The following is a 56,557-nucleotide window of genomic DNA, read 5'->3' as shown; positions in this document are numbered from 1 at the left end:
CCTTTCTTTGATGGCCTTCTTGTCAGGGGCGATTACCGTCTGAACTGTGACCACTTCGTCAGGTAACGCTTCAACATTATCGACCACCACGCTTACAGTACCCTGACGAGCAGTAAAGGTATTTCTGGGGGTTTTCAGCTTATCCAGACCGGCGCCTAACAGGCATGACAGAATGTACTTGCGGAGGTGCTTGTCTTTATTTTCGAAAGACTTTTTGCGCTCAGCCAGACGCTTCATCTCTTCGTCACAGGTTTTCGCGTTGCCCAGGTTATTGCGCGCCACCACCATAACTGCATCCAGGCGATCTGCCAGCTCACCTTCAATCCCTTCCAGGGTGTCGGCGATCATTTCCGGCGTCAACTCGTCAGAGGTTTCCAGCAGGTTTAACAGGCTGGAGTAATCATTTGCTAATGCGATTGCGGTTACCTTGCTCATGCTGTTTTCTCCTGGGCTTTGTTCAGTTCTTTCAGACGTTCATCTTTGATGGTGGTCAGGCGACGCAGACGTTTACTCAGATAATTGGCATGCTGGCTGTCGCCTTTGGCCTCAGCATCTTTACGGTGCACCTCCACTTCGCGGGCGATAGATGCGAATACTTTGGTCACTTCGTTGGTAGAGACACCGGTTGCCAAGGTGTTTGCAACTCGCGTAAGTTTGTCGTCCAGCTCCTGGCGCAAGCGCGCAGCATCTTCTGCATTATCGCTGGCGATTTTAAGGGCGAATTCTTCTTTGTTTTTCTGTCGATATTCAGGGTTATCATAGAGACCCATGAAGATATCAGCGCTGAAACCGAGAGAAGAGAGTGCCTTTTTCGTCGCATCGGTAAGTGATTTCTTAGTCGCTTCACCGTCGCAGAGTGGGCCGTATTTACTCCCGTAGAGATAAGGGGTGCAGCCGAATGAAATCTCTTCACCGCGCACGCCGCCACGCACATACCAGAGACGGATCTTAATCACGTGATGTTTCTCTGTGAGGTAGCTGGATTGGCCCCTATATTTCCATACACTTTTTATCACTTAACCCATTACTGGTTCGCCGCCGCAGATATTCCCGTGGCGAACGATACCCCAGTGCACTATGCGGATGCCATTCGTTGTAATGTTCGAAGGCCTCCGCAAGGTTCTTTACCGCTGTTAACCCGTCGGGTTTCGGCATGATGCTGATGTAATCGCGCTTCATCGTTTTCACGAAGCTCTCTGCCATCCCGTTGCTTTCCGGGCTACGTACCGCCGTATGTTTAGGCTCCAGTCCTACCATTCTGGCGAACTGACGCGTCTGATAAGAACGGTAGGCTGAACCGTTGTCTGTCAGCCACTCAACTGGGGATGTCGGCAGGCTGTTACCGAAGCGACGCTCCACGGCACCCAGCATGACGTCCTGCACGGTTTCACTGTCATATCCACCGTTACTGGCCGCCCAGTAAAGTGCCTCGCGATCGCAACAGTCCAGAGCGAACGTGACCCGCAGTTTTTCACCGTTATCACAGCTGAACTCGAAGCCGTCAGAGCACCACCGCTGGTTACTTTCTCCAACGGCCACTTTCCCTGTATGCGCCCGCTTCGATGGCGGTATTTCCTGTTTACGCTCAAGCAGCAGCGCATTCTGACGCATGATGCGGTATACGCGTTTGGCATTGATCACCGCCATGTCGTCAGTTTCTGATTGTCTGCGCAACAGTGCCCATACCCGACGATAACCATAGGTGGGCAGATCGCCGATAACGGTATGGATACGGGCCAGCGCGTCAGTATCATCAGGCTTGCGCTTGCACCGACGATCCTGCCAGTCCTTCGACCGACGGGCTATGGCATGCAGTTGCGCACGTGAGACCCGGAGGCAACGACTGACAAGGCTTATTCGCCATCCTCCGGTAACAAGGGCACGTGCGCTATCCACTTTTTTTGTCGGCCATATTCAACGGCTTCTTTTAGCAGCTCGTTTTCCATGGTTTTCTTGCCCAACAGGCGCTGCAGCTCTTTAATTTGCTTCATCGCAGATGCCAGCTCCGACGCGGGCACAACCTGTTCTCCTGCGGCAACGGCTGTAAGGCTGCCTTCCTGATACTGCTTACGCCACAGGAACAGCTGACTGGCAGCAACGCCATGCTGACGGGCGACCAGCGACACGGTCATTCCGGGCTCAAAACTCTGCTGAACAATGGTGATTTTTTCCTGAACACTTCGCCGTCTGCGCTTCTCTGGACCTAAAACATCAATCATTCGGACTCCAACGACTAGTCTAAAAACTAGTATTAAGACTATCACTAACTTAAGTGATACCAACTGTCTGGAGATTCATGGGGCCAGTCTATAGCCGCCAATGCCGTCTGGAATAAGCTCCCACGTATTGTTCCCGTCCTGGCCTTTGACTGTACGGGTTATCGGCGCGCCATCGTCAAAACGTTCTTCGAGAATATCAACGCCCCAGCCAATACCTTTAGGGCCAAATTCACGAGTGGCCAGCATCGTCATGTAGGTGCCGTTGATCGATGTGCCACCACCGTTCTGAGTAAACTGTTTTGTGAAACGTTCATCAGTTTTGAAAACGCGCTTCCACAGGTCGAGATTTTCCATCTCGGTACCGGTGCGTTCGGTGATACTTTTTTCAACGTCATTAACGTTAGGGCGAGGTTCTTCTTGCACCAACGACTCTGCTGATTGCTCTGCACTATTAACTTGCTCGCTGTTGCTCTGCTCCTGCTCTGATTCACTGGCGTAAACGCTGTAGCCCATTTTATTGAGCGTTTCACGTGCGGCCTCTGCCTGTGAATCAGTAACCACTTCCGCTTTTTCCACCTCATTTGAGGCGTTTTGCTGTGTCGTCTGAGTTTCCGTTTTTACCCACTTGGAATCGGTAGGGTCACTAATACCGTCAACATACTCGCCACGCCCGGCGGCAAGAGATTTACTGATTGCCTCTGAATTGGTGGGATCCTGTTCAAACACACCGTTTTCGGCAAGCCAGCTGTCGATAAAGCGGCGTAATGAATCGGGGAAGTGATGCGTATCTTTGGCTGGAACATTCTGGATAACGCCAAAAATCGTGTCGCGGGAATAGTTGAGGATCTGCTCTGTTGTGCGCAGCGCCATAGACCAGCGCTTAAAGTCTTCCCGGTCTTCTTCAATGATACGTTCCGCCTGGCGCAGAGCGCTGACAGATACAGTGGTCGCTGGCTCTATTGGCAGCAGTGCGAGAGCGATCTCCTGATCCAGAGTGGCATATGTGTGTTTGTAACCGCGCTGTAGCGCAACCTGAGCCTGGGCATTATCTTCCGTGCTGGTGCTGGTGCTGGTGCTGGTGCTGGTGCTGGTGCTGTTCTGAGGCAGCATTTCTTCACGTTTGCCTGGGGTGTCAGTCCATTTTTTAATAAACGAGTAAAGCTCGGCACCGCCGGGTAACTGGTTCTCAAACTTCACATAAATTGCTTGCAGGAGATTATTAAGCCCCTCCTGGTGCATGTGGTGAACAGGTGGGTGAGCTTCCATCGCATTAATGATGTAACGATTTAAACGATCGTCTTCTTCTTCCTCGTACTGGCTGGTGTTTTCTTGGTTATCAAGATAATCACAAACCTGAGAATAAAGCTCCCCGTCCAGCTGCGCGAGTCCAAACAGCACCACCGTTGCGAAGCGTTCGCGCGGTGAAATAGACATGAAGTCTAATATTTCATTACTGTCAGGTAGAGGATTCGCACTGCCATCAGTTTCAGTAGCATTTACCACCCACTTTTCGCCGTTGAACGTGTGGGATTTAGCAAAGTGTTCGTCAAACTTGCCGATCTCCGGGTGAGGCTGATCAGCAGTGTTTTCCCATATTTCAGGTTTAAAAAAGTTATCGCCGTTCGCCGGATAGTGCTCCCAGAGCTTACCCGTCACGATGCTTTCTGCGATTTTTTTGTTTGGTGCTTCCACGCTGATCGCCAGCGCAACGGCACCATCTTTGATGGCCGATTTTTTCGGCTTAAACAGGCAGTTGTAAATTGAGATTGTCACTTGGTCTTTCCTCTTCGGTTACTGGCGCGGGTCAGGCGCCGTTATCAGAACGGAATATCACTTTCCTGGATTGTTGAATGGTCGATGCACAACAGCTGCTGGATCTTGTCTTCAATGAAAGCGACGCGCTGGTGAGCCTGATCGACAATCGACGCCTTTTCTTTCTGGAGGCGTTCAACCTGTTTACCGATAATGTCGATCGGTTCCGGCTGGGTTATTTCAAGGCAAACAGTGCGCGTTTCCAGCAGCACGTAAAGATCCGGATAGTTCTGTGACATGTCACAGGTATGAACCAGATAGAGTGCCGGGACGTGGGGGTTAGCAGATACGTGGATGTACAGTGTTACTGGTATGGTAAGCGCTTCCATAGCGGCTCCTTGTTGATGTATACTCAGAGCCGATCAGTGTGAGGCTCTGTCCTGCATTGGTCTTTCCTAGCCGGGGTGGTTCCCGGCAAAATCCGAATGGTTTGGTCACCGTTCGGGGTAACTGGCCCGCCTTGTGCGGGCCTTTTGCTATCTAAGTGGTGCCGGTCTTTCCCGGCGGTCAGAGCTGGTCAGGCTCTTTGGTCTTTCCTCACAGGGCCCCTCTCTTCGAGGGCTTCGGTTTTCACCGAAGGGTCACTAAATTCGTCACCGTGTTAAAAAAATGCCCCTCATAGAGACGAGGCAAAGACTACACACAGCAATTTTGGATTCGTTGCGGTCTTTCCCGCATGTCATCGTACTGGCGGCGACCCGCGAATTTGGTGCCTGTCTTTCCAGACTGTCAGAACGTTTTTCTGAACAACTGCCGCGTGGTTAGTGTGTCGTTGATGTTGCAAAGCATAACCAAAGGTATTTTTTATGGCAATTATTTTTTATAACAAAAGTTAGTTTTGTGGGCGTAAAAAAAGGCAATGCTTTGAAAACATTGCCTTTAATTTTATTTCTTAATGGTGTTTTTTTTCTTTTTAACCATTAGCAATTCATCAAACAACCTCTGAAAATCGTTAACCTTTTCGCTTAACTCATTGATGTGTCTTTCTTTTTCTGATTCAGGTAAGGAGTCAAAGAGATCGAGTAACTTTTTTTGCCTTTCATCAAGTTCGGGTGAAAGTTGGTCTGCCCTCAGTGGTTCATCCTCCTCAGTGCCGTAAAGCAACCACGTCGGAGTACATCGGAGTGCCTCAGCAAGCGAGAAGAGATTTTGCCCTTTAGGTGTTGTAATGCCCGCCTCCCACTTATAGACGCTCACGGCGGATATACCAACGGCATCGGCAAGCTGCTGTTGGGTTAATCCAAGCTCTTTACGTCTTGAGGAAATTCGGTCATTAAAGGTCAATTTTTTCATACCCATAATATAAGTTAACTTGACATAACTTTCGTTAGTATTTATGTTCCTAACTAACGTTAATAGGAGGAACAATGAAAACTGAAACTGTTATCAGCTTTTTCGGCACCAAAACTGCGGTTGCGCGTGCTTTAGGTATCTCTCAAGTTGCCGTAACTCGCTGGGGGTCAGTAGTACCTGAAAAGCGAGCTGCCAGATTGTCCCTTATGACTAATGGGGAACTTATTTACGATCCTAAGGATTATCAAAACCCGGTTAAATCAGCAAACGCAGCTTAACAATCAGCAACCAATAAATCTGATTAAGCCTAATCAGGTTTTCAGCGACAGGAGACGCGAAGGAAGTGGAAAACCTCGAAGAACTGAAACGGGAGATTTTCAACTGGGCCGTTGAACGCGGGCAGGAACATGTTGCCATCGAAATCACACGCATGTGGTTCCGAATGGGTGGCAACACCAGCACGATAAAGCTTCACCAGATGGAAGATCCAATGGGTAACGCCGACTGGCGGGCCATAAACAACAATCGCCAGCAAATTTTCCGCTGGTTACGTGGCGACACCAAAGCGGCAAGAGCCAAAACAAGAGCGCTGGCTAAGGCGATGGAAGCGGCGCTGCCTGCAGAACGATACGCGCAGCTGGGAATGACCACTCAGCATCTGATATGCGTAGCGATACGCGAGTTTGCAGCGGCGATCATCGCGTTACTGCTGGATGCCAGGGATAGACCGCAGAGGATAGCCCAGGCATTGCAAGCCATCCAGGAAACACAGCGCCTGACCAGCGTTTAACTGTACCGAGGAAAGACCAACATGCTGAATTCAATTGACCGCATTACCTGGCGGAACGGCTTTCGTTTAAATGGCGTACCGGCCGTCATGGAAGACATCGAAGATATTTTTGAAGGTCGCCGCGTAGCTGCGTTATCTATCTGGGCGCAGTATGAAAAACTGAAAGAAGAACTCCGCGAAATGGAATTGTCACCTGAGGAATATCAGGCGGCATGCCGTCAAATCGCCGAAATGCTGGGGATTTGATCATGAGCCGTTTACTTATCAATGAGCAACCTTTGCTGGTGCTTCCATCTTTAGCATGCGAAATAGGGCTTAACGAAGCTCTGGTATTGCAGCAAATCCACTACTGGATGAACTCCTCCAAGAATTTCTTTGAGGGGCGTTACTGGGTATACAACAGCGTCTCTGAGTGGCAAACCCAGTTCCCATTCTGGAGCGAATCGACAACAAAACGCGCACTGGCAAAACTCGAAAAGCTGGGGCTGGTTGATATAGGTGATTTCAATAGTGATGCCTGGGATAAAACAAAATGGTATTCAATAAATTACGATAATCTCGACAAGCTTTCTGGCCCCGTAAAAACAGTGACCAATCGATTAGGTCAAAATGACCAAATCGAAGAGCGCAAAATGACCAAAGCATCAGGTCAAAATGACCAGTCCCCACAGGTCAAAATGACCCGATCTCCTACAGAGAATACAACAGAGAATAAAGATCTAGATCCCCCTAACCCCCAAATGGGGGAGGGTGAGGAAATTATTCTCGCTGACGCGAAAAAAGCCCTCGAGTTTTATAACGACTGCACCGGTACCCGTTGCCGTGACGTTAAGCCGTTTGTGCTCATGCTGACACCGACCAAAACGCGCGAAGGGTACACCCTGTCCGAACTGCAGTTGGTTATCCGCTGGGTTCTGGCTACCTGGCGGCGCCGTGGTGCTGGTGCACCAAAACCAGCAAATATCTGCCGGGTTAGCCGGTTCGATGGCTATCTCGCTGACGCTGAGGCATGGGCCACTACCGAGGCCAGTATTGATCCGGTAGCTGTTATCGATGGTTACAACGAGATTTTCGCCGATGTGCTGCCAGCCGCGACCCTTGACGCTGATCGCCGCCAGAAAATTACGCGCCTTGCGGCTCACATGATGAATAAAACCACTGGGGCGTTTCTGGGCTACCTGGAAAAATTCCGCAATACAGCACCAGATTTTTACTTCGGTGGCGAGCACCGCGACGGCTGGCGTGCCAGTTTTGATTACCTGATGAAACCGGAAACACTGCGTAAGACAAGGGAAGGTGCACTGTGAGTCCTCAGGACCTTGAAGCCTGTGTGCTGGCTGGCCTGCTGAATGGCGGTGCAACGCCAGACGCATTCGATGTGATCGCCAGCACGCCGGAGGAATCATTCAGTATCGGATTCCATCGCCGCGCTTTCAGCGAAATAAAAAAACAAGCCCTGGCGAACGGCATGATCGATATGCTTTTCATCAGCGAGGCTCTTGGTGGTTCAAGCCTGGCCGATTTGTCAGATATTTCCCGCATCCCAGCCACGGTACCGAACCTGAAAGGGTATGCAGGGAAGATGGTCAAAGCGTGGCGCAGCCGGGCGCTGGCGAAACTGCTGCAGGAGGGGGCCGACGGCATCCGGCAGGCAGCAAACCAGGAACAACGCGATCAGGTAGTCGAGAACGCCGTCGCGCAGCTGCTGGATATGACTGCTGACACGGGCGACATCCAGCCGGTACATATCAACGAGCTTTTGCCTGTTTACATGGATACCGTGCAGAAACGCATGGATGGCGATGAGTCGACCCGCAATTTGCTCACGGGTATTTCGGATCTCGATAGCGCCACTGGAGGTATTAACCCGCAGGATCTTATCGTCGTTGCTGGCCGCCCGGGCATGGGTAAAACAGAGTTCGCGCTCACCGTGGTAGAAGGGGTAACAGCCAAAGGCGGCGGCGCGCTGATTTTTAGCATGGAAATGGCGGCTACGCAGATTGTTGAGCGTTCCTTGGCTGGTGCCGGAAATCTTTCCGTATCTCGTCTGCGCAATCCTCAGGACATGTATGACGAGGACTGGGCGCGCCTGACATCAGCGATGGCCACACTGAACGACCGTGATATCTGGATTGTTGACGCTACCGATCTGACCGTCGAACAGATCCGCGCTATTGCAGAAACGCACAAACGCCGCCACCCGCATTTAGCGATGATTATGGTCGATTACCTCGGCCTGATAAAAAAACCAAAGGCAGAGCGTAACGATCTCGCTGTCGCGCATATTTCGCGAAACCTTAAGACGATGGCTATGCGCCTGCACACGCCCACTTTCGCGCTGAGCCAGCTCTCCCGTGCTGTTGATGCGCGCCCGGCAGCACAGCGACGCCCGGTTATGTCAGACCTGCGTGATTCCGGCTCCATTGAGCAGGACGCCGACAGCATCCTGTTTCTGTATCGCGACGAGGTTTATAACCCTGAAAGTCCTGCTGCTGGCGTGGCTGAGGTCATTCTCGGTAAGTGCCGCTTTGCCGCAGCCGGTACCGTGATCTACCAGGAGTTCAAGAACGGCCATTTCTTACCAATCGATCAACATGTCGGGAAAGAGAAAACCCGTATTCAACTGGAGGCAGCCAAACCCAAAAAACAACCGCGTCGGTATTCCGACAAATACAACACCGAACCGTTTTAACCGCGCCTGACCAGCGCTAATTAACCAACGAGGAAAGACCAATGACCGATTTACTGTATGCAAAAACCACCAGTGCAGACGATGGTTGTGACTGGAGCCCTGTGATTATCTGGCGCATGAATGCTGGCGCGCGTGCCCGAAACCGTGCCTGTTACGTTCCGGCACCCCGCCCGATCCAGGTAAACCCTGTTTATCGCGTAGCGAAAACAAAAAAAGCACCTGTGCAAGCCGTTAATACCTCAGGGCGCTGGCTCAAAACCCACACCGCGACGGTTATCACTGCTAAAGGCGAAAAAACGGTAAAAATCCGCGAAACTGCCACCGTCTGGAGTGCCGGAAGCAATGAAAACTACGACAAGCTCACCGGGCAGCGCGTCGGCGCTCCGGGACGTTGCCGCCTCCTGCTGGAGTCGATCACTCCAATTGCACGCAAAGCAAAAACGCACCTAAAAAAGCCTCCGGAGAGCTATCAGCACAAAAGCTGGTGGCGCTAATGAAGGGCAAAACCCTTTCGTATCAGGGCATTCTCACTGCGATCAAAAAATATCACCCGGACATCAATATTACCCTAGGCCAACTTCAAAAGCGTATCTGGCGCATGGTTCAGTCCAAATATGTTGGCATTGAGCGTCACGATGATATGCCGGTGACTCATTTCACTCTGAAAAGTGTCGATCCCCGCTTTTACACCCATTCAGAGAAAAGCGTGAAGGAGTAAGGCATGGCCGGGCAATCGGATTACCTACCGCCCGGCTTACCCCTCAATCGCGCCAAATGGCCGCAGGAATTTCAACTCAAAGAGCATTACGACATGCGCGCCGCTGCGCTCGTTCGCCAGCTCTATGAGAAGAAAACCACACGTTATGCGGTCGTTCAGCAGATTGAGGCAACGCCGGAGAGTCAACGAGAGTTTTTTAGAGAGCGCTTAAATTACTGGCGCGCGCAGAGAGAAGAATCAAACGATGAATAACAAAGATTTAATCAACGCCGGACACGCTCTGGCAAAAGCCATCAGCAATGCTACGCCGCTGATCGAGATCGCAAAAATGGTTTCCAATCTCGCTACGCAGCTGGATGTTCAAATCGCACGTTCTAACCAATTATCAATAGCGCTGGAAGCCGCAGAGAAGCGGATTGCTGAGCTGGAGGAGCGGGAGGTGACATTACCCGAGCGCTACGAAGTTGAAATGTATCCAACGCCTTCCCCGGATGGGGATTGGTATTCACGCGAGGATGTTTTGGCGGCGTTAGCAGCTGCTGGCCTGAAGGTCGCCGCAGCCGGTAAAGGAGAGTAAACGTGAAAACTTATTACATCCATCCGATGGCATTCGGTAGCACGCAAGACCCAGGCCACGGCCATGTGCCCGTTGTACATGCTGATGACTTCGAGAAGCTACGCGCCAAGCTGGAAGCCGCAGAGAAGCGGATTGCTGAGCTGGAGGCGCGCAAACCGGATTTATACCTCTGCCGCGTTAATCGTGGTGGTGAAGAGTTGTATTCACCATGCGGGAAGGATTATCCACGCGGACGTGGTTACATCGCCGCCGCAGCCGGTAAAGGAGAGTGATATGGCTAAGACAGCTGCTGAACGCAAAAAAGCACAGCGCGCCCGTCAGGCCAAAGCCGGTAACCGCAAACTGGAGCTTCAGCTCGATACCCAGGAGCTTGAAATGCTTGAGCGCAACTGCGCCGCCCGGCGCCCTGGCCGTGCGCCGTACGACATGGCTGAGTACATCGCGCTGCTAATCCGCCAGGATGATGCACGGATGCGAAACCACATTAAGCGTATAAGCACCACCAAATGCTCTAAATGCGGCGATGCGCTTCCGGTCAAAAGCTGCATCATGTCAGGTGATTCGCAGTGCTGGATAACCACTGGATGGAAAAAGTTCATACTGACAATATGAGTCAGCAAAGCAAAGTACACTACCGCCGGAAACGGCGGTTTTTTGTTTAAAAACATAGCAATACACAATGCCATTTTTCACCTATTTAACGTTTTGTGCTCTTAAAGATTTGCACTTCCTGCCACTTGGGAGTATGTTTACTGTAATTTTATACAGTTGTTTTATAGGGGGAGGCGTGATTGAAAAATCGGAGGTTGGGGATCATCTTCCCGATAACGGACGCGTACTCGTGACCCTCAGAAACGGCAAAATATCTGCCCTACGAATAGCTCATGACGATGAGCATCTCGCTTCGCTTAAGTCGTTGTTTGAACTGGCGGAATTGTCCGGTTTTAGCATTGTCGAAAAAGATAAAACTAAGGTATAATTAGGATACCGGACTGAACACCCGGTAACCTGTATTTCTGAGCAATTGCTGCGCTAAAGGGGAAACCAATGGCGCAGTATTCTTTTGTAAAATCAGCAGGCGGAGTATTAATCCCGGCAACGCCGGAAGCGCGCGAATTTATCGAAAAAAAATGTCGCATGGGCGCTGTGCTTTACGCCGATTTTAAACAAGCACGCAATCCTGCATTTCACCGCAAGTTTTTCGCGCTGCTCAATCTTGGGTTTGATTACTGGCAGCCGACAGGCGGCACCATTTCCCCGGCCGATAAAAAACTGGTTCGTGGATATGTGCAGCTGGTGGCCCATTATGCCGGGCATGAAGAAACACTCCAGGAACTGGCCGATCAGTATCTCCGCGACGAAGCGGAAAAACGCGCCGGAAATATCAGCGCGGTAAAATCGTTTGAGGCGTTCCGTGCCTGGGTAACTATTCAGGCAGGCTTTTACACCGAATACGAAATGCCTGACGGCACCACCCGCAAAGAACCAAAATCCATATCGTTCGCAAAAATGGACGATATCGAATTTTCCCAGCTCTACAAATCTGTTCTCGATGTGCTCTGGAATTTCATCCTGTATCGCACATTCCCGACACAGCAGGCCGCAGAAAACGCAGCCTCGCAATTATTCAGCTACGCCGCGTAAGAAATATCGCCATGACAAACGATGACAAACGATGATAAACGCTGGCTGGCCGATGTTGCCTCTCTGGGTTGCGTTGTATGCCGAAATCTTGGCTACGGCGCATCACCTGCAGAAGTCCATCACATACGCACAGGGCAGGGAATAGCCCAACGTGCAGACCACAAAAAAACTTTGCCTCTCTGCGCACCTCACCACAGAACCGGCGGGCATGGCGTTGCTATCCACGCAGGCCAGAAAACATGGGAAAAAAATTACGGTACCGAGACTGAGTTACTGGATCAGGTGACCATTGAAGTAGGGGAATTACGATTATGCAGAATTTAATTCCACTCTTAAAGGCAGCAGAAAACACCAATAAGTTTAATGGCGCCCAGCGTCCGGAAAGAACAATATTCTGTTTCCCTTCTTTTCTCACCACAGCGGCGGGCGATTTTTCCCTTCTCTATGCTCGCGCGCGCGCGCGTTTTGGGGGGTGATCAATGCCTCTGGTTGCCACCTTCAAAACCGACTGGTTCCGGGTCATTACCGACCTGACCAGAAAAAACCTCACTACACAGGAAATTGCCAACGAACTGGGTGTTTCGAAATCTGCCGTTCTGGGCTGGAAGTCAGGATCTGAACCTCGCCACGGTCATGGTGAGGCGCTTATCGCGTTGTGGTGCATGGCAACCAGCTCTGACAGAAAAAAATTACCCACGGTTTTGCATCGCCAGTGGTTCACCTTCCGTAAATCGCGTTTTGGTCGGGAAACTGACCAGGCATGCAAATAACAATGACCGCTCACCATTCATCCGGAGATATCCAAAATGGGTCGACCAAGAAAAAACGTTGAGGTACCGGGGCAGGAAACTGCTGGTACCGATACAACCAATATCGTGGCGGAAGGGCAATTGCTTAATTCCACCCCTGTTAACCAGACCGTTGCTGACGCCCCGATTACAGCGACTGAGAGCCAAGCGCTTAACGCAGAAGGCCAACGCGCAGAGCAGGAAGTAATCCAGCAGCGCGTTGCCAGCCTGCTGGACGATGCCGCACTCGCAGAGCGCAATACTCTGCTGGGTACCATCAACGAGCAGGGCGCGGCCATCATCGCCCGCTTTGAAACGCTGGGTTACACCGACCTGGCTGACCAGCAGCTGACCGACAATCTCGAATTCCTCCAGCTCGTCAAAAAAGCCACCACGGCAGAGCCTGCCGCGCCGCTGGGCTACGTGACGAACGACGAGGGCAAGCGCCAGCCGGTTACGGGTAAACCCGTTCTGACTGAGCACGGCTGGCACGTTCCGGGCTAAGAGGGGATCGCTATGTGTGGAGATGGAGCACCTAAGGTCGTACAGACCGACCCGCAGGCCGAAGCGGATGCAGCTGCCGACGCAGCGGCAAAAGCGGCAAACGCAGATGCTGCAGCGCGCAAGAAGCGCAAGAAAGGCTCGTCCCTTCTCGCCAGTGGTGCAGAGGGCGCGGCTGATTCTGGCAGCTCTCTGCTGTCCTCTGGCGCGCAGGCAGCGCAACAGAAAAACACTCTGGGGGCGTAACTGATGGATGAACTCGCCGTTAAGCTGATTAAGCGTTCCGACACGCTTAAAGCCAACCGCCAGCAGCATGAGAGCGTCTGGCGCGAGTGCTATGACTACACCTATCCGCTGCGCGGCGCGGGATTCTCTGACGAAGTGCTCGACGCTCAGAGCGCAAAACACAAGGTGGCGAAGCTACTGGACGGCACCGCCACCGACAGTGCCCGCATGCTGGCCTCTGCGCTCATGTCCGGCATGACCCCGGCGAATGCGCAGTGGCTGAACCTCGACAGCGAATCGCTGCCGGATGATGCCAAAGCCTGGCTGTCTGAGTGCGCCACGCTGGTCTGGGAAAATATCCACGCGGCCAACTTCGACGCCGAGGGCTACGAGGCAAATCTCGACGTGGTGTGCGCTGGCTGGTTCGTCCTGTACATCGACGAGGACCGGGAAGAGGGCGGCTACACCTTCCAGCAGTGGCCGCTGGCGCAGTGCTATGTCACGTCCACCCGCAAAGACGGCATCGTGGACACGATCTACCGTCGCTACCAGCTGACCGCAGAGCAGGCCATCAAAGAATTCGGCGCGGACAAGGTCAGCGAGAAGATCCGCGACGCGGCGAAGAAAAAGCCCGACGATAAATTTGATTTCCTGCACTGCATTTTCCCGCGCGAAACCTACATGGTTGATGCCCGCCTGGCGAAAAACATGCGCTTTGCATCGTACAACGTCGACGTGAGCAACAAGCAGATTGTGCGCGAATCCGGCTATCACGAATTCCCGTGCTGCGTCCCGCGCTGGATGAAAATCCCCGGCGGCTCTTACGGCATCGGCCCGGTATACGACGCTCTGCCTGACTGCAAAGAGCTGAACGAAACCAAGCGCATGGAGAAGGCCGCGCAGGACCTGGCTATCTCCGGCATGTGGATCGCCGAAGACGACGGCGTACTCAATCCGCGCACGGTCAAGGTAGGCCCGCGTCGCATCATCGTGGCGAACAGCGTCGAAAGCATGAAACCGTTGCTGACTGGTTCAGATTTCAGCGTGGCATTCACTGCCGAAGAACGCCTGCAGGCATCAATCCGCAAAATCATGATGGCTGACCAGCTGCAGCCGCAGGACGGGCCAGCCATGACCGCCACCGAGGTGCACGTGCGCGTCGCGCTGATTCGCCAGCTGCTCGGCCCGGTCTATGGCCGCTTCCAGGCTGAATACCTCCAGCTGCTGGTGGTTCGCTGTTTCGGTATCGCTTTCCGCGCTGGCGTTTTCTCCCCGCCGCCTGAAAGCCTGCAGAACGCCAATTTCAACGTGCGTTATATCTCGCCTCTGGCGCGTGCTCAGAAGCTGGAAGACGTGACAGCAATCGAGCGCTACGGGCAAAACATCATGCAACTGGCCCAGCTCTACCCCGATATCAGGGACAACATGGACAGCGACGAAGCCAGCCGTGTTGTCGGCGAAGCGCTGGGCGTGCCGGCGAAGGTCATGCGCTCTTCTGACGATGTGGCGGATATCCGCGACCAGCGCCAGAAAGCGCAGCAGCAGGTCGCACAGCAGCAACTCATTATGCAGGCGGGCAACGAGGCGGCCAGTGCCGCAGGCCAGACCGCTGGCGCAGCATTAGGGCAACGACTGGCAGGTAATCAATGAGAACCAAAGAGGCTACACCCGCCGATTACAAGCGGATTTTTGAAGAAATGCCAGGCGGTGCGCCTGTGCTGGAAGAACTAACGCGGCGCTTCGGTCGCGAAGCGTACGTGAAAGGTGGTACCGAAGGTGACCGTGAAACCTGTTACCGGGCCGGACAGCGTTCCGTGCTCGATTTTATTCTCAATCAGATCAACAGAGCCGATGGAGTAGAAGACGATGTGGAAGCTTAAACACTTATTCATGAACGCAGAGCCGGGTGCAGAACAGTCTGGCGGTGGAGGTGATAACGATGGCGGTAGCAGCAACGGCAATAATCCAGGTACTGGCGAACCTTCTGGTAATTCTCTGCTCAGCACCGGTGCGGGCGAGCAGGGTTCTAATGACTGGCTACCTGAGAAATTCCGCGTTATGGGCGAAGACGGAAAACTCAGTATTGAAAGCTCTGCCCGCAAACTGGCGGAAAATTACACTCACCTTGAAAAACGCATGGGTAGTGGCGATGCCCCGCCGAAAACGGCAGATGAGTATGCACCTAAGGTAGAGGTCGAGGGGTTTAACTGGGAAGAATTCAAAGCCGATCCTCGGATGCAAAGCTTCATGAAGTCTGCGCACGCTAAGGGCATTACCAATGACCAGATGAGTTTCATCCTAGGTGAATACGCGCAGCGCGCTCCTGAGCTGGTGGGCGGTGCCGCTGCGCTGGATTCTGAAACGGCCAGCACGCAACTGCGCGAGGTGTGGAAAACTGACGCGGAGTTTAACAAAAACATAGGACTGGCTTTCCGCGCGTTCAACTCCCTGGCTGACGACGCCGACAAAGGCCGTATTGACGAGATCGGCAATAACCCGATGGTTATCCGCATGCTGGCTAAAGTCGGTGCTGAAATGCAGGAAGACGCGCCTGCGGGTGGCGATGTGGATCTCGAAGAGCAGCAGACCATTCGCGACCTGATGAAATCCCCGGCGTACATGGATCCTAAACACGCCGACCACGAACGCGTATCTGCACGAGTCAAAGCGTATTACCAGAAGCGTTACGGCGATCAAACCGTAGCGTGACATGTCACGACAACTTAAAAAGAGGAAAGACCAGTGAGCGACAAAGATATTGAGCAGGAAATTCAGGCCAAAGGCTTAACCGCGCCGCGCGTCACGCCGCAGCACATTGATAGTGTCATCAGCCATGAGTTGTATTTTACCGCTCAGCAAGGCGTTTTTGGAGAAGCTGCAACCCACGTGACCGACCTGAGAGATACACCTGCATTCCCGGTACATGAAAGCCTTAATCTACTGACATTCTGCATACTGGTACTGCGCAACGGTTTCACCGTCACAGGAGAAAGCGCCTGCGCCAGCCCGGAAAACTTCGATCCTGAAATTGGGCGAAAGATTGCCCGTGAAAACGCAGTCAATAAGATCTGGATGCTGGAAGGTTATCTGCTGAAGCAGCGACTTTTCGATCATCAGCAATGCTGGGGCGTCTGACAAAGCCCTGGAAGTTAAATAACACTCCGCATCTCTCATCAAAAGCCAGCCTGACCCGCTGGCTTTTTTCATTTGGTCGGGATTCCGACCGCACACCTCGCTAACAATCTCTCCACAACCAGCCCGGTGGGGACGCCGGATAACTGAATTTTCCCGCAGTGCGTAAGCGCCACACGCATTGTGTTAATCGGGCCGGGCAACCGACAACCCAGCAGGCGATATTTTCTGGAGTGATTGTTATGCCATTTGATGCCAATAAGAACATGATCACCGCTGCGTTTATCACGCAGTTTCATGATTCTTTCGAAATCGCCGCGCAGCAGAAGGATTCCCGCCTGCAGGCTGCGGTACATGACCGTGGGACGATCACCGGCGAAGCGTTCACCATCAACGATATGGGTACCATCGAAATGACGCAGATCACCACGCGTTTCGGTGACACCGTATGGGACCTGCCAGAAGCTGGCACCCGTAACGCGTTGATGGCGGACTACGGTGTATTTGTTCCTGTTGAAAAACGTGATCTGCGCAAGCTGCTGGCTGACCCACAAGGGCCATACCTGCAGCTCACCCTGGCGGCCGCCAACCGCAAAAAAGACGACGTTGTTTATCGTGCATTGCTTGACGATGTTATGCGTAAAACGTCAAACACTGGGGCATATGCACCAGTGGCGCTTCCAGCTGCGCAGAAAATCATTGCTGGCGGCACAGGCATGACCAAAGCCAAGCTGATCGCCGCGAAAGCTATGTTCCGCCGTAACGAGTGCGACGAGCAGAACGGTGAAGAGCTGTTCATCACCTACAACGCCGACATGCTGACTCAGATCCTCAGCGATACCATGCTTACTTCTGCCGATTTTATGGCGGTGAAAATGCTGCAGGAAGGCGCAGTGTCTGGTAACTGGCTCGGCTTTAAGTGGCTGGCCTACGAGAAACTCGACTCAGTAACCGATACTGGCGTTACCACCAAAACTGCAGTTGCGTGGTGTAAATCCGCTGTGCATTTCGGTACCGGCGCTGAGTACAACGTCGATATCGGCCCTCGTCGCGATAAAAACAACACCATTCAGATCTCTGTTGATGCGTCTTATGGTGCTGGCCGTGCCAACGAGAAAAAAGTCGTCGCCGTCGATTTTGTTGCTTAATGCCGCTGGTGTATTTGCCGGGGACTACCCCCGGCCTTTTTTCATCTGAGGTTCTGCCATGACTTCGAGTGTCTCTATCTGCTCAAACGCACTTCTGGCGCTGGGTGCTCACCCGATAAATGATTTCGACGAAGACACGGATCATGCCCGCCTTTGCGCCAACCTTTACCCCACAGTCCGCAATAAATTACTCCGTGCTCACCCGTGGAACTGCGCGATAAAACGCGTTGTGCTCTCACCTGTCAGTGCTGCGCCCGTCTTTGGATACGGTTATCAGTTTTCCCTGCCCGGTGATCTGATCCGCGTCCTGTCCGTAGGTGAACCACATGACGATATTGATTACCGGATTGAGGGCAGTCGACTGCTGGCTAATGTCGATGTGATTCGCCTGCGTTACATATTCCGCAACGAGGACGAGTCTACATGGGACGCCGCACTGGTGGATGTGGCTGAAATGACGATGCAGTCCAAGCTGGCGTATGCAGTGACCGGGTCCACCAGCCTGCGCGATAGCCTGGCGCAGGAGGCGTCATTCCTGCTGAAACAGGCAAAAGCCATCGATGGTCAGGAAGAACCGCCGGAAGAGCTGGGCGGCTATCCAACTTATGAGTCGAGGTTCTGACATGCGCGCGAACCTCATAAAAACCAATTTCACCGCAGGTGAGGTGTCCCCGCGTCTGATGGGGCGTGTTGATATCGCCCGCTATGCCAACGGCGCGAAGATTATCGAAAATGCCGTAGTGGTAGTGCAGGGCGGCGTGATCCGCAGACCAGGTACACGTTTTGCGGCGGCCACGAAATTCGGCAATAAAAAATCCCGCCTTATTCCCTACGTGTTCAACCGCTCTCAGGCTTACATGCTGGAATTTGGTGACGGCTACATGCGAATTTACCAGAACGGTAAGCAGTTGGTTAACGCCGACAATACGCCGTACGAAATTGCCAGCCCCTATACCTCTGACATGCTGCCCGCCGTGAATTATGTCCAGGGCGCTGACACCATGTTTCTGGTTCATCAGTCTGTGAAGCCTCACCGTCTCCAGCGACGCGGTCAGACCGACTGGGTGCTTGAACCTGCTCCGTTCATCGTTGAGCCGTTCGACGAGGTGCGCGATACCCCGCAGAAATGGTGTAAACCGTCCATCAAAGAGTTCGTGGGTTCGGAAATTACGCTGACCCTGAGCGATGCGGATCCGGGTGACAACCCAAGTCCGCCATTCACCGGCGCGGGCTGGGTTGCTCAGGATGTGGGCTCGTATGTCCGCCTCAATGACGGACTGGTGTTGATAAAGAGCATTACCAGTGCGCAGATTGCCGTCGGCACCATCCGTAGCGACTTAACGGCAACGCAGGCGGCATCACCAGGATCGTGGACGCGAGAGGACACGGTCTGGACAGATGCGTTTGGCTATCCCGGCGCGGTTACGCTGTACCAGCAGCGCCTTGTCCTGGCTGGTTCGCCGAAGTATCCGCAAACAATCTGGTGGAGCGAGACGGGCGTATACCTGTCGTTTGAGATTGGTACCGAGGATGATGACGCGATAAGTTTCACGCTGTCTTCTGACCAGCTCAACCCGATCGTGCATCTGGCGCAGATGAATACCCTGATCGCTCTGACCTACGGCGGCGAGTTTACGATCACCTCCGGCAACGATGCGGCCATTACACCGACGAATATTTCGGTGAAAAACCCAAGCCCGTACGGATGCAACGGGATCCGCCCGGTGCGCGTTGGTACCGAAATCATGTTTGTGCAGCGCGCCGGCCGTAAGCTCTACGCAGTAGCGTACGACCCCGACAGCTTTGTGTCCTATTCCGCCAACGATATGACGGTGCTGGCCGAGCACATCACCTCTGGCGGCGTGCTGGACATGGCATACCAGCAACAGCCTGATGCGTTTATCTGGATGGTCAGAGCGGATGGCGTTGCGGTCACCATGGCTATCGATCGCGCTCAGGACGTTATTGCCTGGTCCCGTCAGGTGACTGCCGGCGCGTTTGAGTCGGTAGCTACCATTCCGTCCGAAACCGACGATGTGGTTTACGCAATTGTCCGTCGCGAGATAAACGGCCAGACCGTACGCTATGTCGAGGTATTCGACAGCACGCTTTATACCGATGCCGCTGTGACCGGAACAAGTCCCGCCGGTTCTGCGACATGGACCAATCTTTCCCACCTTGAGGGGCAGACGGTTGATGTGGTGGCCGATGGCGCCGTTATGCCGCAGTACACTGTTTCCTCTGGTCAAATTACCCTGTCCCGCCCGGCGAAAAGCGTGGAAATTGGTCTGCACTTCGAAAGTACGATCGAAACGCTTTCGCCAGAAGTCCAGACCACAGAGGGTACGACACAGAACGCGAAGAAGCGCACCAGCGAAGTGACGATGCGTTTTCTCGAAACAACTGGTGCGGAGTGCAACGGCCAGGTCATCCCGTTCCGCCGATTCGGCCCAAAAATCCTCAACCAACCCGCACCACTTTTCACCGGGGACCACTACTGGGGAAAACTCGGCTGGGAGCGGGGGGAAGACACCCTGCTTATACAGCAGCGACAGCCGCTGCCATTCCATCTTCTCGCAATTATTTTCACTTTTACCAGTAACGGGGGCTGACATGGTACGTAATGCAACGGCCGGGGATATCCCGGCGCTGATCGAGCTGGGGGCGCGGATGTATATCGAGTCCCGCTATTCGCAGAATTCACCCTTTGATGAAGAAAAGTGCGCGGAGCTCGCCCGCAACCTTATTTCGTCTCCCGCCGGTTGCCTGCTGGTGGCCGAAAAAGACGGCGTTGTAATCGGCTGGCTGGCTGGGGGGATTGCTGAGCAGTGGTTCAGCCGTCAGTTGATGGCGTTTGAATACGGGCTATTTATCGCGCCTGAGCATCGCGGCGGTACAGCTGGCCCGCGTCTCGCGAAAGCGTTTATCACATGGGCCGAAGATCACGGCGCCGCGATCATAAACATGGGTATCACTACGGGCGTACATGAAGAGCGCACCGGTGATTTGTATTCACGTCTCGGCCTGTCGCGTACCGGTCTGCTTTATTCCAAAGAGGTGTAACGATGTGTACCGGATTAGAGGTGGCGGCAATTGGCGCGTCCGTTCTTGCGGCGGGAGGTGCTGTCTATAGCGGTCAGCAGCAAAAGAAAATGTCCAACTACCAGGCAGCGCAGGCGGAAGCAGATGCAGAAGCTGCGCAGGCAGCTGCACGCGTGGAAGCTGATCGCATCCGTAAGGCGGGCAGGGCACAGGCAGCGCAGGCAAATGCAGCGCTGGCTGCGTCAGGCGTGGACACGGGAGAAGGTACCGCATTGCGTATCCAGTCCGGCATCGTGGGTGACGCTGAACAGGATGCGTACCAGACCATTCTGAATGGTGCGAACCAGAGTGCACGGCTCAACGCGCAGGCATCTGCCGACCGCATAAGCGGCCGTAATGCTTCAACATCTGGCTACATCAGCGCGGGCAGCTCACTGCTGAGCGCGGGTGGCACAGCGTACAACGGCTGGAAAAAAGCAGGGAGTAAATAACCGTGAGAATTCCAACGGGTAATTTTGGCAATGCTACGCCGCAGGCTAATCCGACCCGGGTCGGGGTCAGTAATGTTGGCCAGATAGGTAATGCTGTAGCCGGGCTGGGGGCTGCTTTGGGCCAGACTGTGGATGATTTACAGCGTACACAGGATAAAGCTGATGTAGCAGCTACCCAGGCGATACTTTCTGATCTCACTTCGAAATCTACTGACCGCTGGGAAAACCCTGAGACCGGCGCGCTGATAACCCGGCAGGGATTCAAATCTTCCGGTGTTGGTCTGGATATGGATAAGCTGGATTCATCCGACTATGAAGAAGCCCGCAAGCGCGTACCACAGAGCCAGTTACAGTATTTTGACGCGCAATGGAAAGCGGGTCAGATCCAACGTCTCAGCACCTATAACACCTTTGAACGCGCACAGACAGCGGCCGCACAACAAAGTCAGTTTGAAACAACTGTTAAATCCTCCGTTCAGCAGGAAGCCAGTGCATACGATGACCCTCAGGCGGCAGCGCTGGCGCGCAGTGCGCGTAAACATTCTATTGAGCTTTACGGTCAGGCACAGGGATGGTCATCAGAGCAGATTGCGCAGGCTATTACCTCTGCGGATTTAAATGCAATGGAGCAGCGTGCGCAGAACTATGCCGTCTCTAACCCTCAGGGGTGGCTCGCGGGTGATTTTCCGATGAAAGATACTGGCGCTCTGGATATGCGCGCTATCGGGATCGTTGAATCCGGCGGAAAGCATTTCAACGCTGACGGCAGTATTATCACCTCTCCAGTCGGTGCACAGGGAAAATACCAGCTGATGCCGGACACGGGCAAAGAGCTGGCGGCGAAGCGCGGTGTTGAATATAACCCGGCAGACGAAGAGCAAAATGCCCTGCTGGCGAGCGATTACGCAAATCAGCTTTACGGTAAATATGGCTCTGAAACTCTGGCAGGTGCTGCATATAACTGGGGTATGGGTAACGTTGACAAACTGATCGCGAAAGCCGGAGACCCACGAAAAGGCGAAATATCCGAGGCTGATTTTATTCGGCAGCTACCTGCTGAAACTCGCGGGTGGCTGGCCCGGTACCGTAAAAATAAAACCGGTCTCGATCCTGTCTCCGTTTATAAAATCGACAATATAGCCCAATCACAGATTGATGAGCAGCGTAAAGCGCTACGTGATCAGGTCGACCCCATTTACAACAACAGCCTTGCGCAGTTACAGAATGGGGAAGTACCTGACGCAATGTTGAATTCCGGCACAATAATGCGGGCCTATGGAGAGCAGGGGGCTCAGAAGGTTCGGGCCATGGAGATTGCACTTGATAATGCCAAAACCTTCCAGGCGATACAGTACGTATCCCCGGAACAGCAGCAGGCAGAAATCGCAAAGTTAAAGCCTCAGGCAAATGACCCTGATTATGCGCTCAAGCTCGATGCGTATGGCAAGCTCGGCGCGCTGGTCCAGAAAAGCAATGAAGCGATACAGGCGCAGCGTGATACCCGTCGTTTTAATGAAGCGCTGTCTATGGGCGAGAAACTCGACCCTACCAATAAATCCATGCAAAAAGCCGCCGACTCCACGCCAACGGCGCAAAACTTCCGGATTAACGACGCCACCACCCATGACGGGATTGTGCAGCAGGTGGCCCAGACCGGGATTATTCCTTCGCAGGTAACCACCCAGTTATCGGCGATTTCCCGCGCGCGCAGTCCTGAGGCGGTCCGTCAGGGTGCTGAGTTATTTAATCGCCTCTATGACACGGATCCCGCGTCTGTTGGCGACATGCCAAAGGATATGCAGGGATTTTATCTCACTGTTAAACAGCTTACCGATTCTGGCATGGCATCCGAAACCGCTATCGAGCAGGCGCACAATCTGACCTACAACCAGACCGATGCGCTCAAAGCGCAACTGGCATCAACCCAGAGCACCAAGGAGTACAAAAAAGACCGCAGCAAGGCGATGGATTCCGCCGTGAGCAGTATGTCTGGCTTCTTTAGCTGGGGAAATCCATCAGCCGATGACCAGACCCCTGAGGCTGCAAGGTTCCGCAATGACTACCAGTCATTGTATGACATCAACTATCGCACCACCGGCGGTAATGCGGATGCGGCCAAAAAAATGACCAACCAGCAGATCGCCCGCACATGGAGTATCAGCGAGGTTAACGGTGATGCAAAGCTTATGAAGTACGCGCCAGAGGCGCTCTATAACTACGGTCCGTCAGGCTGGCAGGCTGCACAGTGGAAAGAAGAAAAAGAAAGCCTGATGTATGGTGATCGCAAGGGCGAGATCACCACCAGCCCAGCGCAACTTGGGATCACCTCCGGTAGCGCTGCACCTGTTACCAGCAAAACGCCGGAATCGCGTATTGGCGGAGAGCTGGAGATAACTCCTGATGTACTGACGGCCCGCAATGGCGATTACGCCATCATGGTGCGGACAAAAGATAAGGATGGTATTGAAGCTGTACAGCCGTTCTACGATTCGTACGGCAGGCCGATGCGCTGGAAACCGTCACTGGAAGAGTGGGCGCCCTACAAAAAAATGCAGGAAGAGCGTGAAGAACACGATCGTAATGAGCTGCAGCGCGGTCAGGACATTCGCGGGTTCAAAGATAAACACCGTGCGCTCGACGAACAATATAAGCGCCTGCACAACGAGCGTATGGACAGGGTTAAAAATTACTTTTCGTGGAGCACTGAATAATGCCGGTATACGCCACTCCTGAAGAACTGAATAACGGATTCACTCCGGCGGGTAACGTCCTGGCGGCACCCTCCGGGTTTGATGTCCCCCTGCCTGAAGGTACCAACCCAGCACCTCAGCAGGATGAACCGTCTGTGTGGGGCGCAGCATTTCGCCAGAATAATCTGCTGGGTCAGATGTTCCGCCCCGCGAAGCAGTTCGAACCCGTAGACGGGTATAACCCTTATGCTGATAAAAACGAGCTGCACGGGTACGAACAATGGGGATCCGCCTTTGCTGACTCCCGCTCGCCGGAAGAAACCGCCTGGCTGAAACAGCAGATCGACGACGAAAACGAGGACCGTCGGGTACTTTCCGAGGCTGGTGGGGAGGGGGTTCTTGCCAGCATTGCCGCCGGGGTTGTCGACCCGGTTACAGTTGCTTCGATGTTCATCCCCGGCGCTCAGGGTGGTGCAGTGGCCCGCATTGCATCACAGGCTGCAATCGGTGCAGCTGCAACAGCAGCGAGCGAGGTTGTGCTGAATAATCAGCAGATAACACGCACGTGGGGTGAAAGCGCCTCCCACGTCGCAGCGGGTGCGTTGATGAGCGGCGTATTCGCTGCTGCCGGGGCTGCGTTATCGCCATCTGTTCGCACTGCGGCCACGCGCGAAGTAGCTGACGCACTCGATAATATGAGCATCACGTCAGCGACGGACACGGCAGCTGCTTCGCTTCCCGAAGGTGGCAGCGTCGGCGCGGCGCGAATCAGTGAAGCCACGCTCGAGGATCTCACCCCGGCAGCAGGCGGTCCGGTCGGCAAACTGGCACGTAAGGCAGGCAGCTATCTGACACCGTTCACCCGTCTGATGGAGTCTCCGTCGAAAACCTCCCGCCGCACCGCGCTTGAGCTGGCAGAGAATAACTACACACTGCAGGGTAATGCCCGCGGCATTGAGACCCCCATCGCGGCAGAAACCCGCGTTCGAGGGTGGCGTCGTGAAGAGGCGGCCGTCGTGGTGACGAACAAGCAGGCCTACAGCCAGTATAAAGCCGCTGGCGGTGATCTGAGTTTTTCCCAGTTCCGCGAGGAAGTCGGTAACGCCATGCGCAGCGGCGATGTGCATGCTAACCCGGTGGTGCAGGAAGCGGCGCAGGCAATGCGCACCGTTGTTAACCGGGTGAAAGTGGCGCAGCAAAAGCTTGGCCTGCTGCCGCCTGACGAGGAGCTTAAAGCCATCGGTCAGGAGAGTTATTTCCCGCGCGTCTACAAAGTCGGCAAGATCGTCAACGAGCGTGATAAGTTCCGCGACATGCTGGTCGACTGGTGGTCGCGCGGTGAGAAAACCATGTCCCGTGAAGAGGCTGAAATTACTGCTGACGCCACGATCAATAAAATCGTCGGTGCAAAAATTCCGCAGGATTTTGCAAATGTCTTTATGGTGAAAGCGGCGGGTAGCACCCGGTCGCGTACGCTCAACGTTCCCGATCGCCTGATGAAAGATTATCTGGAGAGCGACGCCAACTATGTGCTGCAACGTCACATTCGTGAAGCATCGGCAGAGGTTGAGCTGACGCGTGCATTTGGTAACAAATCGCTGGAGAAGCAGCTCAAGGATATTCAGGACGAATACGATGCGCTGATGCGCCAGAATCCCAAAGACCAGGCAAAACTGGCGAAAGCCCGCGATAACGACATCCGGGATATCACAGCGTTGCGCGACCGTCTGGCGGGTACCTATGGCATGCCGGACGATCCCTCATCATTTTTCGTACGTGCCGGTGCGTTCCTACGTAGCGCTAACTTTGTCACTAAGCTGGGCGGAATGACCGTTTCCGCTATTCCTGATCTCGCGCGCGGTGTGATGGTTAACGGCTTTGGGAACACAATGCGCGGTTACTCAGCGCTGATCACCCGCTCACCGGCATTCAAGGCAAGCCGTGCCGAACAGTTAAAAATGGCTGTCGGGCTGGAAACCATCCTGCATACCCGTGCGCGTACGATGGGTGACCTTGTGGACAGTTCCGCCCGTACAACGGCAGTGGAGGCGGGTATGGAGCGTGTTACCGATGCGTTCGGCAAGCTCACACTGATGGGCCACTTCGACGATATGAACAAATCGGTAAACGGTATGATCACGTCCGATGGCATTCTCTCCGGCTCGTTCGCCGGTCGCCGCCTGGCTAAGCTCGGCATTAACGACAATATGGCCGCGCGTATTCGCAGCGAGTTCGAAAAACACGGTGAGGTAATCAACGGCTGGCATATCGGCAATTTTGAAAGATGGGACGATCAGCACGTTGCTGGCGTTTTCCAGTCGGCGGTGCTAAAAGATGTGAACAACACCGTTATCACGCCAGGTATAGGCGATACACCACTCTGGGCCAGTACGCCGCTGGGTAAAACCATCTTCCAGTTTAAATCGTTCGCTACCGCGTCCTATAATCGCGCTACGCTGGGCGGCCTGCAGGAGGGAACCGGTCAGTTTTATTACGGTACCGCTTTTCAGATTGGGCTCGGCGCGCTGACTTACGCGCTTAAACAGTCGGCAAATGGCAAAGAGGTTGACTGGTCGCCGAATAAGCTGGTACTGGAAGGTGTTGACCGCTCCGGTATTCTCGGCCCGCTGATGGAATATAACAATATGGCGGAAAAGGCATCCGGCGGTATGGTGGGGCTGGGGGCTTTGCTCGGTACCGGAACGCAGTCACGTTATGCCAGCCGCGGCTTTATCGGCTCTGCGCTTGGCCCAACGTTCGGCCTGCTCGATACCATTACCGATGTGACCGCTGGTGTGCTCAATGGTGATGCCGGCGATCGGGTGCTGCATAACGTGCGCACGTTACTGCCGGGTAACAATCTGTTCTGGATTGTGCCGCTGATAAATCAGGTCGACCCCGGCATGCGGTAATCGGTCGGGATTCCGACCTCTGGACTGTTCCATCATAGCCCTGTATTCACTACGGGGCTTTTTTATGCATCAGGATTACAAAACACGCCTTACCGCACTGAGCGATAAACTCACCGACGTGGTGCTCGAAGAAGCCGATCCGGATAACTGGGCGGGGGCGGGGAAGAGACCGAGCGAGCTGACCAAAGACGAACGCGGCGACCGCTACTGGGACAAGAAAAACGCAGCGGCATCGCTGACGCTGCTGATTAAAGTGCATTCTCTTATTGGTATGCAGACGCGCGGCGGTACGCCTTCTGATAACCCCGGGCAGGATGATGAAGCTTTTGCGCTGGGTCAGCAGGTATCGAAGGCTGAGCGTGAAGCGGCCGCAATTATTGAGCGTCTGCAGAAAGGGAAAAAATGATTTCGTTCCTCGCCTTCTTTCTAATGTGGGCGGAGCGAATGAACTGGGACGTTCCAGACTGCCACTATCAAGCCTGCCACTGGCTGGAGCATCGCGGCAACCTCGCGGTGCTTCGCTGTTTCCGTGGTTTCGGTAAATCAACCATCCTTGCGGTCTATAACGCCTGGCGATACTACTGCGATCGTCAGTACCGTATTTTGCACCAGTCTGAATCCGACGGTACCGCGTACAAAACCAGCCGAGATACGCAGAACGTTCTGCGCAACCATCCTTTGACCAAAGGCATGTTACCGGACGGGCAGGGCACGGTAGAGCAGTGGTGGGTCAATGGTGCGCTGGATTTACGTAACGGCAGCATGTACGCCAAAGGCATTCTTTCTAACGTTACCTCCGCCCGAGCTAACGAATGTCAGAACGATGACGTAGAGGTGCCCCGTAATATCCAGACGCCGGAGGCGCGTGAAAAGCTGCGCTATCGCCTTGGTGAGCAAACGCACATCCTGATCCCCGGTGGTCGCAAGCTCTACATTGGTACGCCGCACACGCATGACAGCCTTTATGATGAGGTGGAGTCTATGGGCGCTGACTGTCTTACCATCCGGCTGTTTGAGAAAGAAAAACGCATAGAGGCGAAAGACGCAACGCAGCTGCGCTACGAGTTATCTTTCCGGCCGGAATATGTTTTCGCCGGGATCCATAAAAGTGCCCGTCTGCTGGTGGAAGATGTCGACTACAAAATTACGGCAAGCAGCGTTGAGTTCGCGGCCGCACCGGACACGGTTATCGATTTTTATGCAGACTGCGCCTGGCCTGAACGGTTCACCCGTGAAGAAATGGAGAACCGCCGCAAAGAAACCCGCACGATTAACGAGTGGGATAGCCAGTATCAGCTACACAGTAAACCTGTCGGAGACGTTCGCCTCGACCCTGACCGCATCCGGGAATACAACATTCATCCTCAAATTCGCTATGCGAACCGTACGGCTTCGCTGTGGCTGGGTAACGTGCAAATCGTTGGTGCGGTCGCCTGGTGGGATGTGGCAACCGGTAAAGTTAAGGCCGACGCCTCGGCGTTTTCTCTGATACTTACCGACGCACGCGGCCACCTGTACTGGCATGTCTGCCAGGAGCTTACGGGAGAGCTGGCGGAATTCGACGATAACGACAAAATTACCGGCGGGCAGGTAGCGCAGATTAAAGAGCTAGTGCTCCGATACCAGATCCCGGTTGTATGTGTTGAGGTAAACGGCCCCGGCAGCTTCGCCGGTAAGTTATTGCGTCAGGCGCTTAAGGGTACCGGCTGCGGCGTCAGGGAGGAGTTCAGCGTCACCAATAAACAAAAACGCATCCTTGATGCGTTTGAAGCGCCGCTGTCGTCGCGATTCCTGTGGGCGCATACTGACGTGCTCGACGGCCCTGTGTACGACCAGATGCGTGACTTTAACCCGGCGCTGACCAACCAGCCGGACGACTTTATAGACTCTGGCGCGGGAGCGATTAGTCAGACTCCAGTACGCATAGGGAAAGTGGTCGGGATTCCGACCGGGCAGTCGCGCGAACATTGGCAGTTAAGTGACGGAGACCATGAGGTCGAGGTCGATTACTAACCCTGCCGGAGGTTCACGCTATGTCGGTGCCCAATCAGACGCCCTATATTATTTATAACGCCAACGGTCTGACGACCGTTTTTCCTTTCGAATTTTACGTCATTAACCCTGGTGATATTCAGGTCACGATTAATGGTGCAGTTGTTACCAGTGGGTTTAGTGTTTCAGGGGCGGGGAACGTCGGTGGCGGGGATGTCATCTTTATTACACCGCCGGTCAGCGGCGCTGTGGTGATGCTGGAGCGTGTTGTGCCGACGTATCGTTTGACCGACTACCAGGACAATGGCGATCTACTGGCTGACACGGTAAACAAGGACTTTGATCGCCTGTGGATGGCTATCCAGCGCTTGTTTATTTATTTAGGGCTGGCGCTCCGTCGACCTCTCTTTGGTGGTCCCTACAACGCGGAAGGGTATCGTATTTCAGGTCTGGCCGATCCGTTAAACGCTCAGGATGCTGCAACTAAAAATTACGTTGATAACGTGGGTCTGGTCCGCGCTTTGCGCGTGCCAGAGAGCTACGTCGATGTTCTGCCAGCAGCTGACCAGCGTGCTAACCAGCTGCTGGCGTTCAATGCCTCTGGGCAGCCAATAACCGTATTGCCTGCTTCGGGTTCTGCTTCTGATGTCATGATCGAGCTCGCCAAACCAACCGGGTCTACTCTAGTCGGGGGCTCTGTGTATGTCGTCAACTTCTTTGCAGATGCCAAAACGGCGAAAGCAGGGCAGTCAAAGTACATCATGACGCGTGGGCACCATACGCTCGGTGTTGGTGCTGCGACATATTTTAGTGATGGCACAACTGGTGCGCCATCAACTGGCAATGAGCTCAAGTTTTACGATGCAACTGGAAATGGATGGTACCTTCGCCACGACGGAACCATTGATTGTCGTCAATTCGGCGTTGTGGCTGATGGTAGTGATGAGACAACAAAGTTGCAATTATGGTTAGATTGCTGCGCTCAATCTGGGGCCGAAGCGTATATTCCCGTAAATGTTTCCCCATCTGCTGCTGGATTAATTTGTACCTCGCAACATAATGGTTTGAAATTCAAATGGCATGGGTATGTTAAGCACTGGGGAGATGGAACAAAGCCTGCCACTGTTGTAGATTCATGGGACCCTTCATCTGGATATGTTCTTTACCTGAAAGAAGTAAGTGACCTCACTGGAGAGATAAGAATTGATGGTGTAAGGACATCTAAGATAGCCGATGAACACATCCATAATATACATTCCTATGGCGGGAAAAATCACGTATTGTCATTATTTTTCAAAGAAACAAGAGGTGATGGAATTTATCTTAATGCAGCGCATGGTAACCAAGATTCAACACCTCCATCAAACATGACATATCCATTAGTAGAGAGCGTAAACTCTGACTATGACGGTAGAAATGCGATGAGCATTATTTGCGCGGATGGCGTTTCCATAGGCACATTTGTTTCGTATAAGCATGGTGGACGCATTGGCACGGTTATGCAGCCAGGTGGTTTGGATATTGAACCAAATTATAGCTACCAGCCATGTACTAACATCCAGATTGATAGCTATTACTCTCGCTCATGTGGAACAGGTTTTACTATTTTTGGTAAGGTAAATACTGGGAATATGGTTGTTAGAAACATCTCTATTTCGAAGATGGAAATTGTGATGGAGTATATTTCTTCAAATAACAATAAACTGCGTGGATCGCTTCTTATGGGTGCTGATGGTTTGTACATAGGATCATCACATATTCGATGCTTATCAAATTACACTGCAAACTCTCCGATTGGTGCTCAAATTGATGCCTGTTATAATGCAGATATCAATATTTCTACTGAGCGGTTTTATCAGGGAGCAGCAATTGGCATCAAGGCATGGACTGAGGTTGGAGGTATTGCCAGGATTGTAAATTCAAAAATATCTGTAACCCCTAGGATATTTCAGCGAGGCGCAGTGATAGGTGATGTTAATGGCCTTGATTTTGTTTTGCGCGCTTTCACCCCTACATTGATGTCAGTTGGTAGCGATGTAGGGCTGGTTCAAACTATTCAGAGTGATGGTTTAGGTTCCTCTACATTTATAAAATCAGCCCGTCTATCAGTATCAAGTGGTCATGGTGCTGCTATTACATGGGGTGTTTTCTGCGTAAACACAAACATTGATCGTGAGACGTGCATAATTCATGATTCCGACTTATCTAGTATCGTGCACAATGGTACGACAACCAATAGACTAATCTCCACGGCAAACTTCCAAAAGAGGAACATAGCCGGTGTAACGCCGAAAGGAGGTGGTGATACAATAACAGGCACTGCAATTTGGGGGGTAGGAGATGTGGTTAATGACAATACTACACCATCAGCGGGTGGTTACATAGGAAAGATATACACAGCATCAGGATGGAAAAATTACGGAGCCATAAGCGCATAAAAAAAGCCCCGAAAGGGGGCTTTAATTCAAAATGGAATACCATCATCATAAACTAGAATAGTCATTTTTTTAAATGTGAGCACTTCACTGGCGTAACCATAGCGCTCCTGTATACCAATGACGCACTTTTCTACGTCTGAACATTCTCTACCTTTAGATATAGCGAAGAATTGTCTCTTCGGAAGAGCATTTAGGAATTCTTCGGTATGCCATGATCGCATTGTTTGCCACCTCACTGCATATGGGTCCAGCCTATATCCATCACGAATGAATATAGGGAATATCTTTACATCCCCTCGACTAAGCCAGTTAACAGTCATTGACTTATCCCAGAAATCACCGAAACCATATTGCAAGTCATGTTTCTTTAAGAAATCAATGTATTGATTATTCTCAGTTATTACACCTTTCGCCCACCACTTTTTCGTTTCATACGAGTTTATGGATGTAACAGCAAATAGAATAGTTATTACTAATAGTAACCTACTATATCTTCCCGATAGATTAATTGCTAGTATCGCGAATACACATGGAATTACGTTTACAAAAAAACGTGGTGGGCCTGGGAAAGACGAATTATTGCTTATAATGTATGAAGACACAATTCCGAGCAAAGAAAGGAATAATGTAATTGTTACATATCTCTTAATTCCACCACTTATCCATCCAATCCAAACAGAAATAAGTACCAAAAACAACATTACAAAGAACGAAGCAATATAAAATATATTGCCTTTCATTACGGAAATATTTATTGTTTCCCCTATCAATATTATTGAGCCATAAATGTTCTGCAACATCATACTGATATCAACAATTTCAAACTTTTGTATGTCGAAGCCCATCAGAATAGGCAAAACATGAGTAATTGATAATCCAAAAAAGGCGGCCATTACACAAAGATGAGATACTCTCCTTTCCTTTGAAAGGAATAGGTAGATCTCAACAAGAAGTATTGGCATAAAGAATGTAGGTGCGATCCACATATCAGATGAGTTCGCAATCAAACCTATAACGGCTATTATCGTTGTTATGTAAATGCTGTTCTTTGATAGGTTTTTGGTAAACAGCAACAACATTAGAAATCCATACGCAGCAGTTGAATAATGCGCAAATGGATGAGCAACAAACCCATCAGTTAACATTATCTGAGGCAATAATGTAGTTCCTACGATAACCGAAACATAGCTCCACTTTCCATTTGATATTTTAGATATCTCAGAAGAAAACAATGTAACTAGTGCTGCAAATAATATAGTAGAAATCAGCAACGGAATTACACCATCATCTCCTAGCAAAAAGAATATTGCGAAGTTAATTGGGTATACAGTAAAATACCAATTATCTGGAGTGGGTCTCCAGTCAAAAAAAGAAGACGCTCCCTTATCTAAAAACTCTCTCCATACTAATGGACTATTGGCATAATCAGAGTTTATTGGAAAGTATCTTGATATTATAAATGCCAAGAAAGAAAAAGAAATAGCATACATAATAATGGATGTGATTTTATTGTTTCTATTGTAATTCATAACTTAATTACCCTTTTTAATTATGTAACGAGGTCTGTGTTTAACCTCCACATAAATCCTGCCAATGTACTCGCCAAGAACGCCAATCCCGATCAACTGGACGCCACCGAGGAAAAGAATGGAAACCAGTAGAGAAGGATAGCCTCTAACATCGTTTCCGAAAGCCAGTGTATCGACAATCATCCAGGCGCCGTACAAGAAAGCAACTCCCGCTACAATCAGACCAATATACGTCCACACGCGTAACGGAAAGGTAGAGAAGCTGGTGATCCCTTCAAGTGCAAGGTTCCACAACTTCCATCCGTTAAACTTCGTGCTGCCGGCCACTCGTTCTGCTCTGGCATATTCCACGACATCAGTGCGGCCGCCCACCCAGCTCAAAACACCCTTCATGAACAGGTTACGTTCTGGCATGAGCTTAATGTTCTCTACGACCTCGCGAGACATCAGGCGGAAGTCGCCAACGTTTTCCTCGATCTTTGGATTGCTGATTTTGTTGTGCAGTTTGTAGAACCACTCGGCGGTCTTGCGTTTCAGTCTTCCATCGGTAGAGCGATCAGAGCGTTTAGCCAGAACCATATCGGCTCCGCCCTGCCATTTTTCAATCAGGTGCGGAATAACTTCGATCGGGTCCTGCAAATCAACGTCAATAGGGATGATTGCTTCACCTGTAGCGTGATCAAGGCCGGCGAACAGAGCGGGCTCTTTACCGAAGTTTCTTGTAAATGACAGAGGGACCACAAGCGGATCGGCAATAGCAAGCGCGTTTATAATTGACTCTGTCGCGTCTTTACTGCCGTCATTGATGAATACTATCTCTACTTCATGCTGCTGAAGCCCTTCAAATTCCCGAACAGTTTTATAAAAAATAGGTATCGCGTCTTCTTCGTTAAAGACGGGAACAACCAGAGAAATTTTCATTTCGCATCCCTAAAGACAATGAACTTTGAATAAATAAAACCGCACACCAGACTGATGGCGGAGAAAACAATCAGAGTCACGATCGGAACCATGCCGGACTTATCGGCAGCCCAACCAACAGCCGCGCTCAGCGAGCCCATGAATCCAACATAAAGCATGTAACGCATGGTTGTAGTGGAGGACTTGAACGTGAACCTGGCGTTTGCAAAGAAGCTGAATGACACCGCCACGACGAACCCGGCGAAGTTGCCAAGTGCCTGGCCTGTGTGAAATGCATATATGCAAATAGCGAACACAACCCAGTGAATGAGCGTGTTTATGACACCGATCGATGTGTACTTAGCGAAGAGCTTTAACATTATGAGAATCAGTCTATTCTGAAAGGCAAAGAGTTTAGCACTTGTCACTAACCTAATCGACCTCCTCTATATGGTCGGGATTCCGACCGGTCTCCACGCTTACCCTCGGCTCACACAAATATTTTCCCCACAGGGGGTGAGGCATGAGGATGAACAACCTATCAGACATAGCGGCAGGACTATCCTACGGCACATCTATTGGCAGCTTTGGGTACTGGCTGTTGCAACTACTCGATAAAGTGAGCCCCAGCCAGTGGGCTGCAATCGGCGTTCTTGCAAGTATTCTCTTTGGTTTACTGACGTATCTGACCAACCTGTATTTCAAAATCAAAGACGATCGTCGAAAAGAGGCCCGTGATAATGGCTACCAGCAAAACTAAACTCAGCGCAGCCATGCTATCCCTCATCGCCGCTGGCGCTTCAGCTCCTGTGCTGTTTGACCAGTTCATCAGCGAAAAAGAAGGCAATGCGCTGGTGGCCGTTGTTGATCCAGGTGGTGTCTGGTCTTTATGTCACGGCGTGACTGTCATCGATGGCAGGCGTGTTGTAAAAGGCATGACGGCCACAGATGAACAATGCCGCAAGGTTAACGCTATTGAGCGTGATAAGGCATTAGCTTGGGTTGATCGCAATATCAAAGTGCCTCTGACGGAGCCGCAGAAGGTAGGTATCGCATCCTTCTGCCCGTACAACATTGGTCCGGGTAAATGCTTCCCTTCGACCTTCTACAGGCGCATTAATGCAGGCGACCGCATAGGTGCATGCGAGGCAATCCGCTGGTGGATTAAAGACGGCGGCCGCGATTGCAGACTGACTAAAGGCCAGAAGAACGGTTGCTATGGTCAGGTTGAGCGCCGGGATCAGGAAAGCGCACTGACATGCTGGGGGATAGACCAGTGACCATTAAAGCAAAGCTGTTAGTGCTGGCCGTTCTGCTTGGGATGTTTGCTGGTACGTATCATGCTGGTTACCTGAAAGGCTGGTATGCGCACAGCGACAAGGTAAACAGCGAGCATACAGCAAAGAACAAAAAGGCTGAGAAAGCCGTCGCCACCGGGGAGCAGAAAGCGGCAGCGGCCAGCGCAGAGGGCAAGGTGATTTACCGGACCATTTACCGAGACGTGGTGAAATATGTTAACGACCCGAATCATATTAAGTGCGATTTTGACGATCACTCTGTGCAGCTGCGGCAGAGAGCAATCGACGCGGCCAACAATATCCCAGGATTTGATGAGCCCGCCGTGCAAGGCAAGTAACGCCGGGCGGGATAGCGACGAAGACCTGCAGGCGGACACTCAGACGACTGAGTGTGTGCGCGAGCTGCGGACAAACATCTATCGCTGGCAGGAGTGGTACAGGGCTACGGAATAGCGAATTTTTATTCATTATCCATTCCGAAGATGTGGAGAGAAATGGTTATAAGTGCATGTATTTTATGTGGTAAGTTTTTGAAGTATGTTCGGAAAAAATTTGTATCTTCTTGATTTTATTGTTTTTAACAACCAATTTAAAATCCCTCGGCGTTCGCGCTGTGTGGGTTCAAGTCCCACTCCGGGTACCATGGGAAACAAAGAATAATCAAAGCAATAAGCAGTGTCGTGAAACCACCGAAAGGTGGTTTTTTTGTGCCTGTTTTTGCCTTAATACGATTTGATTGGCATTTTTCCCAAGTTGTAATCTGGCTTTCTGAGGTTTGGATTTACAGAATCCCCTTTGACACAAAAGTCCTCTGAGCAAGCCCAGAAGACTTTTATCTTTTTCTCTCACCATCGCTACAACATGGTTTTTGAGGGTTGTGTTAAACGTTTTTTCTCCGAACGCTTTTGATGCACTATCGCTGCTATCCATATCAATATAGTCGTTAACATAATCGAAACGGTGAATAGAGTCAGCGTGTAGTAATCAAGAAAATCTTCCTCCAACACATAGCCATATCTTTTTACATACCAATCGTATATCTCCAGGTCCGGCAGAAAGAAACAAAGCACTGAATAAGACATGAAAAGCGTTGAGAGTTCTGCGAACCAGACAAGCAGACGTGAAAGAGGTTTCATCAATATACCTGTATCGTCCCGAACGCTTTCAGTTGGGCGGTAATCATTACTGGTGGAGATTTAACGAGTGCCCTCCAGAGGATCATATAGTCTGACAACGAAACAATTGAAATACATCCATCGCTGTTTCCATTATGGCCTGCGGGATGTAGGCGAAATGCTCCGCGCTCAACATCTCCAACAAGGGAAGTATCATCAATCCGATCATCTTCACGAAACAGGGCAAACCACAACTTGCGATCTGAACCACTTTCCAGGGATTTATAGAAATCATTCAGTCTGGTTTTCCATCCGCCGCGCGAACGGGCGACGATGTAGTACTTTCCCGGAGGAAGGGGACCCCTTTTGGATATTGCGATCGAGTCTGGGTTGTTCCTGTGCTTCCCTCTATTGCCTGAGTAGGCAGCAAAGAAACCCACCCCAGGACAACTTAACGAAGAGAGTTGCCCGTTATTGATATGAAAATAGCAACGAATCATCTGTCTGCCCACGAATCAGTAAATATGATATTTCCGTCGCAGTGCTTCCAGGTGATGCGTTCATAGCGCAAAGATATGCTTTCAAGATGATTGTGCTTTTCAGTGGCGGGATCTTTCACATCGTGCATGACGGGGCATACAGAAACTACTTTTACCCCTTCAAGAAACATATTGAAGTATTCAACTTCCTGCCCAGCATCGTTAATCCTGTACCATTTAAATTCAGCTGATTGTAACGTTTGCCCGTGCGCCACAGCTTTATAAAGATAGGGGCTTGATGAATCGAATTCTTTTTCAAAATGTAATGCGGAGTGAATTCGTGTACCTGTAATTTTGCCGGTTGCGCTATCAGTCGGAAGATGTAAACCATGCCCAAATCCAAGAACTTCAATACTACCTTCACGGTATTGGACATCGACAGACCCTTTGATGTTTGCGCCACCATCATCTTTAAGCCAAAGGTATGCGGGTATAGCCATTCTGAACGCTCCTTTTCAGTGAGTTTGACGTGATCGTCAGAGACTAATAAATCAACAAACTCAGGCTATCTCAAGGCATTGCGTGCTATACATTTTGTGAATATCTCATTGTTATTTATATCAAAATATTTTTAAAGGCTTCTTTGTATCAAATCACACCCCGCCCAGATACGCCTTCCTCACCTCCTGATTCCCCAACAGCTCCTCGCCGCTGCCGCTCAGGCGGATCTGGCCGTTAACCATCACATACCCACGGTCAGACAGCTTCAATGCATGGTGTGCATTCTGCTCCACCAGAAAAATGGTCATCCCGCTTTGGGCCAGCTCGCGCAGCGTCTGGAAAATCTGCTTCACGACAATGGGCGCTAAGCCCAGGCTGGGTTCATCCAGCAGCAGCAGTTTCGGACGGCTCATCAGCGCCCGGGCAATGGCTAACATCTGCTGTTCTCCGCCGGACATCGTCATCGCGCGCTGTTTACGCCGCTCTTTAAGACGAGGGAAGAGGTCAAACATGGTTTGCATATCGTCCACGGCAAACTGGCTGCCGATGGGGATGGTACCCATCAGCAGATTCTCTTCCACGGTCATATCGGGAAAGATACGTCGCCCCTCAGGTGCCTGGGCAATGCCGCCGGAGGCGACGTAGTGGGTGGATTTATGGCTGATATCTTCACCACCGAACAGGATCTGCCCGCTGCGGACGCGGGGCTGGCCAAAGATGGACATCAGCAGTGTCGATTTTCCGGCGCCGTTTGCGCCAATCAGCGCCACGGTTTCCCCTTTATTCACCTCCAGCGAAACCTGTTTCAGCGCCTGAATGACGCCGTAAAAAACGTCCACCTCGCGAAAGGCGAGCAGCGGTTCGCTCATAGGGTGACCTCGCTTTCATCCGTGCCCAGATAGGCGGCAATCACTTTTTCATCATGCTGGATCTGCTCGGGTTTTCCTCTCGCAATCACATCGCCGTGGTCGAGCACAATAATGTCGTCTGAAATCTCCATCACCATCCCCATATCATGCTCAATCAGTAAAACCGTGATGTCATGGCGATCCCGCAGAAAACGAATTATGCTGCTCAGCTTATGCGTTTCAACCGGGTTAAGCCCGGCGGCGGGTTCATCCAGGCAGATCATTTCCGGCCCGGTGCACATGGCGCGCGCAATTTCCAGACGGCGCTGCTGGCCGTACGACATCTCTCCCGCCAGGCGATTGGCACACTCCACCAGATCCACCACCTCCAGCCAGTAGAAGGCCCTGTCCAGGGCGTCGTTTTCCGCCCGGCGGTAGGCGGGGGTATTTAAAATCCCGGCAAGCAGATTGCGGTTGACGCGCATATGCTGCGCGACCAGCAGATTTTCGACGACCGACATCTCGCGAAAAAGGCGAATGTTTTGAAACGTGCGCGCGAGCCCTGCGCGGTTGACCAGGTGGGTTCCGCCAAACATTTTGTAGAAAAGACGTTGCCCGAACCTGGCAGGGTTAATCCAGTCGCCTGGCTGGAATTTCTGTCCGAGTACCTGAATGACGTTGGTCGTTTTACTGCGGGTATTAAATAAAATGTTGCCGCCTGAGGCTCTGTAGAAGCCCGTCAGGCAGTTAAACACGGTGGTTTTTCCCGCCCCGTTGGGCCCAATAAGGGCGGTGATTGATCCGCGCTGAACGTCCAGATTAACGTCATTTAGCGCCTTAATCCCGCCGAAGTGCATCATCAGGTGTTCAACGCGTAATATCGTTTCGTTCATGGCGCGACGCCCTTACGCACGGTATATCCGCTGCGGTTAATGCGGATTAACCCGCGAGGACGCCAGATCATCATCACTACCATCAGCATGCCAAACAGCAGGACGCGGTACTCAGCGAAACTGCGCAGCAGCTCTGGCGTCACCGTGAGCACAAAAGCGGCCAGCACTACGCCCAGCGTCGAGCCCATCCCGCCCAGCACGACGATGGCGAGGATCAGCGCGGATTCAAAAAACGTAAATGAGGTCGGATTCACGAACCCCTGGTAGGTGGCGAAGAACACCCCGGCAATGCCCGCGGTCGATGCGCCCAGCGTAAAGGCCGACAGCTTGACCAGCACATGATTCAGCCCCATTGAGCGACAGGCAATTTCGTCTTCCCGTAGCGCTTCCCACGCCCGGCCGATCGGCATTCGCGTCAGGCGGTGCTTGATATAGAGCACCAGCATCACCACCAGAAAGAGCACCGCGTAGATAAAGATAAATTTCATATTCGGGTTGTAGGTCAGGTGGAAAAACTCATGGAAGGGCACGCCCCCTTCTTTTGCCCGCCGACCAAATTCCAGACCGAAAAAGGTGGGGGGAGGGGCTGATACGCCATTGGGCCCACCGGTGAACCTCAGCCAGTTGTTCAGTATCAGGCGGATGATCTCCCCGAACCCAAGGGTGACGATGGCCAGATAATCCCCGTGCATGCGCAGCACCGGGAAACCGAGCAGGGCGCCGCTGGCGGCGGCCATGATTGCCGCCAGCGGCAGCATGCTCCAGAAGCCTAAGCCGAGATACTGGTACCCCAGCGCCAGACCGTACGCCCCAATTGCATAGAACGCGACATACCCCAGGTCCAGCAGACCGGCCAGACCCACGACGATGTTCAGCCCCAGACCGAGAAGAACGTAGATCAGCCCGAGAATGGCGACGGTCAACACATATTTGGTGGCGACAAACGGGAAGCAAATCGCAAGGGTAATGACCAGGGGAATAATCCAGCGCAGGCGGCTTTTGTACTCTGGCGGCCGGACATACACCCCCGCGCTGTCGGCCTCGAAGCGAGACTGGAAACGGGTGCCGGCAGGGGTAGCTAAAAAAGCGCTTAACAGAAAACGCCCCAACATCACGATGCCGACCATCCAGGCCAGACGCTGCCCGTCGAAGTTAAAGCTATATCCGTCCAGCACCACGCCCGCAATGGGACCGAAAATAATCAGCGCAATCAGCCCGGAAAAAATCGCGTCCAGGATGCAGCGTTTAAGAGAAAAAGCGTGCGATTCCATTTTATTCTCCCTCACACTTTGGCCACAATCGGGCGGCCAAGCAGCCCCTGGGGACGGAAAATCAGGATCATCACCAGCAGCCCAAACGAGAACACATCCTTATAGTCCGAGTTCACAATGCCGGAGAATTGCGCTTCCGCCACGCCGAGGATCAGACCGCCGAGCATCGCGCCGGGCAGGGAACCGATGCCGCCCAGTACCGCCGCCGTAAAGGCTTTAATGCCAATCACAAACCCGACGTAGAAATCAAAGGTGCCGTAATTCATGGTGATCAGCACGCCTGCCAGGCCAGCCATCGCCGCGCCGATAACAAATACCAGCGAAATGATCCGGTCGGTATTAATGCCCAGAATGGAGGCCATTTTACGATCCTGCTGCACTGCCCGGCACATTCGCCCAAGCCGGGTATGGTTGATTACCCAGGTGAGCACCAGCATGCCGGTAAACGAGGCGAGCAGAATAAATACCTTGGTGTAGGTTATCTGAACGAACCCATCGCCCAGATGCAGACGAATAACGCCGTCCAGCATGGTAGGAACCCCTTGCTGGCGCGGGCCCTGGCTTAGCTGGGCGTAGTTTTGCAGGATAAGCGACATCCCGATGGCGGAGATCAGCGGGGCCAGGCGCGTGGAGTTACGTAGCGGCTTATAGGCAATGCGCTCGATAGTCCAGCCGTATACGCCGGTGACCACAATGGTGAACACCAGCGTCCCGAGGATCAGCAGCGGGAACGACTGCAGACCGAAGAAGGAGAGCAGCGCCAGGCCAATGGCGCAAAGATAGGCAGAAATCATATACACTTCGCCGTGGGCGAAATTAATCATGCCGATAATGCCGTACACCATGGTGTAACCGATGGCGATTAAGCCGTAGACGGAACCCAGCGTTAAGCCATTGATCAACTGTTGCAGGAAGAATGTACTCATTTTAGCGCGCTCGTTTTATAGGCTGCGCGAGCCGCGCAGCCTGATGTTTATTACGCGCCGGCAGGCGTGCCCGCCGGCGTTGAGCGTGACTCCGTCCTGTTACTGCACTTCCTTATATTTTCCTTTGTCGTCCCACTGGTAAACCACATAGTCAGAGACCTTCAGGTCGCCTTTGCTGTCCCAGGCTTTTTTGCCCATCACCGTGTCGACGGAATTGGCTTTCAGCCACTCGCTGGCTTTCGCAGCGTCTTTGCCGCCGGTGGCCTTGAAGGCCGCCGCTATCGCCTGTACGGAGGCATAAGAGTAAAGGGTGTAACCTTCCGGCTCGAATTTACCGGCGCGGAATTTCTCGATAACCGCTTTACCGTCCGGGATCAGGCGCGGATCTTTCCCGAAAGTCATGTAAATGCCATTGGTGTACTGCGGGCCACCCGCCGCGGTCACCATCTCTTCGTTGACAATACAGTCCCCGGAGAAGAATTTGGCCTGTACGCCCTGTTCGCGCATCTGGCGAACCAGCGGGCCGGCTTCCGGATGACAGCCCCCGAAGAACACCACATCCGGTTTTTGCGCGCCAATCTTGGTCACCAGCGCGTTAAAGTCTTTCTCACCGCGCGAAAGCCCCTCGTACATCACATCCTGAACCCCGCGTTTCGCCAGCGCCGCTTTAGTGGCGTCTGCCAGACCTTGTCCGTAGGTGTCTTTATCGTGAATGATCACCACCCGTTTCGCTTTCAGCTTGTCGATGATGAAGTCGCTGGCTACCTGACCCTGCTGGTCATCGCGGCCGCACATGCGGAACATGTCGCTCATGCCGCGTTCGGTAATCAACGGGTTAGTCGAGCCCGGGGTGATGGCGATGATCCCCGCATCGCTGTAAACCTCGGAGGCGGGCATCGTGGAGGAGGAGCAGAAATGGCCGACCACGGCGTTGACTTTATCCTGGTCAACTAAACGGTTGGCGACGGCCACGGCCTGCTTAGGCTCGCAGGCGTCATCTCCCTGAACCAGTTTGATCTTCTCACCGTTGATACCGCCTGCGGCGTTAATGTCTTCAGCGGCCTGCGTTGCGCCGTGCCAGTACTGATCGCCGTAGGTGGCATTGGGGCCCGTGAACGGCCCGGCCACGCCAATCACGATATCTGCCCTGGCGGAAAACGCCGTCACCAGGCAACCGGCCAACACGAGAGAAAGCGGAGTTCTGATAAATTTCAGCGACATTATTATGTTCCTTAGCAAAGAGGTTTTTGCACCACGGCGTAAACCCGAACGCCCGACGGCGCAGCCAATCCAAAACACGAGCAAGAACAAAATGCACTAAACGAACGAGATACAGACGGCATCCTGCAGAGTACGGCGAGGTTTCCCTGCGCAGCATCGCGCGAAGAACACTAAGCAAAAACGTTGCCAGAATGGTTAACCCATTGACGGGCTTGTGACATGTTTGAGTATAGAGCGCCGCGTTATGCCGCCTTGCGGGACGAGAAGAAATTACAGCGGAGATCACATATCGTTAACAATAAAGCCCATAAGTTGTGCAAAGGTCACGATTTGCACGTTTTTGCGGCAATAAAGACCTAAACTTCAGCCCGGAGAGGCGTGAGAGATGTGTTAGGATCGTTTTCTTTTTATCAGGAGTGTCAGCGATGACTGAAGGCCCATTAAATGAAAGCGAAATGGCGTGGCTTGAAGAGACATTAATGTCTTACGGTCATGATGATGCGTCCGTGCTTGACGTGTCTGAACTGGACGGCATGCTTACCGCAGTGCTTTCCGGTCCTGTTGTCGTTGAGCCAGATACCTGGCTGGTGGCGGTATGGGGTGGTGAGAAGTACATTCCGCGCTGGAAAAACGACCGCGAGATGAACCGTTTTATCGATCTTTGCTTTAAGCATATGAACGATATTGCCGAACGCCTGAGCGAATATCCGGACCAGTTCGAACCGATGTTTGGCTATAACGACGTTGACGGTGAGACCTATACCGTGGTGGAAGAGTGGTGCTATGGCTACATGCGCGGCGTGGCGCTGACGGACTGGTCAGCCTTGCCGGACGAGCTAAAGGCCGATCTGGATGTGATTGCGCTGCACGGTAGCGAAGAGATCGGCGGCGAACTGGATGAGTTGACCGAAGAAGAATATGCAGCCAGCATTGAACGTATCCAGCCTGCGGCGCTGCGCTTGTATAACTACTGGGTCAACAACCCGCAGCAGCCGGAAGTGAAGAAGCCGATGGTAAATGGCACGAAGGTTGGGCGTAACGATCCGTGTCCTTGCGGCAGCGGAAAGAAGTTTAAGAGCTGCTGTCTGCACTGACAAAAAAGGGGCTAATGATAGCCCCTTTATCGTTAACCCACTTCCGGCAGCATTCCCGCTGCAATCAACACCTGCACCAGAATAATCACCACCCCACAGCCAAACACAACGCACAGCAGCGGTTTCCCCCCAGCCACGCGGTAACCCTGTTGAGGATGCTGCTGGCGACTCTTCCATGCCAGCAGGGAAGGGAGGAGCAGGGCCAGAACCGACAGTGCCACCCCCGCGTACCCCAGCGCCATCACAAACCCGCGAGGATAGAAGAGGGCGAAGGCCAGCGGCGGCAGGAAGGTGATTGCCCCGGTCTGTAAGCGTCCGGCTGCGGTATTGCGGCGCTGGAACAGGTCGGCCAGATAGTCGAACAGGCCGAGCGCCACGCCGAGGAACGAGGTCGCCAGCGCCAGGTCGGCAAACAGGTGTACCGCCAGCTCAACGTGCGGGGAGGTGACGACCTCCCGCAGCGCCAGCAGAAAACCGTTCAGACCCGCATGCTGTGCCATCAGCCCAATAAAGGTTGAAGAGTCAATGCTGCCCAGCGTAACCAGTTGCCAGAAAATGTAGGCAATAAGCGGGATCGCGCTTCCGATAACAAAGACGCGGCGCAGCTTGCGAATATCGCCGTTCATATAGCTGACGATGCTTGGCACGCTGCCGTGGAAGCCAAACGAGGTGAAAATCACCGGGATTGCGGAAAGCGCCAGCCCTTTTTCCAGCGGCAGCGTCAACAGATTGACCTTATGAACATGCGGTGCCAGCAGGGCCAGCATGACAACCAGAAACAGAATTTTGGCGCTGAACAGGAAACGGTTAAACAGATCGACCAGCGATGTCCCCACGCAGACCACGCCGCCGCCGATGAGGGCAAAGAAGATAGCCCCCGTCGCCGGGGTAATGTCAGAGCCGAACCAGTCGTTAACGCTGGACGCGATCAATTCCCCGGCTCCGCTGATGTAAGCGGCAGTCAGGGCGTACATCAGGAACATCATGCTAAAGCCGGTTATCCACTGGCCGTAACGTCCCAGGTAGCGCGACGCAAGAGAACCCAGGCCGGTATCGGCGGGCACGTGCTGGTAAACCTCAAGCAGCAGCAGGGCGGTGTAACACATTAACGCCCACAGGGTGCCCAGCAGCAGCAGGGTCATGCCAAATCCCACGCCAGCGGCGGCCAGTGGCATGGCCAGCATTCCTGCGCCAATTGTCGTTCCGGCGACGATAAAAATACTTCCCAGGGTTCTGTTTTTCACGCTTTCCTCTACGACGACTCTTATTCGCGAATAAATCTGCGGCGCAGAGTAAGGGAAAAGCCGTAACTCGTCAAATCACCGTTACAAGTAGTGTAATGAATGGTTTACGAACTGCTGGCCCTCTGATCCTTTTTAGGCGCAGGTCTACTTCATAAGGGCAATGTTGCTGCGCGACATTCCGGCGTAACGTAAACAATAAATATAAAATATCAAATTAAGTGAGGGTTTTATGGCTGGGGAGAATCCCTTTACTGCGGCATGGAGCCGTGGAGGCAACCTGTTGTGCCATGGCCACTGGATAATTAGCTGGCAGAACCAGCCCCTGATACTTCCCGAGTCCCGCCGCGAAAAGGATATGGGCACCTGGGCAATCTATTCGATTATCGATCCTGAAGATGAAACCTTTGCGCAAGGCTTACAGGAAGATGAGTGGATCATCGAGAATGTCGACTGGTTAACGGATATGTTCTTCGAGGTGGGTATTCCGCTGGAGACGGCCAGTTACCGCTATTTTTACCAGGCCGTGAATCCCCACGACTGGCGCTGCACCAGCTGTGCGGGGTGTATGTAAATTAACGCGGTGCAGGGAACCCGCACCGCGCTGAAATTAATTCTGCGTATCAAGCGTGGAAAGTTCTTTATCAATAAAGTAAAGACCTTCGCCAGATTTCCCCACCAGAGATAATTTATCCAGCACGGATTTAAACAGTTTCTCTTCTTCGTGTTGTTCAGCGACGTACCACTGCAGGAAATTAAAGGTTGGGTAATCCTGGCTGGTCATCGCAGCATGAACCAGTTCGTTAATTTTCTGAGTGATCAGCTGCTCGTGCTCGTAGGTGGCGCGGAACAGTTCATCGAGAGAATTATACTCAGCAAAGGGTGAGGCCACGGTTTCAATGCGCGGCAGGCTGCCCGTATCTGTCAGATAATCAAACAGACGCTGCATGTGGGTCATCTCTTCCTGCGCGTGACGACGCAGAAATGCGGCTGCGCCTTCGAAACTGTGGTAGCTGCACCAGGCGCTCATCTGCTGGTAGAGCAGGGACGAAAACAGCTCAAGGTTCATTTGTGCGTTGAGCTTGTCGATCATTTCAGTTTTCAGCATGGTGGCGCTCCGGGTGATTATTTCTGGTTCACAATGAGCGACACTATAATTTGTTATTTAATTATTTGCAAAACGTAAAATTATTATTTCTTTATTCAAAATACGAATGGGAATAAAACGCATTGACGATTTTAATATTTATTAATGAGAATTATTTTTGTTCTTAATAAAATAAGTTGCCAGCAGACGCTGGCAACGCTGATTAATACCAGGGATTGTTTGACTGAGGGTTAACGGCATAACCCATACATTTATACTGGATTGTCACGCTCTCGTTCAGACACAACGAGCCGCTGATGAGGGTGCAGGTTTTGATGGGCTGACCATAGGCTGAGGCGGTGGCATACCCCATACGCTGACACGCTTTTGCCGCCGTACCGTTATTCACATACTCATCAGAATACGCATTTTGCAGTGCTGCCTGGCCGTAGTCGAGGCGGACGATGCCGTTTGGTGCGTCGAGGCTACTGACTTCAGCCTGGCGAGGGACCGTACACCCCGCGAGCAGCAGGATTGCACCAGCTACAATGACTCTTTTCATGGTTCGCTCTGAGTGGATGGAAATACGTTATCGTACCCGCAGATGTCAGCTGCAATGGCTGGAATAGCCGGACAATCTGCCCTCTCTCTTTGCAACGGGTCAGGGATGAATGCATATGCGCACAAAATCGTGATGCGAATCACAAAAACATTGATTTTTGTGATGGTGGTCATATTATAAGCACGTTGACAATAAAGTTGTATAACAAGTTAATGGGGCATCATCGTGAAACTGCGCAAAATCCTGAAAAGTATGTGGACCAATTATTGCCGCACGTTTAAAGACGTGCCGCCGGGTGCCATGTTCTGATAAAAAAACCTGCTTCGGCAGGTTTTTTTATCTCTGCGGGAGATGAAAGGGGCCACGTTTTGTTACTATGGCGGCCTTTCAATAAGGAGAAAACCCCATGTCTCAAAACCTGAGCGCCGATCAGGAACTGGTGTCTGACGTTGTCGCGTGCCAGCTGGTTATCAAACAAATTCTCGATGTTCTGGACGTGATTGCGCCGGTTGAAGTGCGCGAGAAGATGTCAACGCAGCTGAAAAATATCGATTTCACCAGCCATCCTGCTGCCGCTGATCCGGTTACGCTTCGGGCGATCCAGAAAGCCATCGCGCTGATTGAACTGCGATTCACTCCGCAGGGTGAGTCTCACTAAAGCGGGGAAGGGGCGACGGAACCTGTCGCCCGTTGATACCGTTAAAAGAAGGTCTGAACCAGCAGGTAGCTCGCCGCACACGCGCAGCTCACTCCAATCAGCCCTGGCAGAATAAAGCTGTGGTTGATGATAAATTTACCGATACGGGTGGTGCCTGACCGGTCAAAACCGATGCAGGCCAAATCGCTTGGATAGGTCGGCAGGACAAAATAGCCGTATGAGGCCGGGAAGAAGGCGATCAGCATCTTCGGATCGATACCCAGCATCAGGCCCATAGGCGCCACCGCCGTCAGCGCCGCCGCCTGGCTGTTCACCAGTTTTGACACCAGAAACAGCACAATGGCATAGGTCCACGGGTGGCTTTTCACCACCCCTTCCAGCGCCAGTTTTAACTCGTCGAGATGTGCCTGGAAAAAGGTATCACTCATCCATGCCACGCCGAACACCGAAAAGATCGCGACCATACCCGCCTTGAATACCGCGCCGTTAGATATGGCAGAGGCATTAACTTTGCAGGCCATCAGCATCACCGCGCCTGCAATAAGCATCATCATCTGGATGACCAGGTTCATCGACAGCGCCGTCATTTTGCCTTTCAGTTCAAAGGCGGGGCGTAATTCAGGGAATGCCCCCAGCAAAACGACCACGGCAATACCGGCAAAGAAAATCCACGTCGACCAGTAGGCTTGTTTGGGGAAACGTTGATTCAGTAACGTCTCCGTTCCGCCATAGATAAACTCGCGCTGCTTTGGATCCTTTAGTTTTTCCTGAAACTCCGCGTCATCAGCCAGCTCTTTCCCGCGGCGTAAACTCCACAGGGCCGCAATGGCCACGCCGAACAGTGACGCGGGAACCGACACGGCGAGGATCTCTAGGATGCCCCACGCGTGGCCGAGCCCATGCTGCGCCGCCAGGATGGAGACCAGCGACACCACGGCAACGGAAACGGGGGAGGCCGTAATCGCCATCTGTGAGGCGACCGATGCCACGGCCATTGGGCGCTCCGGGCGGATCCCTTTTTTCAGGGCGATATCCGCGATAATGGGGAACATGGTGTACACCACGTGCCCGGTACCGCACAGAAAGGTCAGCATCCAGGTGGTAAACGGGGCGAGGAGAGTGATGTGTTGCGGGTGTTTGCGCAGCAAACGTTCAGCAAACTGCATCATAACGTTGAGGCCGCCCGCCGTCTGCAGGGTGGCCGCGCAACCAATCACCGCAAGAATGGTTAGCATCACGTCAACCGGTGGCTTACCCGGCTGCAGACCAAAGACAAAACATAAAATGAATAGACCAATACCGCTTATTAACCCCAGCCCCATCCCGCCGTAACGTGTACCTGTCAGCAGGCAGAGGAGAATGACAACAAACTCAATGGTGATCATACTGCTCCCTCGTCGATGATTATGTAATTAAATAAATCATTACACGTTGTGTGGTTAATCATTGGGAGCGAGATCTGATTTGTTAAATTTCAGCAAAAAGAGGAGGTTGGGGATAAGAAGGGAAACCTGCCCCCGGACGGGAGCAGGTTAAAAGACTCAGTGATGCTGCACCGTCACAATATCGAGCAGATGACGGTCGGTTTGCTCGGGGCATAACCCTGCCTGCTGCGCGTTATGGATCTCATCCGCCAGCGTCTTCAGCAGCATGCCATCCTGCTGTTGCTCTCTGTCCATATCGCGTAAAAATTTAAGCGTAGTAATGTCCTGCTGGGCTTTGGCTTCATCGGCCAGCTTGCTGAGCGTACTGCAGCGCTGTTCATACTCGTCGAGCGTTTTCTGGAACAGTTCTTCCAGACAAGAGTAATTTTCGTTGATCCCATCAAGGGCTTTTACGACAGGATTTGCCCCTGCGGCTTTCAGGTAGTTAAAAACACGCATCATGTGCGTGACGTTACTTTGCGCCTGAGAGCGAAAGAATGTGGCAGAGCCCGTGAGACTGTTCTCGGCACACCATGCACTCAGGTGCAGGTGCAGATTAGAGGCATAGAACTCAAGGTTCATCTGCGCGTTAAGTTTTTGCATCATCGTTTGGGTAGCCATACTCATATCCTTATTGACTGTGGGACGTGATGTCCGTTGCTTAACCTGTGTGCCAGGCAAATACGAAGAAAAAAACAGAAATAGTCTTTCTGCAGTGACTAAAGTCGACCGAATTCACTTCCTGTGTTCGATAAAAATAAGCATACCCTTGTCTTTGGTCTAAGAAAACTCTTAATTGGGCTGTGTTTACCATACATTACAAAGTTTAATATAGTACAGAAAGTCAATTAGCTCGCCATGAAATAACTTATAGTTAAGTTTCTGATAATGATTGTTTTTTGTTCGTGTTATGCATTGTTACTCTTCCGGAAATAATTAACTGGAATAATGCTCGGTGAAAAATACAAATACAGCTTAATTATTTTTAATTTATGCTGGTGACGTAAAATTGAGTTAAATCAAATTTTGCAGAATAACGGTATTTCAGCTTCTCAGTTCTTCATGATCTTAAACCGGTTATCCCTTCGTTAACACGCCATGCGATTTTGCCTTCTTAAGGGCATCAGGGATTTCTTAGCTAATCTTATGGATAATCCTGCTTAACCCTTATTCAATTGTCAGACAAATATGCCCTTTTTTATGTCATTTTTCGCTGAATTTATGTACGCAATTACTGTAATTCTGCGGTGTGATGGGGCTCTCTTATGGATGATTAATTTCCCGCTAAAACTATCACCAGCAATAACGCTTATGACGAGGTAAGCGCTAATGCCTTGTTTTAAGTCCGATTAAATTAGAAGCACGCAAATATTCCCTACAGAAAAGAATGCTAAAGCTGGAGTTTACCATGCACAAATTTACTAAAGCGCTCGCGGCCATCGGTCTGGCTGCCGTTATGTCACAATCCGCTATCGCTGAGAATTTAAAACTCGGTTTTTTGGTAAAACAGCCCGAAGAACCCTGGTTCCAGACCGAGTGGAAATTCGCTGATAAGGCCGGGAAAGATTTAGGTTTTGAGGTGATTAAAATCGCCGTGCCGGACGGTGAGAAAACCCTGAATGCCATCGACAGCCTGGCGGCCAGCGGTGCGAAAGGTTTCGTTATCTGTACGCCGGATCCCAAGCTCGGTTCGGCCATTGCGGCGAAAGCTCGCGGTTACGACATGAAAGTCATTGCCGTTGACGATCAGTTCGTTAACGCCAAAGGCAAGCCGATGGACAGCGTCCCGCTGGTGATGATGGCGGCGACCAAGATTGGCGAACGTCAGGGCCAGGAACTCTATAAAGAGATGCAAAAGCGTGGCTGGGATGTGAAAGAAACGGCGGTAATGGCGATCACCGCGGATGAACTGGACACGGCGCGTCGTCGTACCACCGGTTCAATGGATGCCCTGAAAGCGGCCGGCTTCCCGGAAAAACAGATCTACAAAGTCCCCACCAAATCCAACGATATCCCGGGCGCTTTCGACGCCGCCAACTCCATGCTGGTTCAGCATCCGGAGGTGAAACACTGGCTGGTGGTTGGCATGAACGACAATACCGTGCTGGGCGGGGTACGCGCGACGGAAGGCCAGGGGTTCAAAGCACCTGATGTGATCGGGATTGGCATCAACGGCGTTGACGCGGTGAGTGAACTCTCTAAAGCGCAGGCCACCGGTTTCTACGGCTCTCTGCTGCCAAGCCCGGACGTTCACGGCTATAAATCCAGTGAAATGCTCTACAACTGGGTAACCAAAGGGGTTGAGCCGCCGAAATTTACGGAAGTGACCGACGTGGTGTTGATCACCCGCGACAACTTCAAAGAGGAGCTGGCGAAAAAAGGACTGGGCGGTAAGTAATACGCGGTGATTGTGCCCCTCGCGCAGGGTGAGGGGCCTGACGTACACACTACAGGAATCACGGAGACGTTATGCGACAGTCTGATCCGTATCTCTCTTTTCGCGGCATCGGGAAAACATTCCCCGGTGTTAACGCGCTGACCGATATCAGCTTCGACTGCTATGCCGGCCAGGTTCATGCCCTGATGGGGGAAAACGGTGCGGGAAAATCCACACTGTTGAAAATCCTCAGCGGCAACTACACGCCAACGACCGGCACGCTGGCGATTCGCGGTGAAGAGGTGGCGTTTGCCGATACCACTGCGGCGCTAAACGCCGGGGTGGCCATTATCTATCAGGAGCTGCACCTCATCCCCGAGATGACCGTGGCGGAAAATATCTATTTAGGACAGCTTCCGCATAAAGGCGGCGTGGTGAATCGTTCGCTACTTAATTATGAAGCGGGGCTGCAGCTTAAACACCTGGGTCTGGATGTTGATCCCCAGACGCCGCTGAAATATCTCTCCATCGGCCAGTGGCAGATGGTTGAAATTGCCAAGGCACTGGCGCGTAACGCCAGAATTATTGCCTTTGATGAACCCACCAGTTCGCTCTCTGCGCGTGAAATCGACAATCTGTTTCGGGTGATCCGCGAACTGCGTCAGGAAGGGCGCACAATTTTGTACGTTTCACACCGTATGGAAGAGATTTTTGCCCTGAGCGATGCCATCACCGTGTTTAAAGATGGGCGCTATGTGCGCACCTTTACCGACATGGAGCAGGTTAACCATGACCAGCTTGTTCAGGCGATGGTCGGACGCGAGCTGGGTGATATTTATCACTGGAAACCACGCGAGTACGGGCCTGAACGCCTGCGTCTGGACAATGTGAAAGCGCCGGGCGTGAGAACGCCGGTTTCGTTATCCGTACGCAGCGGTGAAATTGTCGGACTGTTTGGTCTGGTTGGGGCAGGGCGCAGCGAATTAATGAAAGGCTTGTTCGGCGGAACCCGTATCACCGATGGACAGGTTTCCATTGATGGTGAGCGGGTGGATATCCAGAAACCGGCCCATGCAATAAAAGCGGGGATGATGCTCTGTCCGGAAGACCGTAAGGCGGAGGGGATCATTCCGGTGCATTCGGTGCGCGACAACATCAATATCTCTGCCCGTCGTAAGTTTATTCGCGCAGGTTGCCTGATAAACGATAGTTGGGAGTCGAGCAACGCCGACCACCATATTCGCTCACTGAATATCAAAACGCCGGGACCCCAGCAGCTGATCATGAATCTTTCTGGCGGAAACCAGCAGAAGGCCATTTTAGGCCGCTGGCTGTCAGAGGATATGAAGGTCATTTTACTGGATGAGCCGACCCGCGGGATCGATGTGGGGGCAAAACACGAGATATATAACGTGATCTATGAACTGGCAAAACGTGGCGTGGCGGTACTCTTCGCCTCCAGCGATCTGCCGGAGGTGCTTGGCGTGGCCGACCGCATTGTGGTGATGCGTGAAGGCGAAATTGCCGGTGAATTACTTCATGAACAGGCGAATGAACAACAGGCGTTGAACCTCGCCATGCCTAAAGTCAGCCAGGCTGTCGCCTGAGTAAGGAGTTAATGATGTCCTCTGTTACTACATCCGGAGTGCCGAAGTCGAAGTCGGCGTTGAGTATGGGGCGTATCTGGGATCAATACGGCATGCTGGTGGTTTTTGCCGTGCTCTTCCTGGCCTGTGCGATCTTCGTTCCTAATTTTGCCACCTTCATTAATATGAAGGGGCTGGGGCTGGCCATTTCCATGTCCGGAATGGTGGCCTGCGGGATGCTGTTCTGTCTGGCCTCCGGCGATTTTGACCTCTCGGTGGCGTCGGTGATTGCCTGTGCTGGCGTCACCACGGCCGTGGTGATCAACATGACGGAGAGTTTGTGGATTGGCGTGCTGGCCGGTCTGTTACTTGGCGTTATCAGTGGTCTGGTGAACGGTTTTGTTATCGCACGTCTGAAGATTAACGCCCTGATCACCACCCTTGCGACGATGCAAATTGTCCGCGGGCTGGCCTATATCATCTCCGACGGTAAAGCGGTGGGGATTGAAGACGAGCGCTTCTTTACCCTGGGTTATGCGAACTGGCTGGGTCTGCCTGCGCCTATCTGGCTGACCGTCGCCTGCCTGATCCTGTTCGGCTTCCTGCTTAACCGGACCACCTTTGGCCGTAACACCCTGGCAATTGGCGGTAATGAAGAAGCGGCTCGTCTGGCTGGGGTGCCGGTGGTACGCACCAAGATTATTATCTTTGTGCTCTCAGGGCTGGTTTCTGCCGCCGCGGGGATTATCCTGGCGTCGCGTATGACCAGCGGCCAGCCAATGACCTCCATCGGTTATGAGCTGATCGTCATCTCCGCCTGCGTTTTAGGGGGCGTTTCCCTCAAAGGCGGCATCGGAAAAATCTCATATGTGGTGGCCGGTATCCTGATTCTGGGGACGGTAGAGAACGCCATGAACCTGCTGAATATTTCGCCGTTCTCTCAGTACGTGGTGCGGGGTCTGATCCTGCTGGCAGCCGTGATTTTCGACCGTTACAAGCAAAAAGCGAAGCGAACTGTCTGACCCTTTTTCTTCTCTTTCATTGCTCAACTAATAACCATAGTTGACCCCTTCACCGCCCCGCCAGTAAAACTGGCGGGGCGGTTGTCAAATGGCGAGCGACGTCACACTGTCTATACTTACATGGCTATGAAAGAGGTAAAGGCGTTTACCTCTCGTAAACCGTAAGGAGGAAAAGGGTGGCTGACTCGTTAACCGCACCGCCTGTACTGCCCGGACATTATGCTTTCTTTTTCGATCTCGACGGCACGCTCGCCGGGATAAAACCGCACCCCGATCAGGTGTCTATTCCGGAGGCGGTGTTACAGGATTTGCATCAGCTCTCGCGCATGAATGAGGGAGCACTGGCATTGATATCAGGGCGCTCAATGGCCGAGCTGGACATGCTCGCCAGTCCATACCACTTTCCGCTGGCCGGTGTACACGGAGCGGAGCGCCGCGACATCCATGATCAAACGCATATCGTTTCACTCCCCGACGCACTCACGCAAACGCTCCAGAAGCAGCTCTCTGCTGCGCTGGCTGACCTGCCTGGCACCGAGCTGGAAGCCAAAGGCATGGCCTTCGCCCTGCATTATCGCCAGGCACCGCAGCATGAAGAGGCTGTACTGGCCCTGGCTCAGTCGGTTGCGGATGCGCATCCGCAGCTGGCACTGCAGCCCGGTAAATGCGTCGTGGAGTTAAAACCGAAAGGGATCAATAAAGGTGCGGCCATTGCCGCGTTTATGGCGACACCGCCTTTCAAAGGGCGGACGCCCGTTTTCATAGGGGATGACCTGACCGACGAGGCCGGGTTTCGTGTGGTAAATCAGGCCGGAGGGATCGCCGTCAAGGTGGGGCCTGGTGACACTGTCGCCGAATGGCGGCTGGCGGATGTCGCCAGCGTCTGGCAGTGGATATCTGACATCGCTAACCAGCAACAACAACAAATAGCGCAAAACAAAGGGGGAAACCATTATGGGTCGCTTAGTCGTCGTCTCTAACCGAATTGCACCGCCTGATGATAAAAAAGCCAGTGCAGGTGGCCTGGCGGTAGGGGTATTAGGTGCCTTAAAAGCTGCTGGCGGGCTGTGGTTTGGCTGGAGTGGTGAAATCAGTGAAGAAGAGAAACCGCTAAAAAAGGTCACGCGCGGAAACATCACGTGGGCTTCATTCGCCCTGAAAGAGAAAGATTACGACGAGTACTACTCGCAGTTCTCCAATGCCGTTCTGTGGCCTGCGTTTCACTATCGTCTTGACCTGGTGAAATTCCAGCGTGAATCCTTTGAAGGCTATACGCGGGTGAATGCACTGCTGGCGGATAAACTGCTGCCTTTAATCGAAGAAGACGATATTTTATGGATCCACGATTATCACCTGCTGCCTTTCGCCAGAGAGCTGCGCAAGAGGGGGGTCAATAACCGGATCGGCTTCTTCCTGCACATTCCGTTCCCGACGCCGGAGATCTTTACCGCGCTGCCGCCGCATGAAGAATTGCTGGAGGCGCTGTGTGATTATGATTTACTGGGCTTCCAGACTGAAAATGACCGCCTGGCGTTCCTTGATTCGGTGTCAGGTAAAGCGCGTCTGGTGACCAAAGGGGGCAAGACCCATACGGCGTGGGGGAAAACCTTCCATACCGAAGTCTATCCAATAGGGATTGAACCTGACGAAATCGCAGAGCAGGCCGCCGGTCCGCTGCCGCCTAAGCTGGCGCAGCTTAAGAATGAACTTAAGCACGTCAAAAATATCTTCTCGGTCGAGCGTCTTGATTATTCCAAAGGGTTGCCGGAACGTTTCCTGGCGTATGAAACGCTGCTGGATAAATACCCGCAGCATCACGGTAAAATTCGCTATACCCAGATAGCGCCGACCTCGCGCGGTGAGGTTCAGGCCTACCAGGACATTCGTCATCAGCTGGAGACTGAAGCAGGGCGCATTAATGGCCGCTACGGTCAGCTGGGCTGGACGCCGCTCTTTTATCTGAATCAGCATTTTGATCGCAAGATCCTGATGAAGGTCTTCCGCTATGCGGATGTCGGCCTCGTCACGCCGCTGCGGGATGGGATGAACCTGGTCGCGAAGGAGTATGTGGCGGCTCAGGACCCTGCCGACCCTGGGGTGCTGGTGCTTTCCCAGTTTGCCGGGGCCGCAAATGAACTCACCTCAGCGCTTATTGTAAACCCTTACGATCGCGATGATGTGGCAAACGCGCTGAATCGTGCCCTGACGATGCCGCTCACGGAACGTATTTCCCGCCATGCTGAAATGATGGAGACGATCCGTAAGAACGATATTAATCACTGGCAGGCGCGCTTTATTCAGGATCTGCGTGATATCGCCCCGCAAAGCCATGAAGGCTACCTGCAAAAAAAGATCGCGACTTTCCCTAAACTCGCCTGATTTTATACTGGGGGGGTTAACGCCCCCCAAGCGGCACTAACAGCACATCAACCTGGCTTGAGGCGACAATAGATTTTGCCGCGCAGGCCGCGCGCGATAAAAAGCTATGGTTGTGATTTCCGCATATCACTAAATCAATATTCTGTTTACGACACATATCCAGAATATGGGCATTAAGTTCGCCTGTCGCTATTACGGTTTCATAAACAGGATATTGTGCCTTTTCGACCAGCTCACGCAGAAATTGCTGCGTTTCCTCCTGCAGAACCTCACGAATATCCTCCAGCATCGGGGCTGCCAGCTGATTATACATCTCGGGCTCGGCCGCCAGTGTTATAAGACTGATACGCGCATTGTGGGGTCTGGCAATCGAAACGGCCCGGGCGAGGAGTTGATGGCTTTCGGGAGAAACAGCAACAGAAACAAGAAGATGGGAGTAACTCATGGCGCACTCCTTAGATGTCTGACAGACAGCGTGTGATCACCATTACCGCGATTTGCCTGGATCTGCAAGAGCGGATTACGACATTAGTGTGAACCTTATCATAATTATTCATTAATTATTCTTATAAGAAGAATAACTGAAAAATGGCCCTAAATGAAAAAAATTAACAACTTAACGTAAATCACACAAATGCACCTTTTCCCTGTTTAATCGTTCCTTGTCGTTACAAAATCATTTCGAATAGTTTCTTTATGAAACGGTGTTTTTAGGCTGTTTGTATAACTCTATGTTTTTTCACGGTAAGAAAAATGTGTCACGCAGAGGCGTCTGGCGAGAATGTTTCAGACAGACGCCCGGGACAGAGCAAGCACGTTACGTGCCAGTTCTTTTAAGCCATCTGCATGAGTATTCGTCATTTAAGAATACAAAATAGTTCCAAATGGTCAATAAGTGAACAAATTACAAGTCATACTGATGGATTTATGGGTCAAATTCACTTAAATTGTGTGACGTAGATCACATTTTTTTTAAATTTGAGGGTGGCTGGATTGTATGTGTCAAAACTGACGAGTAGAGTTTGCGTCGAATTAGGAAAAA

63 protein-coding genes and 2 pseudogenes are annotated in these 56,557 nt (G+C 52.3%); 43 read left to right on the top strand and 22 right to left on the bottom strand.

Annotated features, from left to right (window positions below):
- From C5687_RS15055 to C5687_RS15030, 6 genes and pseudogenes are all read right to left on the bottom strand, one after another.
- Positions 1–435, bottom strand: a 435-nt coding sequence (locus C5687_RS15055) for a siphovirus Gp157 family protein (RefSeq protein ID WP_104557238.1), incomplete at its 3' end; no start/stop codon positions are given.
- A pseudogene (locus tag C5687_RS15050) lies at positions 432–989 on the bottom strand (hypothetical protein); the annotation flags it as partial. The gene C5687_RS15055 and the pseudogene C5687_RS15050, both read right to left, overlap by 4 nt.
- 1 nt (position 990) lies before the next feature.
- Positions 991–2,219 (bottom strand): IS3 family transposase gene (locus C5687_RS15045; protein ID WP_202911296.1). Its coding sequence is split into 2 segments (ribosomal slippage): positions 991–1,904 and positions 1,904–2,219, totalling 1,230 coding nucleotides; the frame shifts between segments, so codons are not numbered across the junction.
- Between the two features lie 90 nt (positions 2,220–2,309).
- Positions 2,310–3,986 (bottom strand): annotated as a pseudogene (locus C5687_RS15040) (ATP synthase subunit B family protein); the annotation flags it as partial.
- 50 nt (positions 3,987–4,036) lie between these two features.
- Positions 4,037–4,360: a hypothetical protein gene (locus C5687_RS15035; protein ID WP_104557236.1), complete on the bottom strand. Its 324-nt coding sequence runs from the start codon at positions 4,358–4,360 to the stop codon at positions 4,037–4,039.
- Between the two features lie 556 nt (positions 4,361–4,916).
- A complete protein-coding gene (locus tag C5687_RS15030; RefSeq protein WP_026080702.1) occupies positions 4,917–5,324 on the bottom strand; it encodes a helix-turn-helix domain-containing protein in 408 nt (135 codons plus the stop codon).
- 74 nt (positions 5,325–5,398) lie between these two features.
- On the opposite strand from C5687_RS15030, the gene C5687_RS15025 reads away from it, so the two are divergent.
- From C5687_RS15025 to C5687_RS14880, 31 genes are all read left to right on the top strand, one after another.
- A complete protein-coding gene (locus tag C5687_RS15025; protein ID WP_104557235.1) occupies positions 5,399–5,602 on the top strand; it encodes a Cro/CI family transcriptional regulator in 204 nt (67 codons plus the stop codon).
- Positions 5,603–5,667: 65 nt separating this feature from the next.
- The gene (locus C5687_RS15020) at positions 5,668–6,114 is read left to right on the top strand and encodes a toxin YdaT family protein (RefSeq protein WP_104557234.1); all 447 of its coding nucleotides are present in this window, start codon (positions 5,668–5,670) and stop codon (positions 6,112–6,114) included.
- Positions 6,115–6,135: 21 nt separating this feature from the next.
- Positions 6,136–6,360, top strand: coding sequence for a hypothetical protein (locus C5687_RS15015; RefSeq protein WP_104557233.1), 225 nt, complete (start codon positions 6,136–6,138; stop codon positions 6,358–6,360).
- 2 nt (positions 6,361–6,362) lie between these two features.
- Positions 6,363–7,421, top strand: a complete 1,059-nt coding sequence (locus tag C5687_RS15010) for a replication protein RepO (protein ID WP_104557232.1) — start codon at positions 6,363–6,365, stop codon at positions 7,419–7,421.
- Positions 7,418–8,806: a replicative DNA helicase gene (locus C5687_RS15005; protein ID WP_065420221.1), complete on the top strand. Its 1,389-nt coding sequence runs from the start codon at positions 7,418–7,420 to the stop codon at positions 8,804–8,806. Before C5687_RS15010 ends, C5687_RS15005 begins: the two co-directional genes overlap by 4 nt.
- A 41-nt stretch (positions 8,807–8,847) precedes the next feature.
- Positions 8,848–9,300 carry a hypothetical protein gene (locus C5687_RS15000; protein WP_238380484.1) on the top strand — a complete coding sequence of 151 codons (453 nt, stop codon included), beginning with the start codon at positions 8,848–8,850 and terminating at the stop codon, positions 9,298–9,300.
- Positions 9,300–9,524: a hypothetical protein gene (locus tag C5687_RS25080; RefSeq protein ID WP_238380483.1), complete on the top strand. Its 225-nt coding sequence runs from the start codon at positions 9,300–9,302 to the stop codon at positions 9,522–9,524. Before C5687_RS15000 ends, C5687_RS25080 begins: the two co-directional genes overlap by 1 nt.
- Before the next feature lie 3 nt (positions 9,525–9,527).
- Entirely contained in the window at positions 9,528–9,776 is a 249-nt protein-coding gene (locus C5687_RS14995) for a hypothetical protein (RefSeq protein ID WP_104557231.1), read from the top strand.
- Positions 9,769–10,101, top strand: coding sequence for a hypothetical protein (locus C5687_RS14990; protein ID WP_104557230.1), 333 nt, complete (start codon positions 9,769–9,771; stop codon positions 10,099–10,101). Before C5687_RS14995 ends, C5687_RS14990 begins: the two co-directional genes overlap by 8 nt.
- Before the next feature lie 2 nt (positions 10,102–10,103).
- Entirely contained in the window at positions 10,104–10,373 is a 270-nt protein-coding gene (locus C5687_RS14985) for a coiled-coil domain-containing protein (protein ID WP_104557229.1), read from the top strand.
- Between the two features lies 1 nt (position 10,374).
- Positions 10,375–10,713 (top strand): hypothetical protein, encoded by a 339-nt coding sequence (locus tag C5687_RS14980; protein ID WP_104557228.1) that lies wholly within the window; start codon positions 10,375–10,377, stop codon positions 10,711–10,713.
- Positions 10,714–10,888: 175 nt separating this feature from the next.
- Positions 10,889–11,080, top strand: coding sequence for a hypothetical protein (locus tag C5687_RS14975; RefSeq protein ID WP_104557241.1), 192 nt, complete (start codon positions 10,889–10,891; stop codon positions 11,078–11,080).
- A 68-nt stretch (positions 11,081–11,148) separates the two neighbouring features.
- The gene (locus C5687_RS14970) at positions 11,149–11,745 is read left to right on the top strand and encodes a DUF1367 family protein (protein WP_032654077.1); all 597 of its coding nucleotides are present in this window, start codon (positions 11,149–11,151) and stop codon (positions 11,743–11,745) included.
- Between the two features lie 21 nt (positions 11,746–11,766).
- A complete protein-coding gene (locus C5687_RS14965) occupies positions 11,767–12,069 on the top strand; it encodes a Ref family recombination enhancement nuclease (RefSeq protein WP_104557227.1) in 303 nt (100 codons plus the stop codon).
- 155 nt (positions 12,070–12,224) lie between these two features.
- On the top strand, positions 12,225–12,515 hold the full coding sequence (locus C5687_RS14960) for a hypothetical protein (RefSeq protein ID WP_017384458.1): 291 nt from the start codon (positions 12,225–12,227) through the stop codon (positions 12,513–12,515).
- Positions 12,516–12,551: 36 nt separating this feature from the next.
- Positions 12,552–13,037 carry a hypothetical protein gene (locus C5687_RS14955; protein WP_104557226.1) on the top strand — a complete coding sequence of 162 codons (486 nt, stop codon included), beginning with the start codon at positions 12,552–12,554 and terminating at the stop codon, positions 13,035–13,037.
- Between the two features lie 12 nt (positions 13,038–13,049).
- Complete coding sequence (locus C5687_RS14950; RefSeq protein ID WP_104557225.1) at positions 13,050–13,280, top strand: hypothetical protein; 231 nt, start codon at positions 13,050–13,052, stop codon at positions 13,278–13,280.
- Between the two features lie 3 nt (positions 13,281–13,283).
- Positions 13,284–14,909, top strand: coding sequence for a portal protein (locus C5687_RS14945; RefSeq protein ID WP_104557224.1), 1,626 nt, complete (start codon positions 13,284–13,286; stop codon positions 14,907–14,909).
- A complete protein-coding gene (locus C5687_RS14940) occupies positions 14,906–15,139 on the top strand; it encodes a Bbp19 family protein (protein WP_104557223.1) in 234 nt (77 codons plus the stop codon). Before C5687_RS14945 ends, C5687_RS14940 begins: the two co-directional genes overlap by 4 nt.
- Positions 15,126–15,968: a hypothetical protein gene (locus C5687_RS14935; RefSeq protein ID WP_104557222.1), complete on the top strand. Its 843-nt coding sequence runs from the start codon at positions 15,126–15,128 to the stop codon at positions 15,966–15,968. Before C5687_RS14940 ends, C5687_RS14935 begins: the two co-directional genes overlap by 14 nt.
- A 33-nt stretch (positions 15,969–16,001) precedes the next feature.
- The gene (locus tag C5687_RS14930; protein WP_104557221.1) at positions 16,002–16,394 is read left to right on the top strand and encodes a Gp49 family protein; all 393 of its coding nucleotides are present in this window, start codon (positions 16,002–16,004) and stop codon (positions 16,392–16,394) included.
- Between the two features lie 239 nt (positions 16,395–16,633).
- Positions 16,634–17,539, top strand: a complete 906-nt coding sequence (locus C5687_RS14925; RefSeq protein WP_104557220.1) for a phage capsid protein — start codon at positions 16,634–16,636, stop codon at positions 17,537–17,539.
- A gap of 58 nt (positions 17,540–17,597) precedes the next feature.
- Positions 17,598–18,161 carry a phage connector family protein gene (locus C5687_RS14920; RefSeq protein WP_063623730.1) on the top strand — a complete coding sequence of 188 codons (564 nt, stop codon included), beginning with the start codon at positions 17,598–17,600 and terminating at the stop codon, positions 18,159–18,161.
- A 1-nt stretch (position 18,162) separates the two neighbouring features.
- On the top strand, positions 18,163–20,151 hold the full coding sequence (locus C5687_RS14915) for a phage tail protein (RefSeq protein ID WP_104557219.1): 1,989 nt from the start codon (positions 18,163–18,165) through the stop codon (positions 20,149–20,151).
- 1 nt (position 20,152) lies between these two features.
- Positions 20,153–20,602, top strand: a complete 450-nt coding sequence (locus C5687_RS14910) for a GNAT family N-acetyltransferase (RefSeq protein ID WP_104557218.1) — start codon at positions 20,153–20,155, stop codon at positions 20,600–20,602.
- A gap of 2 nt (positions 20,603–20,604) precedes the next feature.
- A complete protein-coding gene (locus C5687_RS14905; RefSeq protein ID WP_017384448.1) occupies positions 20,605–21,072 on the top strand; it encodes a hypothetical protein in 468 nt (155 codons plus the stop codon).
- 2 nt (positions 21,073–21,074) lie between these two features.
- Positions 21,075–23,783: a transglycosylase SLT domain-containing protein gene (locus C5687_RS14900; protein ID WP_104557217.1), complete on the top strand. Its 2,709-nt coding sequence runs from the start codon at positions 21,075–21,077 to the stop codon at positions 23,781–23,783.
- The gene (locus C5687_RS14895; protein WP_104557216.1) at positions 23,783–26,674 is read left to right on the top strand and encodes a hypothetical protein; all 2,892 of its coding nucleotides are present in this window, start codon (positions 23,783–23,785) and stop codon (positions 26,672–26,674) included. Before C5687_RS14900 ends, C5687_RS14895 begins: the two co-directional genes overlap by 1 nt.
- 64 nt (positions 26,675–26,738) lie before the next feature.
- On the top strand, positions 26,739–27,080 hold the full coding sequence (locus tag C5687_RS14890; RefSeq protein ID WP_104557215.1) for a hypothetical protein: 342 nt from the start codon (positions 26,739–26,741) through the stop codon (positions 27,078–27,080).
- On the top strand, positions 27,077–28,687 hold the full coding sequence (gene terL / locus C5687_RS14885) for a phage terminase large subunit (protein ID WP_104557214.1): 1,611 nt from the start codon (positions 27,077–27,079) through the stop codon (positions 28,685–28,687). The genes C5687_RS14890 and terL overlap by 4 nt, the downstream gene beginning before the upstream one ends.
- A 20-nt stretch (positions 28,688–28,707) precedes the next feature.
- Positions 28,708–31,104: a phage tail fiber domain-containing protein gene (locus C5687_RS14880; RefSeq protein ID WP_104557213.1), complete on the top strand. Its 2,397-nt coding sequence runs from the start codon at positions 28,708–28,710 to the stop codon at positions 31,102–31,104.
- Positions 31,105–31,130: 26 nt separating this feature from the next.
- Here the strand turns inward: C5687_RS14880 and C5687_RS14875 are convergent, their stop codons facing one another.
- The 3 genes from C5687_RS14875 to C5687_RS14865 are packed head-to-tail and all read right to left on the bottom strand — an operon-like array spanning position 31,131 to position 33,913.
- Complete coding sequence (locus C5687_RS14875) at positions 31,131–32,633, bottom strand: hypothetical protein (RefSeq protein WP_146086283.1); 1,503 nt, start codon at positions 32,631–32,633, stop codon at positions 31,131–31,133.
- 3 nt (positions 32,634–32,636) lie between these two features.
- On the bottom strand, positions 32,637–33,554 hold the full coding sequence (locus C5687_RS14870) for a glycosyltransferase family 2 protein (protein ID WP_104557211.1): 918 nt from the start codon (positions 33,552–33,554) through the stop codon (positions 32,637–32,639).
- On the bottom strand, positions 33,551–33,913 hold the full coding sequence (locus tag C5687_RS14865; protein ID WP_104557240.1) for a GtrA family protein: 363 nt from the start codon (positions 33,911–33,913) through the stop codon (positions 33,551–33,553). The genes C5687_RS14870 and C5687_RS14865 overlap by 4 nt, the downstream gene beginning before the upstream one ends.
- Before the next feature lie 149 nt (positions 33,914–34,062).
- Here C5687_RS14865 and C5687_RS14860 point away from each other — a divergent pair, with 149 nt between their 5' ends.
- The 3 genes from C5687_RS14860 to C5687_RS14850 are packed head-to-tail and all read left to right on the top strand — an operon-like array spanning position 34,063 to position 35,169.
- Complete coding sequence (locus tag C5687_RS14860) at positions 34,063–34,293, top strand: class II holin family protein (RefSeq protein ID WP_104557239.1); 231 nt, start codon at positions 34,063–34,065, stop codon at positions 34,291–34,293.
- Positions 34,274–34,813 (top strand): lysozyme, encoded by a 540-nt coding sequence (locus tag C5687_RS14855; RefSeq protein WP_104557210.1) that lies wholly within the window; start codon positions 34,274–34,276, stop codon positions 34,811–34,813. The genes C5687_RS14860 and C5687_RS14855 overlap by 20 nt, the downstream gene beginning before the upstream one ends.
- A complete protein-coding gene (locus C5687_RS14850) occupies positions 34,810–35,169 on the top strand; it encodes a hypothetical protein (protein WP_104557209.1) in 360 nt (119 codons plus the stop codon). Before C5687_RS14855 ends, C5687_RS14850 begins: the two co-directional genes overlap by 4 nt.
- A gap of 797 nt (positions 35,170–35,966) precedes the next feature.
- Here the strand turns inward: C5687_RS14850 and C5687_RS14840 are convergent.
- From C5687_RS14840 to C5687_RS14810, 7 genes are all read right to left on the bottom strand, one after another.
- Positions 35,967–36,446: a DUF2778 domain-containing protein gene (locus tag C5687_RS14840; RefSeq protein ID WP_072049076.1), complete on the bottom strand. Its 480-nt coding sequence runs from the start codon at positions 36,444–36,446 to the stop codon at positions 35,967–35,969.
- Positions 36,443–36,925: an Hcp family type VI secretion system effector gene (locus tag C5687_RS14835; protein ID WP_059385035.1), complete on the bottom strand. Its 483-nt coding sequence runs from the start codon at positions 36,923–36,925 to the stop codon at positions 36,443–36,445. The genes C5687_RS14840 and C5687_RS14835 overlap by 4 nt, the downstream gene beginning before the upstream one ends.
- A 153-nt stretch (positions 36,926–37,078) precedes the next feature.
- On the bottom strand, positions 37,079–37,795 hold the full coding sequence (locus tag C5687_RS14830; protein WP_045285642.1) for an ABC transporter ATP-binding protein: 717 nt from the start codon (positions 37,793–37,795) through the stop codon (positions 37,079–37,081).
- Entirely contained in the window at positions 37,792–38,667 is an 876-nt protein-coding gene (locus tag C5687_RS14825; RefSeq protein ID WP_094919074.1) for an ATP-binding cassette domain-containing protein, read from the bottom strand. Before C5687_RS14825 ends, C5687_RS14830 begins: the two co-directional genes overlap by 4 nt.
- Positions 38,664–39,938: a high-affinity branched-chain amino acid ABC transporter permease LivM gene (livM, locus tag C5687_RS14820; RefSeq protein ID WP_104557208.1), complete on the bottom strand. Its 1,275-nt coding sequence runs from the start codon at positions 39,936–39,938 to the stop codon at positions 38,664–38,666. Before livM ends, C5687_RS14825 begins: the two co-directional genes overlap by 4 nt.
- A gap of 11 nt (positions 39,939–39,949) precedes the next feature.
- Positions 39,950–40,864: an ABC transporter permease subunit gene (locus C5687_RS14815; protein ID WP_104557207.1), complete on the bottom strand. Its 915-nt coding sequence runs from the start codon at positions 40,862–40,864 to the stop codon at positions 39,950–39,952.
- A 99-nt stretch (positions 40,865–40,963) separates the two neighbouring features.
- The gene (locus tag C5687_RS14810; protein ID WP_104557206.1) at positions 40,964–42,085 is read right to left on the bottom strand and encodes a branched-chain amino acid ABC transporter substrate-binding protein; all 1,122 of its coding nucleotides are present in this window, start codon (positions 42,083–42,085) and stop codon (positions 40,964–40,966) included.
- Positions 42,086–42,510: 425 nt separating this feature from the next.
- Here C5687_RS14810 and C5687_RS14805 point away from each other — a divergent pair, with 425 nt between their 5' ends.
- Entirely contained in the window at positions 42,511–43,179 is a 669-nt protein-coding gene (locus C5687_RS14805; RefSeq protein ID WP_025760173.1) for a YecA/YgfB family protein, read from the top strand.
- Between the two features lie 32 nt (positions 43,180–43,211).
- On the opposite strand, the gene tyrP is transcribed toward C5687_RS14805, so the two are convergent.
- On the bottom strand, positions 43,212–44,363 hold the full coding sequence (tyrP, locus tag C5687_RS14800) for a tyrosine transporter TyrP (RefSeq protein WP_263575168.1): 1,152 nt from the start codon (positions 44,361–44,363) through the stop codon (positions 43,212–43,214).
- A 289-nt stretch (positions 44,364–44,652) separates the two neighbouring features.
- Between tyrP and C5687_RS14795 the strand changes: the two genes are divergently transcribed.
- A complete protein-coding gene (locus tag C5687_RS14795) occupies positions 44,653–44,994 on the top strand; it encodes a hypothetical protein (RefSeq protein ID WP_047958978.1) in 342 nt (113 codons plus the stop codon).
- A gap of 36 nt (positions 44,995–45,030) precedes the next feature.
- On the opposite strand, the gene ftnA is transcribed toward C5687_RS14795, so the two are convergent.
- Together ftnA and yecR are read right to left on the bottom strand one after the other, a co-directional pair.
- On the bottom strand, positions 45,031–45,528 hold the full coding sequence (gene ftnA / locus C5687_RS14790; RefSeq protein ID WP_014884366.1) for a non-heme ferritin: 498 nt from the start codon (positions 45,526–45,528) through the stop codon (positions 45,031–45,033).
- A gap of 202 nt (positions 45,529–45,730) precedes the next feature.
- Positions 45,731–46,069 (bottom strand): YecR family lipoprotein, encoded by a 339-nt coding sequence (yecR, locus tag C5687_RS14785; RefSeq protein ID WP_025760176.1) that lies wholly within the window; start codon positions 46,067–46,069, stop codon positions 45,731–45,733.
- A gap of 225 nt (positions 46,070–46,294) precedes the next feature.
- Between yecR and azuC the strand changes: the two genes are divergently transcribed.
- Entirely contained in the window at positions 46,295–46,378 is an 84-nt protein-coding gene (gene azuC, locus C5687_RS14780; protein ID WP_088244265.1) for a stress response protein AzuC, read from the top strand.
- 97 nt (positions 46,379–46,475) lie between these two features.
- Complete coding sequence (locus C5687_RS14775) at positions 46,476–46,727, top strand: DUF2766 family protein (protein ID WP_014832436.1); 252 nt, start codon at positions 46,476–46,478, stop codon at positions 46,725–46,727.
- 41 nt (positions 46,728–46,768) lie between these two features.
- Here the strand turns inward: C5687_RS14775 and C5687_RS14770 are convergent, their stop codons facing one another.
- Together C5687_RS14770 and C5687_RS14765 are read right to left on the bottom strand one after the other, a co-directional pair.
- The gene (locus C5687_RS14770; RefSeq protein ID WP_025760177.1) at positions 46,769–48,112 is read right to left on the bottom strand and encodes an anaerobic C4-dicarboxylate transporter; all 1,344 of its coding nucleotides are present in this window, start codon (positions 48,110–48,112) and stop codon (positions 46,769–46,771) included.
- Between the two features lie 156 nt (positions 48,113–48,268).
- Complete coding sequence (locus C5687_RS14765) at positions 48,269–48,772, bottom strand: non-heme ferritin-like protein (protein ID WP_047958977.1); 504 nt, start codon at positions 48,770–48,772, stop codon at positions 48,269–48,271.
- Between the two features lie 787 nt (positions 48,773–49,559).
- On the opposite strand from C5687_RS14765, the gene araF reads away from it, so the two are divergent.
- The 5 genes from araF to otsA all read left to right on the top strand — a co-directional run bounded on the left by araF (position 49,560) and on the right by otsA (position 55,515).
- Positions 49,560–50,549 carry an arabinose ABC transporter substrate-binding protein AraF gene (gene araF, locus C5687_RS14755; protein ID WP_014832433.1) on the top strand — a complete coding sequence of 330 codons (990 nt, stop codon included), beginning with the start codon at positions 49,560–49,562 and terminating at the stop codon, positions 50,547–50,549.
- Between the two features lie 71 nt (positions 50,550–50,620).
- Positions 50,621–52,135: an L-arabinose ABC transporter ATP-binding protein AraG gene (gene araG, locus C5687_RS14750; protein ID WP_025760331.1), complete on the top strand. Its 1,515-nt coding sequence runs from the start codon at positions 50,621–50,623 to the stop codon at positions 52,133–52,135.
- An 11-nt stretch (positions 52,136–52,146) separates the two neighbouring features.
- Entirely contained in the window at positions 52,147–53,136 is a 990-nt protein-coding gene (gene araH / locus C5687_RS14745) for an L-arabinose ABC transporter permease AraH (protein ID WP_170940847.1), read from the top strand.
- A gap of 176 nt (positions 53,137–53,312) precedes the next feature.
- Positions 53,313–54,116, top strand: coding sequence for a trehalose-phosphatase (otsB, locus tag C5687_RS14740; RefSeq protein WP_059385026.1), 804 nt, complete (start codon positions 53,313–53,315; stop codon positions 54,114–54,116).
- Positions 54,091–55,515 (top strand): alpha,alpha-trehalose-phosphate synthase, encoded by a 1,425-nt coding sequence (gene otsA / locus C5687_RS14735; protein ID WP_094919080.1) that lies wholly within the window; start codon positions 54,091–54,093, stop codon positions 55,513–55,515. Before otsB ends, otsA begins: the two co-directional genes overlap by 26 nt.
- Positions 55,516–55,531: 16 nt before the next feature.
- Here otsA and uspC read toward each other — a convergent pair whose 3' ends face one another.
- Positions 55,532–55,960 (bottom strand): universal stress protein UspC, encoded by a 429-nt coding sequence (gene uspC, locus C5687_RS14730; RefSeq protein WP_025760335.1) that lies wholly within the window; start codon positions 55,958–55,960, stop codon positions 55,532–55,534.
- Between the last annotated feature and the right edge of the window lie 597 nt (positions 55,961–56,557).

Source organism: Enterobacter sichuanensis (assembly GCF_002939185.1).
GTDB classification, from domain to species: Bacteria; Pseudomonadota; Gammaproteobacteria; order Enterobacterales; family Enterobacteriaceae; genus Enterobacter; species Enterobacter sichuanensis.
The sequence above is the reverse complement of the archived record's forward strand: the minus strand, read 5'-3'. Positions and strand labels throughout refer to the sequence as shown.

Coding starts and splice junctions, on each gene's coding strand:
- terL (WP_104557214.1), top strand. CDS start 27,077: ATGATTTCGTTCCTCGCCTTCTTTCTAATGTGGGCGGAGCGAATGAAC.
- C5687_RS14955 (WP_104557226.1), top strand. CDS start 12,552: ATGGGTCGACCAAGAAAAAACGTTGAGGTACCGGGGCAGGAAACTGCT.
- C5687_RS14940 (WP_104557223.1), top strand. CDS start 14,906: ATGAGAACCAAAGAGGCTACACCCGCCGATTACAAGCGGATTTTTGAA.
- livM (WP_104557208.1), bottom strand. CDS start 39,938: ATGGAATCGCACGCTTTTTCTCTTAAACGCTGCATCCTGGACGCGATT.
- C5687_RS14795 (WP_047958978.1), top strand. CDS start 44,653: ATGGCTGGGGAGAATCCCTTTACTGCGGCATGGAGCCGTGGAGGCAAC.
- C5687_RS14835 (WP_059385035.1), bottom strand. CDS start 36,925: ATGGCTATACCCGCATACCTTTGGCTTAAAGATGATGGTGGCGCAAAC.
- C5687_RS14890 (WP_104557215.1), top strand. CDS start 26,739: ATGCATCAGGATTACAAAACACGCCTTACCGCACTGAGCGATAAACTC.
- C5687_RS14970 (WP_032654077.1), top strand. CDS start 11,149: ATGGCGCAGTATTCTTTTGTAAAATCAGCAGGCGGAGTATTAATCCCG.
- C5687_RS14960 (WP_017384458.1), top strand. CDS start 12,225: ATGCCTCTGGTTGCCACCTTCAAAACCGACTGGTTCCGGGTCATTACC.
- C5687_RS14810 (WP_104557206.1), bottom strand. CDS start 42,085: ATGTCGCTGAAATTTATCAGAACTCCGCTTTCTCTCGTGTTGGCCGGT.
- C5687_RS14825 (WP_094919074.1), bottom strand. CDS start 38,667: ATGAACGAAACGATATTACGCGTTGAACACCTGATGATGCACTTCGGC.
- C5687_RS14875 (WP_146086283.1), bottom strand. CDS start 32,633: ATGAATTACAATAGAAACAATAAAATCACATCCATTATTATGTATGCT.
- C5687_RS14770 (WP_025760177.1), bottom strand. CDS start 48,112: ATGATCACCATTGAGTTTGTTGTCATTCTCCTCTGCCTGCTGACAGGT.
- otsA (WP_094919080.1), top strand. CDS start 54,091: ATGGGTCGCTTAGTCGTCGTCTCTAACCGAATTGCACCGCCTGATGAT.
- C5687_RS14920 (WP_063623730.1), top strand. CDS start 17,598: ATGACTTCGAGTGTCTCTATCTGCTCAAACGCACTTCTGGCGCTGGGT.
- C5687_RS14815 (WP_104557207.1), bottom strand. CDS start 40,864: ATGAGTACATTCTTCCTGCAACAGTTGATCAATGGCTTAACGCTGGGT.
- C5687_RS14805 (WP_025760173.1), top strand. CDS start 42,511: ATGACTGAAGGCCCATTAAATGAAAGCGAAATGGCGTGGCTTGAAGAG.
- C5687_RS14860 (WP_104557239.1), top strand. CDS start 34,063: ATGAACAACCTATCAGACATAGCGGCAGGACTATCCTACGGCACATCT.
- yecR (WP_025760176.1), bottom strand. CDS start 46,069: ATGAAAAGAGTCATTGTAGCTGGTGCAATCCTGCTGCTCGCGGGGTGT.
- C5687_RS14945 (WP_104557224.1), top strand. CDS start 13,284: ATGGATGAACTCGCCGTTAAGCTGATTAAGCGTTCCGACACGCTTAAA.
- uspC (WP_025760335.1), bottom strand. CDS start 55,960: ATGAGTTACTCCCATCTTCTTGTTTCTGTTGCTGTTTCTCCCGAAAGC.
- C5687_RS15000 (WP_238380484.1), top strand. CDS start 8,848: ATGACCGATTTACTGTATGCAAAAACCACCAGTGCAGACGATGGTTGT.
- C5687_RS14990 (WP_104557230.1), top strand. CDS start 9,769: ATGAATAACAAAGATTTAATCAACGCCGGACACGCTCTGGCAAAAGCC.
- C5687_RS14950 (WP_104557225.1), top strand. CDS start 13,050: ATGTGTGGAGATGGAGCACCTAAGGTCGTACAGACCGACCCGCAGGCC.
- C5687_RS15030 (WP_026080702.1), bottom strand. CDS start 5,324: ATGAAAAAATTGACCTTTAATGACCGAATTTCCTCAAGACGTAAAGAG.
- C5687_RS14765 (WP_047958977.1), bottom strand. CDS start 48,772: ATGGCTACCCAAACGATGATGCAAAAACTTAACGCGCAGATGAACCTT.
- C5687_RS14880 (WP_104557213.1), top strand. CDS start 28,708: ATGTCGGTGCCCAATCAGACGCCCTATATTATTTATAACGCCAACGGT.
- C5687_RS14980 (WP_104557228.1), top strand. CDS start 10,375: ATGGCTAAGACAGCTGCTGAACGCAAAAAAGCACAGCGCGCCCGTCAG.
- araH (WP_170940847.1), top strand. CDS start 52,147: ATGATGTCCTCTGTTACTACATCCGGAGTGCCGAAGTCGAAGTCGGCG.
- C5687_RS14935 (WP_104557222.1), top strand. CDS start 15,126: ATGTGGAAGCTTAAACACTTATTCATGAACGCAGAGCCGGGTGCAGAA.
- ftnA (WP_014884366.1), bottom strand. CDS start 45,528: ATGCTGAAAACTGAAATGATCGACAAGCTCAACGCACAAATGAACCTT.
- C5687_RS25080 (WP_238380483.1), top strand. CDS start 9,300: ATGAAGGGCAAAACCCTTTCGTATCAGGGCATTCTCACTGCGATCAAA.
- C5687_RS14965 (WP_104557227.1), top strand. CDS start 11,767: ATGACAAACGATGATAAACGCTGGCTGGCCGATGTTGCCTCTCTGGGT.
- C5687_RS14830 (WP_045285642.1), bottom strand. CDS start 37,795: ATGAGCGAACCGCTGCTCGCCTTTCGCGAGGTGGACGTTTTTTACGGC.
- C5687_RS15010 (WP_104557232.1), top strand. CDS start 6,363: ATGAGCCGTTTACTTATCAATGAGCAACCTTTGCTGGTGCTTCCATCT.
- C5687_RS14995 (WP_104557231.1), top strand. CDS start 9,528: ATGGCCGGGCAATCGGATTACCTACCGCCCGGCTTACCCCTCAATCGC.
- C5687_RS14865 (WP_104557240.1), bottom strand. CDS start 33,913: ATGTTAAAGCTCTTCGCTAAGTACACATCGATCGGTGTCATAAACACG.
- C5687_RS15035 (WP_104557236.1), bottom strand. CDS start 4,360: ATGGAAGCGCTTACCATACCAGTAACACTGTACATCCACGTATCTGCT.
- C5687_RS14855 (WP_104557210.1), top strand. CDS start 34,274: ATGGCTACCAGCAAAACTAAACTCAGCGCAGCCATGCTATCCCTCATC.
- C5687_RS14775 (WP_014832436.1), top strand. CDS start 46,476: ATGTCTCAAAACCTGAGCGCCGATCAGGAACTGGTGTCTGACGTTGTC.
- tyrP (WP_263575168.1), bottom strand. CDS start 44,363: ATGCTGGCCATGCCACTGGCCGCCGCTGGCGTGGGATTTGGCATGACC.
- C5687_RS14895 (WP_104557216.1), top strand. CDS start 23,783: ATGCCGGTATACGCCACTCCTGAAGAACTGAATAACGGATTCACTCCG.
- C5687_RS14915 (WP_104557219.1), top strand. CDS start 18,163: ATGCGCGCGAACCTCATAAAAACCAATTTCACCGCAGGTGAGGTGTCC.
- C5687_RS14840 (WP_072049076.1), bottom strand. CDS start 36,446: ATGATTCGTTGCTATTTTCATATCAATAACGGGCAACTCTCTTCGTTA.
- C5687_RS14910 (WP_104557218.1), top strand. CDS start 20,153: ATGGTACGTAATGCAACGGCCGGGGATATCCCGGCGCTGATCGAGCTG.
- C5687_RS14905 (WP_017384448.1), top strand. CDS start 20,605: ATGTGTACCGGATTAGAGGTGGCGGCAATTGGCGCGTCCGTTCTTGCG.
- C5687_RS15025 (WP_104557235.1), top strand. CDS start 5,399: ATGAAAACTGAAACTGTTATCAGCTTTTTCGGCACCAAAACTGCGGTT.
- C5687_RS14870 (WP_104557211.1), bottom strand. CDS start 33,554: ATGAAAATTTCTCTGGTTGTTCCCGTCTTTAACGAAGAAGACGCGATA.
- araG (WP_025760331.1), top strand. CDS start 50,621: ATGCGACAGTCTGATCCGTATCTCTCTTTTCGCGGCATCGGGAAAACA.
- araF (WP_014832433.1), top strand. CDS start 49,560: ATGCACAAATTTACTAAAGCGCTCGCGGCCATCGGTCTGGCTGCCGTT.
- C5687_RS15015 (WP_104557233.1), top strand. CDS start 6,136: ATGCTGAATTCAATTGACCGCATTACCTGGCGGAACGGCTTTCGTTTA.
- C5687_RS14925 (WP_104557220.1), top strand. CDS start 16,634: ATGCCATTTGATGCCAATAAGAACATGATCACCGCTGCGTTTATCACG.